Genomic DNA, 50,925 nt, shown 5'->3' with positions numbered 1-50,925 from the left:
TTCCATACACATTATGTGTGAGAGGCCCCCAGCCAGACCACTGGGTTGATAGGCCGGATGTGGAAGCGAGGACTAAAGACTCGTGAAGCTGACCGGTACTAATAGGCCAACAACTTACACCACACAACACACACTGCACGCGTCCACTATGTGGTTCCCGAACAACAACCGTTCACGGAACCAACAACTAAATACACAACACCACAGTTGTAACCACAGTCTTCCCACCCGGGAAAGCAGCCCCCACAAGGGCCCGCACACCCGGGACGGGTAACAGAGTTACGGCGGTCATAGCGTGGGGGAAACGCCCGGTCCCATTCCGAACCCGGAAGCTAAGACCCACAGCGCCGATGGTACTGCACCCGGGAGGGTGTGGGAGAGTAGGACACCGCCGGACAACCATTCACGGAGGAGCCCCGACCACACGGTCGGGGCTCCCCGCATTTAACAACCAAGCCACCCCACAGCTCTCTGCCTGGGGTGCTGTCTCCCATGGCGGATGAGCGCCGGTGGTGCGAGACGGCTTGGTAGCGTCGCGCTTGTGAGACTTGCCACGGGACGGCCTAAAGGTGCTTCCGGCGTTCGGTGGCTGTGGCGGGGTCGAATAGAATTGAACCAGATATACGAGTCGGTAGCCGAGCGCTACTGGCGGCGTGACAACGAAATAAGGGTTATGAGCGACTACGCACGCGCCAGTGGTCGGCTCGCAACAGGAGGAATCCACCATGGCTGAGCACAACGGCGGCGATCGCGGCGGCAATCGCGGAAACTTCGGAGGGAACCGCGACGACCGCGGTTCGTACCGCCCCAACAACAATTCCGGCGGAGACCCGCGCGGGTTCCGTTCCAGGGAGAACCGGGACGGTAATGATCGTCCGGCCCGTGACGGTGAGCGTCGTCCCTTTAACAATGACCGCGGGGAGCGGCCTGCCCGTGATGGCGAGCGACGCCCCTTTAACAATGACCGCGGCGATCGTCCGGCTCGTGATGGTGAGCGTCGCTCCTTTGGTGGCGACCGTGACCGTAAGCCTTTCGGTGACCGTGGCGATCGTCCGGCCCGTGATGGCGATCGTCGTCCGTTCAATAATGACCGTGGCGACCGTAAGCCCTTCGGCGACCGGCCCGAGCGTGGACCGCGGAACTTTGATGGCCCCCGCCGCGACAACGATGACCGCCGCTCCTTCGGCGGCGACCGTGACCGTAAGCCCTTTGGCGATCGTAGTGATCGTCCGGCCCGTGATGGCGAGCGTCGTCCGTTCAATAATGACCGCGGCGACCGTAAGCCCTTCGGCGACCGGCCCGAGCGTGGACCGCGGAACTTTGATGGCCCCCGCCGCGACAACGATGACCGTCGCTCCTTCGGCGGCGACCGTGACCGCAAGCCCTTTGGCGATCGTAGTGATCGTCCGGCCCGCGATGGCGATCGTCGTCCGTTCAATAATGACCGCGGCGACCGTAAGCCCTTCGGCGACCGGCCCGAGCGTGGATCGCGGAACTTTGATGGCCCCCGCCGCGACAACGATGACCGCCGCTCCTTCGGCGGCGACCGTGACCGCAAGCCCTTCGGTGACCGCGGCGACCGCAAGTCCTACGGAGACAGGCCCGAACGCGGCGGCGACCGTAAGCCCTTCGGCGACCGCAACGAACGCGGTGGCGCATGGGAAGAGCGCCCCGCACGCGTTCCCAACGCCAAGGACATCCGCAGCGCCAACCGTCCTGACCGTGAGCGTTCCCCCGAAATTGACGAGGACGTCACGGGCAAGGAACTCGACCGCGCTACGGGCCACCAAATCAAGACCCTCGAGGAGCAGAGCGCAGGTTGGGTCGCAAAGCACCTGGTCATGGCGGGACGTTTGATCGACATTGAGCCCGAGCTCGCCTTCCAGCACGCCCTTGCTGCAAGCCGCCGCGGTGGACGCCTCTCAGTAGTACGCGAAGCGGTAGGTCTGACCGCTTACGCTGCCGGCCATTACGGCGAGGCGCTGCGTGAATTCCGTACCTACCGCCGCATCAGTGGGTCCAACGTGCATTTGCCGGTGATGGCCGACTGCGAGCGTGGCCTTGGCCGCGCTGATCGTGCACTGGACATGGTGCGCTCTCCCGAAGCCCAGGATCTTGACGCTCCGGGCAAGGTTGAGCTCGCTATCGTTGCCTCCGGCGCACGTGCGGACCTCAATCAGCTGGATGCTGCTGTCAGCGAGCTCGAGATCCCACAGCTGGACATCAACCGAGCCTTCTCTTACAGCCCGCGCCTCTTCCGCGCATACGCTGAGGCTTTGAGCGCAGTGGGTCGTACCGAGGAAGCCGATAAGTGGGCCCGCCAGGCGCTCGTTGCTGAGAGCGCCTTGGGTGTTGGCGACTTCGCTGAGCCCGAAATTCTTGACCTTGGCTGGGACGAGCAGGAAGAAGCAGCCGCGCGGAAGCCGCGCTTCGAGAAGCCGGTGCGGGACACCGACGTCGTGAAGCCTGAAACAGAAACGGTCATTGTTGAGGCCGCAGCCGCTGACGTTGAGCACGATGAGGTTGAGCTTGATGATGCGGAGTCTGACTACTTCGAGTCGGATGACGCAGAATCTGACATCGATTCAGCTGAAGACGACGTAGAGGCAAAAGACGAAGATACCGAGAACGAGGGCTCCGACTCCCAGCATGGCTGATTCACTGATCTCACTGTTTGATGCTGTCCTTTCAGATCTGGACGGGGTGGTCTATGCGGGACCGCATGCCATCCCTGGGGCCGTGGAGTCATTGCGGCGTCTCGAAACTGTAGGCGTTGGCCTTGGTTATGTGACCAACAATGCCTCCCGCACTCCGGCTCAGGTTGCGGCGCATCTGCGGGAGCTTGGCGCGCCGGCTGAGGACCATCAAGTGGTCAGTTCCTCCCAGGCAGCAGGGGAGCTTTTGGCTTCCATGCTGCCTGCGGGGGCGCATGTCCTCATCACCGGCAGCGCAGCTTTGGCTCATGAGATCGAATTGGCGGGACTCAAGCCCGTGCACAGTGCCGCCGAATCTCCGGTAGCCGTCGTCCAGGGTTTCAACCCGGAGATCGGCTGGAAGGATCTCGCGGAGGCGTCGTATGTTGTGGCCGGGGGAGCCAAGTGGTTTGCCACCAACACGGACATGTCCATCCCGCAGGCCCGCGGCATGGCCCCTGGGAATGGAACGCTTGTTGCCGCTGTGGCGGCTGCCACGGGAAAGACACCTCTGGTGGCCGGCAAGCCGGAAGCCCCTCTGTTCCATGCAGCGGCCAAACGGCTTAAGGCCGACCGTCCGCTGGTTGTGGGCGACCGTTTAGACACCGACATCCTGGGCGGCAACCGTGCAGGATTTGCGACGGCGGCCGTCCTCACCGGGGTGGACACCACCCACACCATCATTGCTGCACGAACGGATGAACGACCGGACTACCTCCTGGCGGACTTGGAGGGCCTGTACGCGCCGTATCCGGAGGTTGTCAGCGACGCCGGTACGTTCCGTTGTGGTGCGGCATCTGCAGTTGCCGGGGATGGCGCCGTGACCGTCACAGGAGACGAGGCCGATCTCGACGCTTGGCGGGCGGCATGCGCGGCGTGGTGGGCAGCTGTTCCGGACACGGACGTGGCGCAAACGCCGCAGCTGGTGTGGCGAAATCACTAGACTGGTGCGATGACCGACCCCCAACAGTCCGATGCGGAACATCCCGATCCGGAACCACCCGCAGTCCAGTGGCCTGACACGGCGAGCCCCACGGGGGATCCCCTGGTGGACAGGGCCCTCGGCCTGCTGGACGGCGTAGCGGAGTCACCCGTGCCCGACCATGGGGAGCTGTACACCGGCATCCATGACGCCTTGTTGGAAGCTTTGGACGCGGAACCCGGGCTTCCGGCAACCCCGAAGAGCAGCTCGCGCCCGGAAGGCAACAGTTAACGAATGCCAAGACTTGATCAGGAACTCGTCGCCCGTGGGCTGGCGAGGTCGCGTACGCATGCCGCCAAGCTCATCAGTGATGGCAAGGTCAGCTCGAACGGGCACGTTCTCGTCAAAGCCGCACATCACGTGGATGCGGAGACGGAGCTGGATGTCGAATCCCATCTGGAGGACATTTACGTGAGCCGTGCCGGGCACAAGCTGGCCGGCGCGCTGAAGGCGTTCCCCGCCGTCGTGGTTGCCGGTAAGCGGTGTCTCGACGCCGGTGCCTCCACAGGCGGTTTCACTGACGTTCTGCTCCGGCAAGGTGCCGCCCAGGTGGTGGCGGTGGATGTGGGGCACGGCCAGCTGGTGCCGCACCTTCGGGAGGACCCCAGAGTGGACGTCCATGAAGGCCTCAACGTCAGGTACATGACACCGGAGCATGTCGGTGGCCCGGCGACGTTGACGGTGGCTGACTTGTCGTTCATTTCCTTGACGCTGGTCCTCTGGCCACTTGCGCAATGCACCGAGCCGGGCGGTGACATGGTCCTGATGGTGAAACCACAGTTCGAGGTTGGCAAGGAACGCCTGAGCCGAACCGGTGTGGTGTCCTCCGAGAATGAACGCCGGCGGGCGGTGGCCCAGGTTGCCCGCGCTGCAGTGGACGCAGGCCTGGAACTTCAAGACCTTGCGGCCAGTCCGTTGCCGGGCCAGGACGGAAATGTTGAATACTTCCTGTGGATGAAGCGCAGTATGTCAGCGGTGTTGCCTAAGATCGAAGAGCGGGACGAGGACGTTGCTGCGTTGATCAAGAAACTCTGGCCGAACCACTAGAAAGCAGATCCGATGAGCAGGCGTGTACTTGTCCTTGCCCACACAGGGCGGGAGGAATCGCTCCGCGCAGCGTGGGATGCCTGTACGCAACTGCATTCCTCCGGCCTGGTTCCCGTGCTGCAGAAATCCGAACTTGCAGATATTGAACGATTCTTCGGCGCCCTTGATACGCCTATCGAGATCCTCAACGATCACGTCAATCTTGAGGACGTGGAGCTGGTGATGGTTCTTGGTGGGGATGGCACCATCCTGAGGGCTGCCGAACTGGTGCGCGAGGTGGACGTCCCGCTGCTGGGCGTCAACCTGGGGCATGTGGGCTTCCTGGCGGAAAGTGAACGCGCCGATCTGGCCCAGACCGTGGAGTGGATCGCCAGCCGCCAGTACACGGTGGAAGAACGCATGACAATCGATGTCCAGGTGTGGGTCAAGGGCCAGAAGATTTGGCACACGTGGGCTTTGAACGAAGCTGCCATCGAGAAGGCCAACCGGGAACGGATGCTGGAAGTTGTCACCGAGGTGGACGAGCGTCCTTTGACGTCGTTCGGCTGTGATGGTGTTGTCCTCGCTACGCCCACCGGTTCCACAGCCTATGCTTTCTCTTCAGGAGGGCCCGTAGTGTGGCCTGAGGTCGAAGCATTGGTCATTGTTCCCATCAGTGCACATGCGCTTTTTGCCAAGCCCTTGGTGGTGTCCCCGCGTTCCAAGCTGGCCGTGGAAATCATGAACCGGACCGACGCCACCGGAGTTCTCTGGTGCGATGGCCGTCGTTCGGTGGATCTGCCGCCTGGAGCCCGTGTTGAAGTAACGCGCTCGGCCACCCCGGTGCGCCTGGCCCGGACCCACAAGACGCCGTTCTCTGCCCGGCTTGTCCGCAAGTTCCAGCTTCCCATCCACGGCTGGCGTGGCCCGGCCCCTCGGAGCGGCGAAGTCCACACCGGTCCCATCCCCGTCATCCGGACCCTGTCACCGGCTCCTTTGCCCAGTCCCCGGGACTCTGCAACGTCCCAGGACCTGGGGCAAGGTGAGCCATCAGATCCCACGAATGCGAAGTGAACCATGCTTGAAGAACTCCGAATCCGTGACCTCGGCGTCATCACAGACGCAGCCCTGCCGCTAGGCCCGGGCCTCAGTGTCGTCACCGGCGAAACCGGTGCCGGCAAGACCATGGTGGTGACCGCCGTCGGACTTCTTCTTGGTGCGAGATCTGACGCCGGTGCCGTTCGAAGCGGGGCCAAATCCGCCTCGGCCGAAGCTGTGTTGAAGCTTGATCCGGGGCACAGCGCGGTGGAGCGAGCCAAGGAAGCCGGCGGCGAGGCGGAAGAGTTCGACGGCGTTGCTGAACTCCTGCTGGCCCGCACCGTTGGTGCTGACGGACGTAGCCGTGCTTATGTTGGCGGGCGAGCGGCACCAGTGGGAGTGTTGGCCGAGCTGGGCGAAAGTCTGGTGGTAGTCCATGGGCAGTCGGACCAGATCCGGCTCAAGAGCGCTACCGCGCAGCGGCACGCGTTGGACAGGTTTGCCGGAACGTCCCTGGCGAAGACTCTGGGGGAGTACCAGGACCTGTTCAACCACTGGAAGGCTATCCAGTCTGAACTTGATTCGTTGCGCAGGGAAGCCCGCGAGCGTCTGCGCGAGGCTGAATCGCTGGACGCCGCCCTCAAGGAAATTGATGAGGTGGATCCCCAGCCGGGTGAAGACGAAACGCTCAAGGCCGAGGCCGTAAAACTGGCCAACGTTGAAGAACTGCGTTTAGCGGCAGCTGCTGCCCATGAGTCCCTCATTGCCGAGGAATTCGGGGACGCCGGCGACGCAACCACCATGGTGGATGCGGCCAAGCGGACGTTGGAGCATGTGGCTGAGCATGACGAGGAACTCCGTTCGGCAGCAGCCCGGCTGGCGGAGGTGGGCTTCCTCCTCAATGACATCGCCGCCGAGCTCTCCAGTTACCAGGCGGCCCTGGACACCGAAGGCCCTGAGCGGCTCTCCGAAATAGAGGAACGCCGGGCTGCCCTTGCCAAGCTGATCCGCAAGTATGCCCCGAGCATTGATGAAGTGCTTGAGTGGGCGGCTACTGCGAGGACCCGCCTTGATGAGTTGCAGGATGACTCCACTCGCATCGAATCCTTGGACGCCGAGGTTGCTTCTGCGGAGGCAACGCTGCGCAAGCTGGCGGCGGGCATCACCAAGGCCCGGCTCAAGGCGTCGAAGGACCTCTCAGCCCGGGTCAGTGCCGAGCTGAAGGCTCTGGCGATGGCTGACGCCACCTTGGTCATCGAGGTGGACGGGAGCGGCCCGCTGGGCCCCTGGGGCACTGATGAGATCGCTTTTCTCCTCCAGCCCCACTCCGGTGCTCCGGCGAGGCCCCTGGGCAAGGGGGCCTCCGGCGGTGAACTGTCCAGGGTCATGTTGGCCATTGAGGTAGTGCTCGCCGCAGTGGATCCCGTCCCGACGTTCGTCTTCGATGAGGTGGACGCCGGGGTGGGTGGGCGGGCCGCCGTCGAAATTGGACGCAGGCTGGCGATGCTCGCCCGGCACGTCCAGGTGCTGGTGGTGACCCACCTGCCGCAGGTGGCTGCCTTCGCGGATCAACATATCCGCGTGACCAAAACGTCCGTGCGCGGCGCTGACGGGAAGACCACCACCGGCTTCACCTCCAGCGACGTGCAGCTTCTCAGCGACGATGAGCGGGTCAAGGAGCTTGCCCGCATGCTGGCCGGCCAGGAGGATTCCGAGAGTGCGCAGGCGCATGCCCAGGAACTGCTGGATGACGCAAAGCTTTTACCGCAGCGCGCCTAGTGTCTTTGGGGGAGTGCGGGTGTTTTGGTGGAGTGCGACCACCATCACATCGGTGCACTTAATCCCGCCCGGGTCTTGCTTGGACCGCGGTGGTGAGCAACTATTGACCATTTGGGGAATCCGAACGGACGCTTGGAAGGCGTAATTGATGATAAGCTCGAATTCCGTGGTGCAGCGATCAAATTCCCGTGTAAATTCCCGGTTCCCGGGCTCGTCCAAGACGACCAAACACATCTTCGTCACCGGTGGTGTGGCGTCCTCGCTCGGTAAGGGTCTGACGGCTTCAAGCCTCGGTCACCTGCTGCGGGCACGTGGTTTGTCTGTAACTATGCAGAAGCTCGATCCTTATCTGAATGTGGATCCGGGCACGATGAACCCCTTCCAGCACGGCGAAGTATTCGTGACCGATGACGGCGCCGAAACTGACCTCGATATTGGTCACTACGAGCGCTTCCTCGACGAAAACCTCGAAGGTTCGGCCAACGTCACAACGGGCCAGATCTACTCCACCGTTATCGCCAAGGAACGTCGTGGCGAATACCTCGGGGACACCGTTCAGGTCATTCCCCACATCACCGATGAAATCAAGCGCCGCATGCGCCTGCCTGCTGAAGGCAAGAACGCTCCGGACGTCATCATCACCGAAATCGGTGGCACCGTGGGCGACATCGAGTCGCAGCCCTTCCTTGAGTCCGCGCGCCAGGTCCGTCAGGATGTGGGCCGCAACAACGTCTTCTTCCTTCACGTTTCGCTGGTCCCGTACATCGGTCCTTCCCAGGAACTGAAGACCAAGCCCACGCAGCACTCCGTGGCAGCCCTTCGCTCCATTGGCATCCAGCCTGAAGCAATCGTGATCCGCTCGGACCGCGAAGTGCCCGAAGCCATGCGCGAGAAGATCGGCCGCATGTGCGACGTCGACATCGACGCCGTGGTCAACGCCGCTGACGCACCCAGCATCTATGACATCCCCAAGACCCTGCACTCCCAGGGCCTGGACTCCTACATCGTCCGTGCGCTGGATCTGCCGTTCAAGGACGTTGACTGGAGCAAGTGGGACAAGCTGCTTGAAGCTGTTCACAACCCCAAGCACGAGGTCGAGGTAGCCCTGGTGGGCAAGTACATCGACCTTCCGGACGCCTACCTCTCGGTCACCGAGGCACTCCGCGCCGGCGGTTTCGCCAACGAAGCCAAGGTCAAGATCCGCTGGGTCCCGTCGGACGAGTGTGAAACTTTGGCAGGGGCAACCAAGTCCCTGGCTGGCGTGGACGCAATCTGCGTTCCCGGTGGCTTTGGTATCCGCGGCCTTGAAGGCAAGCTTGGCGCTCTGAAGTTCGCTCGCGAAACCAAGCTCCCGGTCCTGGGCCTTTGCCTGGGCCTGCAGTGCATGGTGATCGAGTACGCCCGCAACGTGGTCGGCCTTGAAGGGGCTTCCTCCAGCGAGTTCGAGCCGGATTCGAAGTACCCGGTTATCGCCACCATGGAAGAACAGCTGGACATCGTGGACGGCAAGGGAGACCTCGGCGGCACCATGCGTCTGGGCCTCTACGAAGCCAAGCTTGACGAGGGCTCGGTCATTGCCGAGACCTACGGCACCACCACTGTCAGCGAACGCCACCGCCACCGCTACGAGGTCAACAACAAGTACCGCGACCAGATCGCTGCCGAGGGCCTGGTGTTCTCCGGTACTTCCCCTGACGGCAAGCTCGTGGAATATGTGGAGCTTCCCCGCGAAGTCCACCCGTACTACGTGGCAACGCAGGCGCACCCGGAGCTCAGCTCCCGCCCCACGCGCCCGCACCCGCTGTTCGCAGGTTTGGTCAAGGCTGCTTTGGAGCGTCGTGAAGGTGCCCCCGCGGCCACCAAGACCGGCGCCCGCACAGTAGCTGCCAAGTAAACGCAAGTACTAACGAAGGACGGCGCGATGCCCGGCATTTCTGAAACCCCCCGCACATCAAGGCAGGTTTCGGACATGCCGAGCCCGCGCCGTCTTTTGTCTACCAGCAAGGTGTACGAAGGGCGCATTTGGGACGTGGTCAGCGACTCGTTCCAACTGAGTGACGGCACGGACACCCTGGTTCGTGACTACATCGACCACCCGGGTGCGGTTGCGGTGCTGCCCATGAACGTGGACGGCGAAATCCTGTTGCTGAAGCAGTACCGTCATCCGGTGGGCATGGATTTGTGGGAGATCCCCGCTGGCCTGCTGGACGTCGAGGGCGAGGACTTTGTGGTGGGTGCGGCCCGGGAGCTGGCTGAGGAAGCTGATCTGGTTGCCGCTACCTGGAACGTCCTTGTGGACTTCTTCAACTCCCCGGGCTCATCCAGCGAGGCTGTCCGCATCTACTTGGCACGCGGCCTCAGCGATGTCGCCTTGGCGGACCGGCACGTCCGGACCGATGAAGAAGCTGAAATTGAACTCCATTGGGTGCCGCTTGAAGACGCCGTGAAGGCAGTGATGGACGGCCGTCTGCACAATCCCTCAGCCGTGTTGGGGATTCTGGCTGCCGCTGCCGCAAAGGCCGATGGCTTCACCAGCCTTCGCCCCGCCAACGCGCCCTGGCCGGCTCACCCGAGCCAGCGCTGAGCATGGCCGAGGCCGCCACTCGAACCGCAAATGGCGTTGACCGTGCGGTAACTGACTATCTGCAGCACGTCGGCGTGGAACGCGGTTTGGCGGCCAATACCTTGTCCGCCTACCGCAGGGACTTGTCCCGGTATTCGAACTTTCTGGCAGCCCAAGGTGTAGATCAGCCGGGAAACATCACCCGGCATCATGTGACGGCTTTCGTCCAGGCGTTGTCCGACGGTTCCGATGGCGGCGCGGTACTGGGCGTCCGCTCCGCCGCGCGGACAGTGGTGGCCGTCCGTGGGCTCCATAAGTTTTGGGCGCTGGAAGGAACCACGACGGCGGACCCCGCCAGCGATGTCCACCCGCCCATGCCAGGCAAACGGCTTCCCAAAGCCATCAGTGTTGGCGAAGTGACGCGCATCCTGGAAGCTGCCGGCTCGGATAGCGCCACTGGCCTCCGGGACCGTGCCCTGCTTGAGTTCCTGTACTCCACAGGGGCCCGCATCAGCGAGGCCGTGGGACTGGACGTCGATGACGTCTCCCTCGAAGACACCGGTGGCGACCCCGCAATTGTGCGGCTGTTCGGCAAGGGGTCCAAGGAGCGTCTGGTGCCTCTGGGCTCCTACGGTGCCCGCGCCGTCGGGGCCTATGTTGTCCGCGGCAGGCCGCTCCTGGCGTCCAAGGGCAAAGGCACTCCCGCGCTGTTCCTCAATGCCCGGGGTGGCCGGATCAGCCGGCAGAGTGCTTGGACCATCCTGAAGACGGCGGCCGAGAAGGCCAACATCACCAAGGATGTTTCGCCGCACACTTTGCGCCATTCCTTTGCCACCCACCTGTTGGAAGGTGGAGCAGATGTCAGGGTGGTGCAGGAGCTCCTGGGACACGCATCAGTAACCACAACACAGGTCTATACATTGGTCACCGCGGATACATTGCGCGAGGTCTACGCCGCCGCGCATCCCAGGGCGTTGGGCTGAACGGGGCTATTCGAGCACGTTGAGCGTCAGCTCCACTGCGTCCACGAACAATGCCAACAGCGACGTCCCCAAGCCAGCTACGAGCAACAGCCCGGGGTGTGCAAGCCCCACCACCACCCGCTTGAGCCGCGGGCGTCCACGGAGGAACTTCTTTGGTACGCGTGTCTTCTGCGGTACCTGCCGCCAACCCCGCAACCGCCGCAGGAACCATGCGCAGCGGATAATGAAGGCCATCCAAAGGACGGAGAGGACCAGTGGAACTGCGGCCAGCATGAGGTTGAACCCCAGGGCGGTGACTTCCTTCTCGGAATCGCCAATGACAGTCTGCACGGTGGTGGAGATGGAGGCACTCATCACCACGGAGGCTGCCCACACCATGAACGCTGCCACCAAGGCAAGGAACCGGACGAAGAAGTGGCCGAGGACTGTTGCATCCACGGCCCGGAGATGGCTGCGGGGCGTGGCGTGCAGCACCACCAGCGTGGAGATCAGGGTAGGAAGCGCGGCCACGAGTACCAGCAGGTACCAAGTCCATCCGGCCAGGTCCACCACCTCGTCCAGGACGATCAGCCCTGCCCACACCACGGTCCACGCCCAGCCTGCATAAAGGGGGTGTGCCACCAGCCATCGGGGCAACCACGTGTCCCGTTCCGGTTGGGCTTTGGGAGCTCTTTCTGCGGGCCCTGCAGCGTTGTCGGACGGCGGTTCTGCAACGTCGTCGACGGCGGCCACCTTGGTTGGCCGGTTACCCCCACCTTCTGTCATGGGCTCACTGTAGCAATGGCGGCAGTGGCAGGGGAGATCAGGTTAAGGTAGGCAGCATGACTGCAGCCCATGTGACCTTGTGCTTCCTCCTCCGCGACGGCGCGGACGGCGAGCATGTCCTGCTCGGAACCAAGAAGACAGGTTTCGGCAGGGGCAAGGTAGTGGGGGTGGGCGGCCACGTGGAGCTGGGGGAAACCGCCTCGCAGGCTGCGTGCCGGGAGGTCATGGAGGAAATCAACGTGGTGGTCACGGCGAAGGACCTGATTCCGGCGGGCACTGTGGACTTTGTTTTCCCGGCAAGGCCGGAGTGGAACATGGCCACCACTGTGTTCTTGACCCGCGAGTGGGAGGGCGAGCCGTCCGAAAGCGACGAGATTGCCCCCGCATGGTTCCCCGTGGCGGAACTTCCCGTGGACAGGATGTGGGCCGACGCCGAGCATTGGCTGCCGGCGATGATCGCCGGCCGGCGCATCGCCGTGCGGGTGGCTCTGGCGGCCGATAACGAGAATGTGGCTGACGTCCGAACCCTTGAGTGGGTGGACCCACAGCTGTAGCAGGAGCGAGTGAAGAACGACGCCGGGCCGGTCGCCTTTCGGTGACCGGCCCGGCGTCGTGCTTCTTGCTTAAGAACCGGAAGCGTTACGGAACGTGCCGCTCTTCGGGCCCGTTGTATTCGCTGAGCGGGCGGATCAGGGAGTTGGACGCTACCTGTTCCATGACGTGTGCTGTCCAGCCGGTGATGCGGCTTGCGACGAACAGCGGCGTGAAAGTCTGGGTGTCGAAGCCCATGAGGTGGTAGGTGGGTCCGGCCGGGTAGTCGAGGTTGGGCTTGATGGCCTTGGCTTCGTCCATGGCCTGCTCGAGTCCGTTGTAGAGGCCCAGGAGTTCGGGTCGCCCGTAGTGGGCGATCATCTTGTCCAGTGCGGCTTTCATGGTGGGCACGCGGGAGTCGCCGTGCTTGTAGACGCGGTGTCCGAAGCCCATGACCTTCTTCTTCTGGGCCAGGGCGTCTTCCATCCAGGCACGGGCGCGGGTGGCGGCTTCCTCAAGGGATTCTTCGCTGCGGATGCCAATCTCATCGAACGTGTGCATCACGGCCTCGTTGGCTCCACCGTGCAGGGGACCCTTCAAAGCGCCGATCGCGGCGGTGACAGCGGAGTGCAGGTCCGAGAGGGTGGAGGTGACCACTCGGGCGGTAAAGGTGGAGGCGTTGAAGGAGTGTTCCGCGTACAGGATCATGGAGACGTTGAACGCCTCCACCACTTCCGGTACCTGCTCTTCGCCGAAGGTCATCCAGAGGAAGTTTGCCGAGTAGTCCAGGTCCTCGCGAGGTTCAACAGGCTCTTGGCCGCGGCGGCGACGTTGATCGTAGGCCACGACGGCGGGCATGGCAGCCCAAAGGTCGATTGCCTTCTTCATGTTCGCCTCGGGTGAGGAATCTTCTGCCAGTTGGTGCCGGGCACCGAGCACCGACGCGGCCGTGCGGCAAACGTCCATGGGGTGGGCGGTGGTGGGTAACGCGTCCACTACCGTCTTGACCACGGGGTCAAGGGCACGGCCCGCACGTTCCCGGGCAGTGAATTCCGCCAGTTCTGTTTCGTTGGGCAGTTCGCCGTTCCACAGCAGGTAGGCCACTTCTTCGAAGCTGCATTTGGCGGCCAGTTCCTGGACCGGGTACCCGCGGTAGAGCAGCGAGTTGGTCTCCGGGTTGACCTTCGAGACGGCGGTGTAGTCCACCACGACGCCGGCCAGGCCCTTTTTGATGTCTTCAGCTGTCATGCTGAACTCCTTCGTTCATAATGCAAGCGGTCCGGAAGCCCCGGACTGCCTGCTTTCCCCTGAATGAATCCCGGTCCTAGCGAATGCCGGGAACCTGGAAGTTGAAAACGCCGGTATCGAACTGGTTGTATGCCTCGTAGTCCACGAGTTCGTAGAGGCGTGCACGTGTGAGCATGTTGTCCACGTGCGCTTCCTGGGTCCCCGCGGCCTTGATCGATTCCAGAGTACGCTCTGCAGCGCCCATGGCAATGCGCAGGAGGGTAACGGGGTAGATGACCATGTTCACTCCCACCCCTTGGAGCTGGTCCACGGTGAAGAGGTCGCTTTTGCCGAACTCTGTCATGTTGGCCAGGATGGGCACGTCCACGGCGTCGCGGATGGCTTGAAACTCGCTCAGATCACGCATGGCTTCGGGGAAGATCGCGTCGGCACCTGCGTCCACGAGAGCTCGTGCGCGGTCTTGCGCGGACTGAATTCCCTCGACGGCCCGGATGTCGGTGCGGGCCATGATGAGGAAATTCGGGTCGCGGCGGGCGTCTGCTGCGGCTCGGATGCGTTTGGTGGCGGTGTCGATGTCCACCACGTTTTTGCCGTCCAGGTGGCCGCAGCGTTTCGGGTTGAACTGGTCCTCGATGTGGCAGCCGGCAAGGCCCGCGTTTTCGAGTTCCTGAATGGTCCGGGCCACGTTCATGGGTTCACCGAATCCGGTGTCCGCGTCCACCAGGGAGGGCAGGTCCGTCATGCGGGCGATCTGCCCGGCCCTTGTTGCTACTTCGGTGAGGGTGGTGAGGCCGATGTCGGGCAGGCCGAGGTCGTTGGCCAGGACGGCGCCGGAGATGTAGACGCCGGCGAAGCCTTTCTCTTCGATCAGCCTTGCGGAGAGCGGGTTGAACGCGCCCGGGAACTGCTGCACGGTCCCGGAGGCCAGCAGCTCGCGCAGCTTTACGCGCTTCTGTTCAGGGGTGACTTTGGAGTACAGCATTTAGAACAGTCCCTTGGGTGCGTTGTTGAGGTCGATCACGCCGGGGGCTGCGGTGATGTTGAGCTGGTCCAGTTCGCCTTCGCCCAGTTCGGTGACGCGCTCGACGGCGGTGAGGAACCTTTCGATTTCGGCCTCTTCGACCAAACCAGCAGCGAGGGTGCGGAACTTGTTGATGTATTGCTCGCGGGCGAACGGCCGGGCGCCGAGCGGGTGGGCATCGGCCACGGCGATCTCGTCGGTAATCACTGTGCCGTCGTTGAGGGTGATCTCCACGGAACCGCCGAAGGCCTTCTCCGCGATGTCCAGTGAGTGGTAGCGGCGGGTCCATTCCGGGTCTTCTACGGTGGTGACTTTGTGCCAGAGTTCCACGGTGTCCGGGCGGGCGGCGCGTTCGGGGGCGTAGGAGTCCACGTGGTGCCATGCGCCGTCCTGCAGGGCCACAGTGAAGATGTAGGGGATGGAGTGGTCCAGGGTTTCGCGGGATGCGGTGGGGGAGTACTTCTGGGGATCGTTCGCTCCGGAACCGATCACGTAGTGCGTGTGGTGGCTGGTCTTGATCAGCACGGAGGCTACGTTGGCCGGGTCCGTGGTTTCCGGGTGCTCGCGGTTGAGCTTGCGGGCGAGGTCGATCCAGGCCTGGGCCTGGTACTCGGCCGAGTGTTCCTTGGTGTAGGTGTCCAGGATGGCGCGCTTGGCTTCGCCGGGCAGGGGCAGGGGTACTTCGTAGGAGGCGTCGGGGCCGTCGAGCATCCAGGCGATCACGCCGTCTTCGCCTTCGTAGATGGGCACAGGGGAGGTCTGGCCGCGCATGGAGCGGTCCACGGCTTCGACCGCCATCTTGCCCGCGAAAGCCGGGGCGTGGGCCTTCCAGGTGGAGATTTCGCCCTTGCGGGACTGTCGGGTGGCGGTGGTGGTGTGGAGGGCCTGGCCCACGGACTGGAAGATCGTCTCCACGTCCAAACCCATCAACGTGCCGATGCCTGCCGCGGCGGAGGGGCCGAGGTGGGCTACGTGGTCGATCTTGTGTTTGTGCAGGCAGATGGCTTTGACCAGGTTCACCTGGATTTCGTAGCCGGTGGCGATGGCACGGACCAAGTCGGCGCCGTTGGAGCCCACGTGCTGGGCGACGGCCAGGATCGGGGGGATGTTATCTCCCGGGTGGGAGTAGTCCGCGGCCAGGAACGTGTCGTGGTAATCGAGTTCGCGGACGGCTACGCCGTTGGCCCAGGCGGCCCATTCCGGGGAGACCTGATCGCTGATGCCGAAGACGTGCGCGCCCTTGCCATTGGCCGAGGGTGCGTGGGTCAGCGCCTGCGCGCGGGCGGCAACAATGGGGCCACGGTTCAACGACGCGATGGCCACCGAGGCGTTGTCGATGATCCGGTTGATCACCATGTCGGTGACCTCCGGGGTGACGTCAACGGGGTCTGCGGCGACCACGGCGATCTTGTGCGCCAACTGCTCCTCGCGCGGGAGGTTCTCTTCGCTCTTGTAGACGCGGACGTGGTGGTTCTTAACCATGGTGCTCCTTCTGGTGGGACGTTCTACCGGGCCGTGTGGGTGGCTTTGACGTGGGTGAGGCTGCGGTGCAGGTGGACTGTGGTGGCCGCTTCTGCCAACCGGGGGTTGCCCGCGGCGATGGCTTCGGCGATTGCGGCGTGTTCCGCGGCTGCCGCGTGGAGCCTGGCGGTGTCGTCGGCGGCCAGACGCCGGACCCGCACCAAATGGACACGCAGGCTCCGCATGGCGTTCGCCAAGTACGAATTGGAGATTGCAGCATCTATCGCGTCGTCCAGGCGGCTCACCAGGGCGTAGTACTCGTGCCGCGCTGGATCGTCGTCGCGCAGCAGCTCAGGGGCCAGCAGCAGTTGGGAGTGCAGCTCGGCGAACACGCCCGGCTCGCCGCGTTCGGCAGCAAGGGCAGCGGCTCTCACTTCAAGCGTTTCGCGTAACTCGAACAGTTCGTCGATGCTCTCCAGCGAGATATCGGTGACGACGACGCCGCGGCCGCCTGCCGCCGTCGTCAATCCTTCTGCGGTGAGCCGGCTCAGCGCCTCCCGGACCGGCGTGCGGGACACGCCCAAGCGTTCGGACTGCTCCACCTCCGCGAGGACCGTGCCTGGTTGGAGGCGCCACTCAATGATGTCTTCACGGAGGGCCGAGTAAGCCCGATCGCTGGCGCGCATGACCTCAGTGTATACACAGGACTAGCTAGGAGTCATCAAAACCGCGAATTTCAGCAAATTTGTATACATCCGTGGCTAGGCGTGGTTCCAGCCGTATTCGTTCTCCGGCCGGCCGGGAGTGCCATACCGGGGCGCCCGGGTGACCGTTCCGGCGTCGGCCAAGTACTCCAGATAGCGCCGGGCGGTCACCCGGGACATGCCCAGCGCGTCCATCACTTCGCTCGCGGACACGGGCCGATGTCCCGCGCGCACCAAGTCCTTCACTGCCTCCAAGGTGGACCCGGACAGGCCCTTGGGCAGCGGTAGTTCGGTGGGAGCGCGAAGGCTCGCAAACGCTTGGTCTACGTCGCTCTGCGAGGCTCCTGCTTTGGAAATCCCGGACATGGAGCCTGCCAACTGTTCACGGAACGTCCGGTAGCTGCGGAGTTTGTCGGCGAACGTGGCGTAGGTGAAGGGCTTGATGAGGTACTGCACGACGCCGATGGACACGGCGCTGCGCACGATGTTCAGTTCCCGGACGGCAGTGATGGCGATGATGTCCGCAAAGACTCCCGCGGAACGCATCCGGCGGGCGACGTCCAATCCGTGCAGATCCGGGAGGTTCATGTCCAACAGGACCAAATCCACGGGGGAGCCGGAGGCTGCGAATTCGCCCAGGATGCGCAAGGCCGACTGCCCATCCGGCGCCGTACCCACCAAGGTGAAGCCGTCCAGGCGGCCAATATAGACAGAGTGGGCGTCCGAGGCAATTGGCTCGTCTTCCACCACCAGGACGCGGATGTCTGTCATGCCTTCTCTTCCTCGGGAACCGGCGCGGGGAGCAGAACATGGAACTGTGCTCCGCCGGGATTGCTGATGGTCATCGTACCGTTGAGTCGGTCCACGGCTTGGCGAACCAACGCCAGGCCGACTCCCCGGCCATGAGCGCCGCGAGGGTTCTCTCCCGGGGACTTCGTGCTGAAACCGTACTGCAGGACGTCATCAATGGAGTCCGGATCGATTCCTCTGCCCGAGTCCCGCACCGAGAATTCGACGGCGGACGGCCCGGCTTGGACGTCCAGCTCCACCTTCCGGGGGAAATCGCCGGCAGCGGCAGCGTCAATCGCATTGTCCAGCAGGTTCCCCAAGATGGTCACCAGGTCCTGAATTTCCAGGCCCCGGACGCCGGAACTCCCCGATGTCCGCACCACCAAGTCCACCCCGCGTTCGTGGGCTTCGGCAGCCTTGCCCATCACCAGCGCGCTCATGACGGGTTCGTCCACGGAGGCCACCATGTCATCCGTGAGTTGCTGGCTGAGTTCAAGGTCCTTGGTGGCAAAGTCCAGGGCCTGGGGCGTGCGGCCCAACTCCAGGAGTGAAACGATCATGTGAAGGCGGTTTGCATGCTCATGCGTCTGGGCTCGCAGGGCATCAGAGAGCGTCTTCATGGTTTGCAGTTCGGTGCCCAGGGATTCGATTTCGGTACGGTCGCGGATGGTGGCCACCGTGCCGTAGATGGCGGGTTTCTGTCGGCTCCGCTCAGGCAATGGCCCTACTGCAGGGGCCTGGTTGACCACCAAAATCCGCGAACCGGTGAGATGGATTTCGTCGTGAGCTGGCCTCCCCGACTCGAACAGCGCTCGCAGGCTGCCGTCGAAGGGAAGATCAGCGAGTTTCGGGGCGTCGTCGGGGGACCGGTCGGCGTCTGAAGGTTCCAATCCGAGAAGTTCCGCGGCCTGGTCGTTGTACATCACAGCCTTGCCATGAGTGTCGATCAATATCACGCCTTCGCGAACCGAGTGCAGGACCGATTCGTAATAGGCGAAGAGCTGCGCCAGCTGTTCCGGGCCCCACCCCCGGGTGACGGAGCGCAAGTAGCGGCCCAACAGCCATGAGGCCACCGATCCGAAGAACAGGACCACTAAAGCGATGATGCCAATCACGCCCAATCTCTCAGCGACGTCTGTGTCCACGGTGCGGACCGTCACCCCGGCAGCCACCAGAGCCTTGACGTTGCCTTCGGGATCCAGGACGGGAGCAATGGTTCGGACCGACGGTCCCAACGTTCCTGCGGTCACTTCGGTGAAGGTTTCACCCCGCAAGGCTGGCTCGATGGTCCCAATGTAGGGCTTGCCAAGCTCCTCTGTGCGGGGATGCGTCCAACGGGTCCGGTCGGGAGCCATGATGGTGATGAAGTCGGCGTCTGCGTGATCCATGACCTCCAACGCGTAGGGCTGCAGGACCGCTGAGGGATCTGCTGTTGAGGCCGCCTCCACCACCAGGGGATTGTCGGCCAGGGAGGCGGCGATGGCGAGCATCCTGCCGCCGGCTTCGTCGTACCCCCTGTCCCTGGCTTCCACCACCGAGAACGCGCCGAATACAGCCGTCAGCACCAGGACGAACAACAAATTCGCCACGAACAAACGGCGGGCGATGCTCCAGCTGTGAAACACGAGGGCCTCCCATGACCAATATGACCGCAACGGTGATGTGTGTCACCAACGGCTCAATGATGGATATCACACAAGGGCAGCGGATTGGACATCAGTGCAGGACCGCAGCGCCTTACACAGTATCCAAAGGAGAATCCCATGACCTCTCAACGAGGAGAGTCGGCAGTAGCTGCCAAAACTGGACGCAAGGGGCTCGACAAGTCGCATTACTTGTACATCGCGGTCATCCTGGCCGTAGTGCTCGGCGCCGTCGTCGGCCTGGTGTTCCCTGAAGTTGGAAAGTCCCTCAAGCCCCTCGGGGATGGCTTTATCAAGCTCATCAAAATGATGATCGCTCCGGTCATCTTCTGCACCATCGTCCTGGGCATCGGTTCCATCGCCAAGGCGGCCACCGTCGGCAAGGTGGGCGGTCTTGCACTGGGCTACTTCGTGGCGATGTCCACCTTCGCCCTGGCCATCGGCCTGGTAGTCGGAAACCTCATCCACCCCGGTGAGGGACTCAAGCTGACCCCCTACGATCCCACCAAGAAGGCCGACACCAACAGCACGGTGGACTTCCTCCTGGGTATCATCCCCGGTGACATTCCGGTCCTGCCCACCCTGCTTGCGGCGATTCTGGTCGGTTTCGCCCTGCAGAAGATGGGCAAGCAGGGAGCTCCCATCCTCGCCGCCATCGGGCACGGACAGCGCCTCGTCTTCCGTATCCTCATCATGATCATGTGGCTGGCTCCGGTTGGCGCATTCGGTGCCATCGCCGCCGTCGTTGGTGCCACCGGCGCCCAGGCGATCCTCAGCATGTTCACCCTGATGGTGGCCTTCTACATCACCTGCGCACTGTTCATTGTGGTCATTCTCGGAACGCTGCTCCGCGCAGTGGCCGGCGTCAACATCTTCAAGCTCATGAAGTACCTGGGCCGCGAGTACCTCCTGATTTTCTCCACCTCTTCCTCCGAAGCAGCCCTGCCCCGCCTGATCGCCAAGATGGAGCACCTGGGTGTCTCCAAGCCGGTTGTCGGCGTCACGGTGCCCACCGGTTACTCCTTCAACCTTGATGGCACGGCAATCTACCTGACCATGGCCTCCTTGTTCGTTGCCAACGCCATGGGAACTCCTCTTGATCTTGGCGCCCAGGTCTCCCTGCTGGTCTTCATGATCATCGCTTCCAAGGGCGCTGCAGGCGTCACCGGTGCCGGGCTCGCAACCCTGGCCGCTGGCCTCCAGGCACACAAGCCGGAGCTGTTGGGAGGCGTGGGCATGATCGTAGGAATCGACCGCTTCATGTCCGAGGCCCGCGCACTGACCAACTTCACCGGCAATGCAGTTGCCACGGTCCTGATCGGCACCTGGGTGAAGGAAATCGACAACGGCCAGGTAGAGCGTGTCCTCTCCGGCAGCGAACCCTTCGACGAGCAGACCATGATCGCCCACGGCGGCGAAGAAGAGGCAGCTCCCGAAGCTGAGAACCGCGAGAAGGTTACGGTCTAAGCGGACCGCCACCAAACGCGATGCAGTCAGGCGAAGGCCGGCACCCCACCAGGTGCCGGCCTTTGCTGTTTCCCCTGAGCGACCGATGACGCGCCTCAACCTTCGACCTCAACCAGAGGGTCAAGGCTCAAGAATCGGCCAAAGTCAAGTTCCCCAAATAACCGTGTCGGGCGCTGTAGCCTAAAGGGGTAGCAGCGCTGTCGTCCAGGGGCGCAGCGGCAGGGAAGATCGTCGTCGAAAGAGTGGTTAGATACGTGAGCATCGAACGGGGAACAGCTACGCTGGAAGGCACCGAGCTCGATCTGGAAGACGCCATCATGGGGCCCACGGGCCGTCCTTATCGCGAATTCCCTGAACCTGCTCCACTGGCCTCCCACGGCCCGGCGAGAGTCATCGCCATGGTCAACCAAAAGGGTGGAGTGGGTAAGACCACCTCCACCATCAACTTGGCCGCAGCGCTCGCCGAGTACGGTCGGCGTGTCCTGCTGGTGGACTTTGATCCCCAAGGCGCTCTTTCCGCCGGCCTCGGGGCCAACCCGCACGAGCTCGATCTCACCGTCTATAACGTCCTGATGGACCGCAAGGTGAACATCCGCGATGCCATCCAGCAGACCGGTGTTGAAGGCGTTGACCTCCTGCCCGCCAACATTGACCTCTCGGCTGCCGAAGTCCAGCTGGTCAACGAGGTTGCCCGTGAGCAAGTCCTGGACCGCGCCCTCAAAAGCGTTGAGGACGATTACGACGTCGTCTTGATCGACTGCCAGCCGTCTCTGGGCCTGTTGACAGTGAATGCGCTGACTGCCGCCCACGGCGTCATCATTCCGTTGATTTGCGAGTTCTTCGCCTTGCGCGCCGTGGCGCTCCTGGTGGAGACCATCGAGAAGGTACAGGACCGCCTGAATCCGCGCCTGCAGGTGGATGGCGTCCTGGCAACCATGTACGACGCCCGCACCCTGCACAGCCGCGAAGTCATCTCCCGTTTGGTGGAGGCGTTCGGAGACAAAGTCTTCGAGACCGTCATTAAGCGGTCCATCAAGTTTGCTGATGCCACCGTGGCGGCCGAGCCCATCACCAGCTACGCCGGCAACCACATCGGTGCTGACGCTTATCGCCGCCTTGCCAAAGAACTGATCTCGCGCGGCGGCGCGCCCTAGCGGACGGTGGGACCGTCAATCGCTCATACCGCGGAAGCGGACCTGGCCTCGCCTTCTGCTACGGAAACGCCCGTACCGGCAGAAACGCCCGGCGCCGGCACCTCCGAAGCCCGCAAAGCCGGCTTTGAGGTACGGCTCACTAACTTCACGGGACCCTTTGACTTACTGCTCGGCCTTATTTCCAAGCACAAGCTGGATATCACCGAGGTGGCGCTAGCCACGGTCACTGATGAGTTCATCAAGTACATCAGGCGTCTCCAGGAGCTGGGGGAGGACTGGGCGCTGGATGAAGCCAGCGAGTTCCTGGTGATTGCCGCAACACTGCTCGACTTGAAGGCGGCGCGCCTTCTGCCGGCCGGTGAGGTGGAGGACGCTGAGGACATTGCCCTTCTGGAAGCAAGGGACCTGCTGTTCGCCCGCCTCCTGCAGTACAAGGCATTCAAGCAGATCGCCGGGATCCTGGGAGAGACGCTGGAGCAGGAAGCCCGGAGGTATCCCCGCCAGGTTGCCCTTGAAGGCCATTTCGCCGCGTTGCTCCCGGAACTGGTGTGGCGGCACACCCCGGAACAATTCGCCGAACTTGCCGCTAAAGCACTCAAACCCAAGGATTCCGCGCCGGCCGAAGTTGGCTTGGAACACCTCCACGCTCCGCCGGTCAGCGTCAAGGAGCAGGCCGAGATCATGGGCTACCGCTTGAAGCTTGGCGCGCCCTTGTCTTTCAAAACCTTGATCGCAGATGCCGAGACCACCTTAGTGGTGGTGGCGCGCTTCCTGGCGTTGCTGGAAATGTTCCGTGACAGGGTGGTGGCCTTCGAGCAGCCCGAGCCGTTGGCTGAGTTGACGGTTCGATGGACAGGCGATGACGCCGGCTGGGACAGTTCCAGCCTGAGCGAGGAGTACGGGCCTGAAGCAGGAGCAGGAAGCGGGGATGGCGCCAGTGAATGAGCAGGAAACGGTGCAGGACGGGCTGGCAGAGCTGGAAGCTTTGCCCGGCGGTGCGCGTGCAGCGTTGGAAGCTGTCCTCATGGTGATCGATGAGCCGGCCACTTCGGAGGAGCTGGCGGCCGGGCTCAACGTGACGGTGGCCGTCGTCGAGGATTTGCTGCAGGACCTGCAGCGGGAGTATAGCGGCTATACTGTTAAAGCCCCGGACGTGGATGCTGTCGGCTTTGCCGATGCCAGCACTGCACCCCGGGGTTTTGAATTGCGGAACGTCGCCGGTGGGTGGCGAATCTATTCACGGGCGGAATTTTCCGACGTCGTGGGCAGATTCGTCCTCGAAGGGCAGACCACCAGGCTGACTCAGGCAGCGCTTGAGACGCTGGCGGTCATTGCCTACCGGCAACCGGTCTCAAGGGCCCGGGTGTCCGCCATTCGCGGCGTCAACGTAGATTCCGTGGTCCGGACTCTTACCCAACGTGGTTTGATCGAGGACTCCGGAAACGATCCCGAGTCGGGGGCTGTCCTCTACCGGACAACCTCGTACTTCCTGGAACGGATGGGAATCGGCTCGGTGGCTGAACTACCACAGCTCTCGCCGCACCTTCCTGGCTTGGAAGGCATCGACGAGTACTACGACGCCAGCCGGATGTAGCCACGGCCAACACCGGTACTGCAAGAGAACTTCATACTGATTCACGGCGCCATATCAAGGTGCACAGCGACAAGGGGCAGACGATGTCTGCCCGGCTGGCTAGTGTTGATTTCAACACCTATTGCCGGCCATTACTACACAAGGACGGGTCATGACACAGGCGGGACGCCAGAGTTCACCACGTAACGGTTCGGGACGAAACAGTTCTGGACGCAATGAGGCCAAGGGAGGCGGCACCGGCCGCTCCAACGCCGGCGGCTTCTCAGGCCGCGGCGGCAGCGCCGGCGCTGGAAAGCGCAACTTCTCACAGGGCGAGGGCCGCCCCTTTAAGGCTCCGAAGCCGCGTGAAGCGGCACCTTTCGATCCTGACAACCCCACATCAGCGGGCGATTACGACCGCGGCCAGGCAGCAAGGCCCGCTAAGCCCTTCCGCAAGCCCGGCTCCAACAAGCCCGGCTTTGGCAAGGCACCCGGCACTCCCGGTGCCATCAAGCCCAAGGCAAAGCCGGCACGGCAGTATGGCTCCAAGGCCTTCGGCAGCGAACGCTTCGGCCAGAACCTTGGCCCCATCCGGAAGCCGGCCCGCAACCGCGGTCCGCGCCAGGAAGTGCCCCAGTCCGATCTTCACGATGCTGACGGTGTACGTCTGCAGAAGGTCATGGCGCAGGCAGGCGTGGCCTCACGCCGCGTGTGCGAGGAAATGATCCTCGAAGGCCGCGTCGAGGTTGACGGTGTGGTCACCACCGAACTTGGAATGCGCGTGGACCCCACGGCCGCCGTGATCCACGTTGATGGCATCCGGATCCAGCTCGACGACACCTTGGTCTACATGGTCTTCAACAAGCCCAAGGGCGTTGTTTCCACCATGGAGGATCCCGAAGGCCGTCCCTGCATCAGCGACTTCCTCAAGAACAACAAGAACAAGGGCGAACGCCTGTTCCACGTCGGCCGCCTGGACGTCGCCACTGAGGGGCTGCTGCTCCTGACCAACGACGGCGAACTGGCCAACCGCTTGACGCACCCTTCGTACGAGGTGCCTAAGACGTACCTGGTCCAGGTGCGTGGCCCCTTCCCGCAAGGCGTGGGCGCAAAGCTGAAGAACGGCGTCGAGCTCGAAGACGGCGTAGCTGCGGTGGACTCGTTCCGTTTGGTTGACTCCACCCCCGGCCACGTCCTCATTGAGGTTGTGCTCCACTCCGGCAAGAACCGTATTGTGCGCCGCATGTTCGACGCCGTCGGCTTCCCGGTGGAGCGACTTGTCCGCGTCAAGGTGGGGCCCATCGGCTTGGGAGACCAGCGCCAGGGCAGCATCCGCAACCTCGGCAGGCAGGAAGTCGGACACCTCCTGGCATCGGTGGGACTCTAAGGCATGTCGGCATTCGGTACGCACGGCCGGGGCCATCTTGATGGCCCGGTCGTCGTTCTCGGTACAGGCTTGCTCGGGGCCAGCATTGGCCTCGGCCTGCGCGGACGCGGAGTCCCCGTTTTCCTTTTTGATCCCTCGCCCACCAACCAGGCGGTGGCGGTGGACATCGGTGCGGGACGGCCACTGGGGGAGTTGGATGAACAACCCCAACTGGTAGTTGTTGCGGCCCCGCCGGACGTTACCGCCGACGTCGTACAGAAGGCCCTGGCGGATTACGCTTCAGCGGTGGTGGTTGATATTGCCAGCGTCAAGGCCACCATCCAGGCGCAGTTGCGGGAACGCGGCGTTGACCTCGCCCGCTACGTGGGTACCCACCCCATGGCAGGCAGGGAGAAGTCCGGTCCGGTTGCGGCCAGGGGAGAGCTTTTCACGTCCATGCCTTGGGTACTCTGTCCCTCCGAAGAAACCTCGGACGCTGCACTCCAAACCGCACGTTCGTTGGCGGGAGATCTGGGAGCAATTGTTTCCCAATTTACCGCCGACGAGCACGATGAAGCCGTGGCCTTGGTGTCTCACTTGCCGCAGATCATGTCCTCCCTCCTGGCGAGCCGTCTGCAGGGTACGCCGTTGCATGCCCTGTCCTTAGCGGGCAACGGACTCCGGGACACTACCCGCATCGCAGCCAGCGATCCCACCCTCTGGGTGCAGATCCTGGGCGGCAACGCGGAAAAGGTGGTTTCCATCCTGCATGGTGTGCGTGAGGACCTGAACCGTCTGATCGGCACCTTGGAAGAACCCCTCGCCCCCGGCGCGCGGCTGGACCTCGCCCAACTGATCAGTGAGGGCAATGCAGGCCAGGCCCGGATCCCGGGAAAGCACGGCGGACCTCCTCAGGCGTACTCATGGCTCACCATCCTGGTGGATGATAAACCGGGCCAGATCGCGCACCTCCTCACGGAAATCGGTGAGATCGGTGTGAACCTCGAAGACCTTCGGCTGGACCATTCCTCCGGACAAAACGTGGGCATGGTGGAACTTTCCGTGCTTCCGAGCAAGCATGACCTCCTTGTTGAAGCTTTGACTGACCGTGGATGGCGGGTACTCCAGTAATGACGCGTGAATTCTTTGGCCCGGAGACAGTTGCCCGCCCCGGCAAGCCGCTCGTGATCGCGATCGACGGCCCATCGGGGTCCGGCAAGTCCAGCGTCAGCAAGGAAGTCGCCCGGCGCTTGAAGCTGGCGTACCTCGATACCGGCGCCATGTACCGTGCCCTGACCTGGTTCTGCCTTAAGACCGGCGTTGACCTTCAGGACGGTGCCGCGGTGGAACAGGCTTCCAAGATCATGCCGTTGGAGATCAGTACCACTACCGCCACGGAATATGTGGCGGTTGATGGCACGGACATCACGGACGAGATCCGGGATCCTTTGATCTCCTCGTCGGTCAGTGCTGTGGCCACCACGCTTGGTGCCCGCACCGAGCTGATCCGTCGCCAGCGTGAACTGATCGACCAGCACCACCGCCGCATGGTGGTGGAAGGACGCGACATCACCACCGTCGTCGTCCCCAATGCTGAGGTCCGCATGCTGTTGACCGCCAGTGAGGAAGCCAGGCTGCGGCGTCGTGGGATCCAGTTGGGCGGCACGCAAACCAAGGAGCAGCTCAAAGCCCAGGTCATCCAGCGTGACGCCAAGGACTCAACGGTGGTGAACTTCACCCAAGCCGCCGACGGAGTGGTGACGCTCGATTCCTCCGATCTGAACTTTGAGGAAACGGTGGAGACCGCGCTGGCGATCGTGAGCAAGGTTATTTATGGCGACTGAGACTCAGCTGCCCTCCGCCGGGAGCAGGTTGTGGAGCCGACCCGTTGGCTGGCTCCTGGACCACGTCATTTATCGGACCATCGTGGCGGGCAAAAGCAACGTCCCTGCGGCCGGACCGGTGATATTCGCCGCGAACCACATCAGCTTCCTTGACGGGCCGGTGATGTTCGGCGCGTCGCCGCGTCCCATGCACATCCTGGTTAAGAAAGAGATGTTCAAGGGCTTCCTGGGCAAGGTTTTGCGAGGATCCGGACAGATCCCCGTGGACCGGGCCGGCGACCGCACCGCCCTGCATGTCGGCAAGAAACTGCTCGACGCCGGTCGTTGCGTAGGGATTCTTCCCGAAGGAACCCGGGGGAGCGGCTCGGCCGAAAACATCAGCAACGGAGTTGCGTGGCTCGCCCTCACCACGGGAGCCACTGTTATACCGGTTGCCATCCTCGGAACCCGTCAGGATGATGAGCATCGCGACCATATCCCCAAACCACGCCGCAAGCTCCATGTGAGCTTCGGCGAACCCATCACGGTGAAGCGCCGGAAGGGCGAACCGGGGCGTGTTTCAATGGACAGGGCGGCTACGGAGATCCGTGAAGCCCTGGCCGGTCACGTCCAGGACGCCATCCGGGCCACAGGCCAGGGCCTTTCCCTGGAACCTGCGCCCGGTAAACCCACTTCGCAGCACCGCCACTCAGCAGTAGCCGGGACGCCGGCAGACCACCACTAAGGAAAGTGCAATGAGCGATACGACTCAAAAATCCGGCCTCCACGGAGCCGGCGACGACGAATACACGCCCACCGGCACCGACCAGGTGGCGGAAAACTTGGCGGCGCTGGACGACGACGAGGCAGAGCTCCGCGCGGCCACCCTCCGGGCAGGCCTGGAGGACTACGAGCTCGACGAAGAAGACGCCGCGCTGCTCAGCGGTGAATATGGCGATGAGGGCGACGAAGGTCCCCTCAAGCTGGACCCGGTCCTGGCCATCATCGGACGCCCGAACGTGGGTAAGTCCACCTTGGTTAACCGCATCCTTGGCCGCCGCGAAGCCGTTGTTGAGGACACCCCGGGTGTAACCCGCGACCGCGTCATGTACTCGGCCCGTTGGAACGGCCGCAACTTCACCCTGGTGGACACCGGCGGTTGGGAGCACGACGCCAAGGGCATCCACGCCCGCGTAGCTGAACAGGCCGAAATGGCCGTGGAGCTTGCCGACGCCGTACTGTTCGTCGTGGACTCCGCCGTTGGCGCTACGGCCACGGACGAGGGCGTCATGAAGATGCTCCGCAAGAGCAAGAAGCCGGTCATCATGGTGGCCAACAAGGTGGACGACTTCGCCCAGGAAGCTGATTCTGCTGCACTGTGGGGCTTGGGCTTTGGCCAGCCATATCCGGTTTCGGCCCTCCACGGACGCGGGGTCGCAGACCTCCTGGACCACGTCATGGACACCCTGCCCGAGTTCTCCCTGGTGGACGGTGTGGAGCGTTCAGGCGGTCCTCGCCGCATCGCCCTGATTGGTCGCCCGAACGTGGGTAAGTCCTCCCTGCTCAATAAGCTCGCGGGCTCCGAGCGCGTCGTGGTGGATCCGCTGGCCGGTACTACGCGTGACCCGGTTGACGAGTTCATCGAACTTGGCGACCGCACGTGGCGCTTCGTAGACACCGCGGGTATCCGCCGCCGCCAGCACATGGCACAGGGCGCAGATTTCTACGCCTCCCTGCGCACGCAGGCCGCGCTCGAGAAGGCGGAGGTCGCCGTCGTGCTTCTTGCCGTCGATGAGGTCCTCAGCGAGCAGGATGTCCGCATCCTGCAGTTGGCCATCGAGTCCGGCCGTGCCCTGGTTCTGGCCTTCAATAAGTGGGACCTGCTGGACGATGAACGCCGTCGTTACCTCGAACGCGAAATCGAGCAGGACCTTGCCCACGTTGAATGGGCTCCCCGCGTGAACATTTCGGCCAAGACCGGCTGGCACAAAGACCGCCTGGTCCCTGCGCTGGATATCGCACTGGAGAGCTGGGACCGCCGCATTCCCACTGGACGCCTGAACGCGTTCCTGGGCGAGCTCGTGGCAGCGCACCCGCACCCGGTCCGTGGCGGCAAGCAGCCGCGCATCCTCTTTGGCACCCAGGCATCCAGCCGCCCGCCGAAGTTCGTGCTGTTCACCACCGGCTTCCTGGACCCCGGATACCGTCGCTTCATCACCCGCCGCCTCCGCGAAACGTTCGGCTTTGAGGGCACGCCCATCGAGGTCAACATGCGCGTGCGCGAAAAGCGTGGCAAGAAGCGCTAAATGAGACGGGCATCACAGCCCACTTTGGCTGTGATGGCGTCTCCGACCTCCAACTTCGTGTAAGCTTTTGGAGGTGGTTCGGCCGGACTGCTTAGGTGAGACTCTTCGGAGGAAAACTTAGGCGGAGAACGGTGGAACCAGCGGGCTGTAGCGCAGCTTGGTAGCGCACTTGACTGGGGGTCAAGGGGTCGCAGGTTCAAATCCTGTCAGCCCGACCATAAAGGCCGGAATCACGTGGAAACACGATGATTCCGGCCTTTGGTCGTTAATGGCGCATCCCGGCCTTGTTCGATTCCCTCGCCGTTGAGCGCCGGAGAATTCGGGCAAGGCCGGGGGAGTTGGGCTAGACCGCCTGCAATGCGCCCAGTGCCCGCACCAGGGGCTCAAGTTCGGGCACGGTGGCGGCGGCCTCAAGAGCGGAGGCCAGGGTCTGGTCATGCACGGGCTTTGCTGCTTCCAGGAGCTTCTGGCCGGGAAGTGTCAGCTCGGTATAGATGCCGCGGCGGTCGTCCGCACACAGGATGCGGGTGAGCAGGCCGCGGTCCTCAAGCCGGTTGACCAAGCGGGTGGTGGCGCTGCTGGAGAGCGCTGTGGCCCGGGCCAGTTGCTGCATCCGCATGTGCCAGCCGTCCTGGCGGCTGAGCGCGTCCAGCACTGTGTACTCCACTACCGACAGGTCGCTCGACGCCTGGAGGGCCTTCTCGAGCTCCGTTTCGATGCTCCCGTGCAGGGCCGCAAGGGTGCGCCATCCCTGTGCCCGTACTTCGACGGCGTCATCCTTGATGCCCATGTGTCCTGTGCTCCTGACTCGATGTCCTGTGAATCGCGACGCATGGCAAAGTAGTTGCTTGCGCAAGTATCTAGCGTATGCAACTATATATGAAGCGTCTGCAACTATTATTCTACGGTTCCCGTCGACGCACTTCCACTTTTGGCCGGAACCGATCATTTAAGGAGCTCCACATGCCCGCAGGGTTGATTGCCCTTGCCCTCGGCGGATTCGGCATCGGACTGACCGAATTCGTGATCATGGGCCTCTTGCCGGAAGTTGCTGCCGACTTCCAGGTCAGCGAGGCTTCTGCCGGCTGGTTCATCTCCGGCTATGCCCTCAGCGTTACAGTTGGTGCGCTCCTGGTGACGGCTGCTGTGACCAGGCTGCCGCGCAAGCCGGTTCTCATTGGCTTGCTCGTCTTGTTCATCGCCGGCAACTTCTTCTCCGCCGTTGCTGACAGCTACGCGGCCATGATGATTGGCCGTGTGGTCGCTGCGCTGTGCCACGGCGCGTTCTTCGGTATCGGTTCGGTGGTAGCAGCGAGCCTGGTGCCGTCCCACAAGAAGGCCGGAGCCATCGCCATCATGTTCACGGGCCTCACCGCGGCCAACGTCCTCGGCGTTCCCTTCGGCACGTTGCTTGGTCAGAACTTCGGCTGGCGCTCAACTTTCTGGGCGATCACCGCCATCGGAGTTGTAGCCCTGCTCGGCATCGCGCTGATGGTTCCTAAAGCCACCACGGAACCCACCAAGGGGCTCCGCAGCGAGTTGGGCGCCTTCAGGTCAGGACAAGTATGGCTCTCCATCATCGTGACCATCCTTGGATTTGGCGGCATGTTCGGGGCGTTCACCTACATTGCCTTCACTCTTACCGAGGTGTCCGGCTTCGAATCGGGGGCCGTGCCGTGGCTCCTGGTGCTCTTTGGTGGCGGTCTGTTCGTTGGCAACTTCCTGGGCGGCAAGGCCGCGGACAAAGCGTTGGACAAGTCGCTGATCGTGATCCTTTCCGGACTTGTGGCGGTGTTGATCTTCTTCGCCCTCACCGCTTCGAGCAGCATCGCAACACTGGTCTCACTGGCGCTCATGGGTGGATTCGGCTTTGCTACCGTTCCGGGTCTCCAGATGCGCGTGATGCACTTCGCCTCCACGGCACCCACGCTGGCATCGGGTGCAAATATCGGAGCCTTCAACCTGGGGAACGCGCTCGGAGCATGGCTCGGTGGCGTGACCATTACCGCGGGTCTCGGCTACACATCGCCCATCTGGGCCGGCGCCGGCATTACCGTTGCCGCCCTGCTGGTCATGCTGTCCGCGGCTGCAGCAGCACGGCGCGGGGGACCTGCGGCACCTGCTGTAACTCCCGACGTCGAACGCGAACCGCATGGGGCCACCATCGCCTGACGCCGGGGTTTGGTTTCGGGCTCCAAGGCCCGGCCGGGAAACAAAGAAGCCCGCCACGGACAATCCGTGGCGGGCTTCAATGCGTCTCAAGCGGTGTGAGGCGTGGTGACCTGGATTATTTTTACGCCCCAATTGCGCTTTTTCCGAGCTGGTACTTGTACTTGCTCGGTCATGGGTCAATCATGGCAGAGACCCCCAATAGGTACAGGAGAAATGTGCCTATACTTTCAGCGGTGGCCATCAGCATAGGCCGCCGTCGAGGTTCTTAAATGTCCCGATGAAAGGCCACCAGTGAGCAATATTCCGGAAGAACTTTCCTACACCGCAGAACACGAATGGGTGACCGCTCCAGATGCCGACGGCGTTGTGCGCATTGGCATCACCGATTTCGCGCAGGACGCATTGGGCGACGTCGTCTACGCCCAGATGCCCGAGCCTGGCACAAAAATCACCGGCAATGAGGTTGTTGGCGAGGTGGAGTCCACCAAAAGCGTCAGTGACATCTACGCTCCGGTGACCGGCGAAGTCACCAATCGAAATGACGCCCTGGACACTGATCCGGCGTTGATTAACTCCGACCCGTACGGCGAGGGATGGCTCATTGAAGTAAAGCTCGCAGAAGCTGATGCAGTGGATTCCCTGCTCAGTGCATCGGAGTACGAACAACAGGTAGGCTAAAGTTATCTGGCCCGTCAGGCTGCTTTCCATAAACCGGAAAGCGGGACGGCGGGCCAGCAACCGATTTGCCCGGCGGTACCGGGAGGCGGAAGTGCCGGCAGGGTTTGGAACTGCCGGCGGATGAGGAGGAAATTCCATGGTTGGCGGCGAACAGAATGAAGCCAATGTCGGGAACGGCGCGGAGGAACAGCCGTCGTCGGAGACCACCTCGATCAGCATTACGCCTACGTGGGACGAGCCGAGCATTGCGCCCAAGTTGGCACCTGAAGAGCGTGCGTCCGTAGACGCGCTTCCGCCGAACTCAGCCCTGCTCATAGCGCACAGCGGCCCCAATGCCGGTGCTCGTTTCCTGTTGGATGCGGACACCACCACGGCGGGACGTCACCCGGATGCTGACATCTTCCTGGACGACGTCACGGTATCGCGCAAGCACGTTCAGTTCATTAGGTCTGAGTCCGGTTTCGAGCTGGTGGATATGGGAAGCCTGAACGGTACATACGTCAATCACGACCGCGTGGACCGCGTGCAGCTGAAGACCGGCAGCGAGGTACAGATCGGCAAGTTCCGGTTGACCTACTACCTGAGCCCTGTTCGCGCAGCAGGCCAAGTCTGACGGGGTATCTGCCTGTGGCTATGGCCCAGCAGGACCGTCGCGGACCGCAGGTCCTGAATATCGGGGAAGTCCTTGCCCAGCTGAGTGAAGACTTTCCCGGTATGACGGCGTCCAAGATCCGGTTCCTTGAGGAAAAGGGACTCATCAATCCCAAGAGGACTCCTGCCGGCTACCGTCAGTATGCAGACAGCGATGTTGAGAGGCTCCGCTTCGTCCTGGCCCTTCAGCGTGATCAGTATCTGCCGCTGAAGGTCATCAAGGACTATCTCGACGCAATCGATCGCGGCGAGAGGCCGGAGAATCTCCCGGCCGGTGTCACGGTGTCGCCCCGGGTGGTCTCTGCGGAAATGGCGGCGGAAGTGCAGGGGCGCGCCCGTGCCCTCACTGAAGAGCAGCTGCGTGCCGAGTCGGGCGCAAGCGTGCCGATGCTCGAATCATTGCTGAGCTTCGGGTTGATCAGTCACGTGGGTGGCAAGTTTGACGAACACGCCCTCCAGGTGGCGCGAGCCTGTGTGCAGTTGGAAAGCCACGGTCTGGAGCCCCGGCACCTCAGGCCGTTCCAAGCTGCCGCTGAGCGGGAGTTCGGCCTGGTGGAGAGGGCTGTTGCCCCCTTGACCTCTCGACGGGATGCTGCGTCCCAGGCCCGGGCAGCTGAGGCTGCCCGGGAGATTAGTGATCTTTGCCTGACCCTGCACAGGGCCTTGGTGCACGACCGTATCTCACGGATGGACAGCTGATGATCGAAGTCGAAATCGTCGGGGTCCGGATCGAGCTGCCTTCCAATCAGCCGTTGGTGCTGCTTCGGGAGATCAACGGAGAACGCCACGTTCCCATCTGGATTGGAACTCCTGAAGCCAGCGCCATCGCCCTGGCGCAGCAGGGCGTTGTCCCGCCCCGGCCCATGACCCACGATCTCCTAGTGGACGTTGTGGAGTCCTTGGGGCACTCCATCATCAGCGTGAACATTGTGGCCGTGGAGGACAACATCTTCTATGGGCAACTGCAGTTCGATGACGGCACGGTGGTCAGTTCGCGCGCTTCTGACGCGTTGGCCTTGGCGCTGCGTGCCAAGTGCCGCATCTGGTGCGCAGATGCTGTGATGGCGGAAGCCGGCGTTCGTATCACTGAACACGATGAAGGCGAGGATTCGGAGCCGGATCCCGCGGTGGACGAAGAGCGCGAAATGCGCCGGTTCCGGGAGTTCCTGGACGACGTTGAACCGGAAGATTTCGAAGGCTGATCCACCCTAAGCCTAAAGTTGAGGGTGAAACTTTCGACACGACCGGATTTTGAGGCGAAGGTCTTTGACCTCGGCGCTCCACAGGCCTAACGTCGAAGTTATCAAGTTCCCGTTGCATACACTGCCTGCGCAAGTCACACTGGAAGGTGCGGACTTGCGGGAATTACACTGCTGCATTTTGCCGTTGTAACAGGTATGCACCGTCCCCAAGGGAACTGAGAACAAGGAGGTCACGTGAGTCCGAAAGGCGAAGCAGGCGAGCTGAAGCAGTCCTCTGCCGGCATTGCTGCGCCCGCATCCGGCGCCCAGGGTCTGCTCTTCACTGAAGACCTTCCTGTGCTGGACGAGGACGCGGGCTATCGCGGTCCCACTGCCTGCAAAGCGGCAGGCATCACCTACCGTCAATTGGACTACTGGGCGCGTACGGGCTTGGTTGAGCCCGCTGTCCGCGGTGCTGCCGGCTCCGGTTCGCAGCGGCTCTACGGCTTCCGCGACATCCTGGTGCTCAAGGTGGTCAAGCGCCTCCTTGATACCGGCGTGTCACTCCAACAGATCCGCACCGCCGTCGAACACCTCCGCGAGAGGGGCGTTGAGGACCTCGCGCAAATAACGCTGATGAGCGACGGTGCCAGCGTGTACGAATGTACATCTGCTGATGAGGTCATCGACCTCGTCCAGGGCGGACAAGGCGTCTTCGGCATAGCGGTGGGACGTGTATGGCGGGAAGTAGAAGGAAGCCTGGCCGCGTTGCCCAGCGAGCACGCTGGTGAGCAGTCCTTTCCCGACGACGAACTGGGCAAGCGACGCGTCGCACGGCGCATCAGCTAACAGCTTGCCCGGGAATCAGAATTAGCGATAGAAGGCCTCGTCCCTGCAGGGACGAGGCCTTTTCGATGCTTAAACGTGCTTGGTGGCGGCGCCTCATGCTGGCGGCAAACGCTGCCGGCTAGCGCTGGCGACGGTCCCGCACTGCGGATTGACCGGCCAGGAGGTTTTCGAGCAAGCCATCGAAGAGCTTGGCTGCGTTCTTTGCCGAGTCCCCGGGCCAGTGATGAACGGAGTGCGCTGCACCCTGGATCTGCTGCCAGTTGGCTTGCTCCGGAATGTGGGGTGTCAGCAGCAGTTCGCCGAACATGGATTCCATTTCAGCCAAGCGGAAGGTGTGCTCCACGGATCCGGTCCGAACCCGGTTCGCCACAATCCCTGCCGGGGCCAGGTTGGGAGCGAACTCCTGCCGGAAGAGCTGAATGGCGCGCATGGTACGCTCCGTGCCGGCAACTGAAAAAAGCCCAGGCTCGGCCACGAGGACTACCCGGTCGCTGGCGCTCCACGCCATGCGGGTCAGTCCGTTAAGGGAGGGCGGGCAGTCAATCAGGACGAGCTCGTAGTTGCTGGCACCTGCCAGCACCGCGGAAAGCCTGCGGAGGTCGCGCCTGCCCAAATCCGGGCGGTCGTAAATACCCGTGAAGGCCGAACCGACTGCGACGTCCAAGGTGCCGTTGCTTGAGCCGTTGGAAACCCAGCTGCTACCGGCCACATTGCCCGGCAAGTTGGCTTTCCGGGGGCTTTTCAGCATCCGGCCAATGTCCAATTGTCCGCCTGGCTGAACGCCAAGTGCCGTGGTGGCATCGGCGTGCGGATCGAGATCCACCACCAATGTGGATATTCCTGCTGCGAGGGCCGCGGACGCCAGACCGGTGGTTACGGACGTCTTTCCCACTCCACCCTTGAGGCTGCTGATGCTGACTACTTGCACTTGAAAACCCAAAACCTAACGCCGGTTGCCGTATCGCGCTGATTCGCTCCGGAAGCGCCGGAGCCGGGGCTTGCCGAAGCCCCCTCAACATCATATGGTGCATCGCGTCTGATTCCCGCTTTCTACGCGCCCGACCGCCCAGGGATCAGGTTCGCCACTAGCACGCCGTCGGATCGCGCGCACGCATATACAGCCCACATGACGAATCCTTTGTGATGGTTGCCACAAAGATTTGTGTTTGATGCTGGCGGCACTACACACTGTGACCACCGACCGATCCACCCGCAATGATGCAGGAGAAGTATGTTTTCGAAAATTCTGGTGGCCAATCGCGGCGAAATCGCGATCAGGGCGTTTCGCGCTGGTTATGAACTGGGCGCCAAGACCGTAGCTGTCTTTCCGCATGAGGACCGTAACTCGATCCACCGGCAGAAGGCCGACGAAGCTTACCTGATCGGCGAGGTGGGTCATCCCGTCCGCGCCTACCTGGACGTAGAGGAGGTTGTCCGCGTCGCCAAAGAAGCCGGCGCTGACGCCATTTACCCCGGCTACGGCTTCCTCTCCGAGAACCCGGACCTCGCCCGTGCTGCCAAGGCGGCAGGAATTACTTTTGTGGGTCCGCCGGCGGAGGTACTGGAGCTGGCCGGTAACAAGGTTGCCGCTTTGGAGGCCGCCCGCAAGGCCGGCGTCCCTGTCCTAAAGTCGAGCAAGCCCTCCAAGGACCTGGACGAGCTCATCGCCGCAGCCGACGAGATCGGCTTCCCGATCTTCGCCAAGGCCGTCGCCGGCGGTGGCGGCCGCGGAATGCGGCGCGTGGAGACGCGCGAGGCTCTCCCCGAAGCTTTGCAGTCCGCCATGCGCGAAGCTGATGCGGCTTTTGGTGATCCCACCATGTTCCTTGAGCAGGCAGTCCTGCGTCCCCGCCACATTGAAGTGCAGATCCTGGCTGACGCCGAAGGCAACGTCATGCACCTCTTTGAGCGCGACTGTTCGCTGCAGCGCCGTCACCAGAAAGTGGTGGAAATCGCTCCCGCGCCGAACCTGGATGAGAATATCCGCCAGGCCCTTTACCGCGATGCCGTTGCGTTCGCCAAGGCCCTGAACTACGTCAACGCCGGAACCGTGGAGTTCCTGGTGGACACGGAGGGGGAGCGGGCCGGACAGCACGTCTTCATTGAAATGAACCCCCGCATCCAGGTTGAGCACACCGTCACTGAGGAAATCACCGATGTGGACCTCGTCCAGGCACAGATGCGCATCGCTTCAGGGGAAACCCTCGCGGACCTGGGGCTGAGCCAGGACTCGGTGTTCATCAAGGGTGCTGCGCTGCAGTGCCGTATCACCACCGAGGATCCCTCCAACGGCTTCCGCCCTGACGTTGGAAAGATCACCGGCTACCGTTCTGCCGGTGGCGCCGGGGTCAGGCTCGACGGCGGTACGGTCTACTCGGGTGCCGAGATCAGCCCGCACTTCGACTCCATGCTGGTGAAGCTGACCTGCCGTGGCCGTGATTATCCTGCAGCCGTAGCCCGCGCACGTCGTGGTTTGGCTGAGTTCCGTATCCGTGGCGTGTCCACCAACATCCCGTTCCTGCAGGCGGTTCTTGCGGACCCGGACTTCAACGCCGGAAACGTGGCCACAGACTTCATCGACAAGCGCCCTGAGCTGCTCAAGTCACACATCTCTGCGGACCGCGGAACCAAGCTGCTGACGTGGCTTGCCGAGGTTACCGTGAACAAGCCAAACGGTGAACTCACAGTTCATTCGGACCCTGCCAGCAAGCTGCCCGCGATCGATGGCCCGGTTCCCACCTCGGGTTCGCGCCAGAAGCTGATCGAACTGGGACCGGAGGGCTTCGCCAAGGCGCTGCGGGAGCAGCAGGCACTGGCCGTCACGGACACCACTTTCCGTGACGCCCACCAGTCCCTGCTGGCAACGCGCGTCCGTACCCGCGACCTCGTGGCAGCAGGCCCGGCAGTGACGGCGCTGATGCCGGAGCTGCTTTCCGTGGAGGCCTGGGGCGGCGCAACGTACGACGTCGCGCTCCGCTTCCTCGGTGAGGACCCGTGGGACCGTTTGGCTGCTTTGCGCAAGGCTTTGCCGAACACTTGTATCCAGATGCTGCTCCGCGGCCGCAACACGGTGGGCTACACCCCGTACCCGGAAGAAGTGACGGAGGCTTTCGTCAACGAGGCCGCCGCTACGGGCATCGACATCTTCCGCATCTTTGACGCCCTCAACGACGTCAACCAGATGGCCCCCGCCATCCGGGCCGTGCGTGCAACCGGGACTGCCGTCGCAGAAGTTGCCCTCTGCTACACGGGCAACCTCCTGGATCCGAACGAGGACCTGTACACCCTCGACTACTACCTGGACCTCGCCCAGAAGATCGTTGACGCCGGTGCCCACATCCTTGCCATCAAGGACATGGCTGGACTCCTGCGTCCGGCCGCCGCAGCGAAGCTGGTGACAGCCCTGCGTGAGCGCTTCGACCTGCCCGTGCACCTGCACACGCACGACACCGCGGGCGGTCAGCTTGCCACGTTGCTGGCAGCTGTTGACGCTGGTGTGGACGCCGTTGACGTGGCAGCGGCTTCCCTGGCCGGCACCACCAGCCAGCCCGCGGCGTCTGCCTTGGTTGCTGCCTTGGCCAATACGCCCCGCGACACCGGGCTGAGCCTGGCCAACGTTGGCGCGCTCGAGCCCTACTGGGAAGCTGTACGCCGCGTCTACGCCCCCTTCGAGTCCGGTCTTCCGGGTCCCACAGGACGCGTCTACCAGCACGAAATCCCCGGTGGCCAGCTCTCCAACCTTCGCCAACAGGCCATCGCCCTTGGTCTTGGTGAGCAGTTTGAGGCCATCGAGGACATGTACACGGCGGCCGACCGCATCCTTGGCCGCTTGGTGAAGGTCACACCGTCCTCCAAGGTGGTGGGCGATCTCGCGTTGCACCTCGTCGGACTCAACGCCGATCCCGCGGATTTCAACGAGAACCCGCAGAACTACGACATCCCGGATTCTGTCATTGGGTTCCTCTCCGGCGAACTCGGTGATCCTCCCGGAGGCTGGCCCGAGCCGTTCCGCACCAAGGCCCTTCAAGGCCGCAGCGTCAAGGTGCGCGACGTCGAGATCAGTGCCGAGGACAGTGCAGCGCTGAAGGGCGACTCCAAGACGCGACAGCACACGCTGAACCGTTTGCTCTTCGCCGGACCCACCAAGGACTACCTCAAGAGCGTGGACACCTACGGGAACATCTCCGTGCTGGATACCCGTGACTACCTGTACGGTCTCCAGCAGGGCGTAGAGCACGTCATCGAGTTGGAGAAGGGCGTTCGCCTCATTGCCCAGCTTGAGGCTGTCTCGGAAGCTGACGAGAAGGGCATGCGCACCGTGATGTGCACGCTCAACGGGCAGTCCCGACCGGTGGTTGTGCGTGACCGTTCAGTGGTCAGCAATGTCAAGGCAGCTGAGAAGGCGGATCCGGCACAGCCTGGTCAGGTTGCCGCCCCGTTTGCCGGCGCAGTTACCGTCACCGTCAAGGTGGGCGATGCCGTCAACGTCGGCGATACCGTTGCCACCATTGAAGCCATGAAGATGGAAGCTTCCATCACGGCGCCGGTTGCCGGCACGGTCTCGCGCCTTGCCATCTCCTCGGTAGAGCAGGTCCAGGGTGGGGACTTGCTGCTGGTGATCGGCTAGCAATCAGCACCAAAAAGTACCCCGTCCGGAATCCGGACGGGGTACTTTTTTGTGATTCGTTGTGGCTACGAAGCGCGGGGCGCTGTGTACATTTCCTCAATGACGGCGTCGAAGTCCTTCATGACCTGCGCACGCTTGACCTTGAGGGACGGCGTCAGGTGCCCTGAGGCTTCAGTGAAGTCCGCCGGGACGATCCTGAAGGACTTGATGGCCTCGGCCTGGGAAACGGACTGGTTGGCCTTGCTGATGAGCTCCTGGACTGCGGCCTTCACTACTGCGTGGTCAGTGGCTTCTGCAAGAGTGGTGCTTGCGGGCAGTCCGTGACGGTCCAGCCAGCCCGGGAGCGCTTCCTCATCCAGGGTGACCAAGGCACCGATGAACGGTCGGTTGTCGCCCACCACCAGAACCTGGGAAACCAAAGCATCCGCGCGGATCTGATCTTCCAGCAGGGCAGGAACCACGTTCTTCCCGCTGGCGGTAACTATGATTTCCTTCTTGCGGCCAGTGATCTTGAGGAAGCCGTTGTTGTCCAGTTCTCCAATGTCACCGGTACGGAACCAGCCGTCGGTGAACGTTTCGGCCGTCAGGTCTTCGCGGTTGTAGTAGCCCCGCATGACGCAAACGCCCTTGGCAAGGATTTCGCCGTCGTCGGCAATCTTCACGGAGTTGCCCGGCAACGGGGCGCCGACGGTGCCGATCCTGATCATGGACGGCGTGTTCACCGAGATCGGGGCGGTGGTCTCCGTCAGGCCGTAGCCCTCCAGGATCTGCAGGCCGATGCCTTGGAAGAAGTGGCCCAGGCGTTCACCCAACGGGCCGCCGCCGGAGACGGCGTGTGCGACATTACCGCCCATGGCGGCGCGGAGCTTCCCATAGACGAGTTTGTCGAAGACGGCATGCTTGAGCTTCAGCCCAAGACCCAGCGAACCGGCTTCGCGTGCCTTGGAGTAGGCGATTGCGGTATCCACTGCGCGGTGGAAGATGGCACCCTTGCCGCCGTCCTCCGCTTTGGTCAGTGCCGAGTTGTACACCTTCTCAAAGACCCTGGGTACAGCCAGGATGAACGTCGGCTGGAAGCTCTGCAGGTCAGCCAGCAGATTCTTGATATCCGGGGTATGTGCCACCTGGACGCCGCCGGCCACAGCCAGCACGGAAATAAAACGGGCGAAGACGTGGGCGAGGGGGAGGAACATGATGGTCTTGCCCGACTCGTTGATGATCTCAGGCAAGGAAGCGCGGGCGTTCTCGGACAGTTCCACAAAGTTGCCGTGCGTCAACTCGCAGCCTTTGGGCCTGCCCGTCGTGCCGGAGGTGTAGATGATCGTTGCGAGATCCTTGAGGCCGGCCGATGAACGGCGGGACTCGAGTTCGTCGTCGGGGACGCCGGCGCCTGCAGCGCGTAGGGCGTCGAGTCCGGCGCCTTCAAGCTGCCAGACATTGGCCACGGACGTAATGTCCTCCGCGGCAACAGCCTGGCGGATGATGTCCTCGTGGTGGGCCGCTTCGCCGAAGGCGGCAACAGCCCCGGAGTCGCCGAGGTTCCATGCCACCTGTGAGGGAGAGGACGTTTCGTAGATCGGTACGGAAACAGCTCCGGCAAACCAAATGGCGAAGTCCACAAGGGACCACTCGTAGCGCGTACGGGACATGATGCCCACGCGGTCGCCCACAGCAACGCCGCTGGCGATGAGTCCCTTTGCCAGGGCCCGGACGTCTGCAAGGAAGTCCTTGGCACGGATGTCCTGCCACTGTCCAGCCTTATCCAGCTTGGAGAAGAGGGCAGGGTTGGACGCTTTCGCTGCCTCGCGGATCACGAAGTCCGTGATGTTGGTTTCCGGGGCAATATTCACGAGGGGAGGAACACTTATTTCACGCACGGTAGCTCCTTTGATATCCACGGGCCACGAGGGGCTGCTTTCACTCTAGTATGCCCGCTCGCGGTGGTGTGTTCTATTTCACCTACTGGCGAGTAACTTTACGGATCGGCAGTCATTTCAAGCAAATGGGAGCCTTCGGGCCCGTGGAATGCGAATGCGGCCATGCCCTGCGGAATAGGATGATGGGATGCCCGCACTACGGTCCACTTCCCTGGTCAGACCCAAGCCCCCGGCCTCGGCATGGAGGGATGCGCCCTGGGCCGCCCGCCGGAGCCATTTAGGTCGCCGGGGCCTGGCGATCGGGATTGACATCGGCGGCACTAAAGTGGCCGCGGGCGTCGTGGATGCCGAGGGTCGGGTCCTCGCCGAGGCCCGCAGGTCCACGCCCGGCGCGGACCCCCGTGCAGTCGAGCGGACCATCGTGGAACTTGTAGAGGAACTCAGCGCAGGCCACCGGATCGCCACGGTGGGAATCGGCGCCGCCGGTTGGATGGACCTCGACGGCGGCACGGTGCTGTTCAGCCCGCATCTCGCCTGGCGTAACGAGCCCCTGAGGGACAGCCTCCAGAAATTGTTGAGGCGTCCGGTCCTGCTGACCAACGACGCCGACGCCGCCGCGTGGGCGGAATGGCGGTTTGGTGCAGGTCAGGGCGAAAGTCGCCTGGTGTGCATCACCTTGGGCACGGGCATCGGCGGAGCCATGGTCATGGATGGCCGCGTGGAACGGGGGCGCTACGGCGTGGCCGGGGAATTCGGGCACCAGATCATTTTCCCGGGGGGACACCGCTGCGAATGCGGCAACCGCGGATGCTGGGAACAGTACGCCTCCGGAAACGCCCTGGGGCGGGAAGCCAGGCAACTGGTGCGAACCAACTCCCCGGCAGGTTGCGCGCTCTTGGAAAAGGCGGGCGGCACCGCAGAAAACCTGTCCGGGGCGGCCGTGACCGCGCTGGCGCTGGAGGGTGATGCCACCTCGCGTGAGCTCATTGCCGACCAAGGCGAATGGCTGGGTTTGGGGTTGGCCAACCTCGCCGCAGCGCTGGACCCCGGAATGTTCGTCATCGGCGGCGGGCTCTGCGATGCGGGGGAGTTGCTCGCAGGGCCGGCCAGGGAATCGTTCGCTAAAAACCTGACCGGGCGGGGTTTCCGGCCCATGGCCAGGATAGAGCTGGCGGCACTCGGTCCGCGCGCCGGCATGATCGGTGCGGCAGACCTTTCCCGGGTCAGCGGCCGGGCGCGGAGCTAGCAACTAGAGGCGGGCGCCGTCGTCGTCCTCATTCTTCTCCTGCGGAAGCCGCGTAATCAGGTAAATCACCGATGCCACAAAAACTGCCACGATGCCCAAAGTGGCCGTCAGCGGGGCAGACCTCCAGAACATGGCAGTGAAGAGCAGCGCGAGCGGCCCGCCCACAGCACCAACCCATGCCAGCATGACCAGTGGCTCAGTTCCCGCCAGGCTTGGGGGCTCTTCGGGAACGAACGTATGGTCCTCGTCCTCCACCTCGAAGTCCCGGGGCCCGGGCGGTTTGCCGGGTGCCTCGGCGTCTGTGCGCGCCGCTGCCGGATCGGGTATCGGTTGCTGCGCCGGGGTGGAGAGGCCCAGCGGATCGAAGTCCTTGAAAGACTTCCCGTGCCCTGGCATTAACTGCCGGGGATCTGAGTCCTGGATCCCGTAGCTGTCCGCGGGAGGTGCCCCTGCCGGGCCGGACTCTGTGGCCTCCAACCGGGCCACCAGATCCTGCCACACGGCGTCGTCGTCCTTATTGGCGCTTTGATCAGCGGAATTGGGGTCAGGCCTGTTCATGGGTTGTGTCCTTTTCGGAGAAAAGCCCGGGACCTGCCAAGGCCGCTACGGTCTTTTGCATGAACTCGACAGACCCGGCAAAAATTTCCGGCGCATCATTATCAAGGGTGGCCACATGGCGGCTGTTATGGAGGTAGCTGACGTCCACTGGTGCCTGAACCCGGGAACGGAGGAGTTCCAGGCTCGCGTTCGAAATCACGTTGTCCACCGTTGACTTATAGACCAGGACGGGTGAGCTGATGCGGGGCAGGATGGCCGCCGTATCTTTGTACATCTTCTTGAGCTGATGCGCGGCCGCGACTGGTGTTCTGGTGTAGGCGCCCTCGTCCTGATCCGGTTTGAGGATGTCGTTGGCGATCGCCGGAGTGGTTTTCACCACGTACTTGAGCGCGGCTACGATCACAGCCCGGGGATCGTCCAGGACCAGCCCGGGGTTCACCACCACCGTCCCTGCGACAGGACGGGTGGCCGCGATCCGCAATGCCAAAGTTCCACCCATGGACAGTCCCGCAGAGAAAACGTAGTCGCACTCGGAAGCCAGCTCGAGATAAGCATCGTCCACGGCACGATGCCACTCCCGCCATGAGCGGGTGGCCATATCCTGCCACGACGTGCCGTGCCCGGGCAGCAAAGGCAGCCTCACGGCATAGCCAGCCTCAGCAAGGTGTTGGGCCCACGGCCTGACGCTGTGGGGGCTCCCCGTGAACCCGTGGGACAGGACTACGCCAACGCGCGGCCCAACCCCATTCCAGCTGCTATGGAACGGCGAGAAATCCGGGAGCATTTTCATGATGACTCTGAGGCTACTCTGTCACCGGCGTGCTGACGGAAAAAGTGGGCCGATTCTTCAAAAATGGTGGGTGCGTCAACATCCAAGGTGGCCACATGCCCGCTGTGGGGGAGGGTGACTACTCTCAGGCGCGAGGATGAAATGTACTTGCTGATGGTGGCCACTGAACTGGGCGGGATGACGCCATCTACCGAGGATTTGAACACCAGGGCGGGGGCCTCAACATGGGGCAAACCCCGGGTGGCCGCGCGGAAAAGCTTCTTGAGTTCATGCACCGACTGCAGTGATGTCTTGGAATAGTCGCCGGTTTCAGCGGTGGCCGGTGCTGGTGAGTCCTCCTCTATGGGAGTGGTGGTCCTCATGACGTACTTGAGGGCGCCCACGTACTTCACCCTGCGGTCATAAAAGCTGAGGCCCGGGTTGACCAGAACCAGCCCGGAAACATCGTGCAGTGAGGCTACCCGAAGGGCAAGTGCGCCTCCCATGGACAGCCCTGCCACAAAACAGCTCTCCGTCTTGGAGGCGAGGTCCACATAGCTCTGCTCGAAGGCCCGGTACCAGTCCTGCCAACGCGTGGTGGCCAGGTCCTGCCAACTGGTTCCGTGGCCGGGGAGCAGAGGCACGGAAACAGCAAATCCCTGGGAGGCCAAGTACTCAGCCCAAGGGAGCATGCTGAGCGGGCTTCCTGTGAATCCATGGCAAATCGCCACGCCTGTGGAGGCATTGGGTCCATGCCCCTCATGGTGGAATGCGAGCGGCGCAGCGGGTAGAGAGCGTTCCGTCATGTGTCCCATCGTGTCACTTCTCCGGACATTTCTCACTGGAGTAGGGTTGCTGTTGAGTGCCGGCCGGATTGCCCGGATGCATGCCAACCATTCGGCCGTGAGAGGACAAACGTGTTCTATTGGGTCATGAAGAGGATCTTTCTCGGTCCCATCCTCAAGCTCCTGTTCCGTCCCTGGGTCAAGGGACTGGACAACGTTCCTGAAAGCGGCGCCGCCATCCTGGCGTCCAACCACTTGTCCTTCTCGGATTCCATCTTCCTGCCCCTGATGGTTCACCGCCCTGTGATCTTCCTGGCCAAGTCCGAGTACTTCACGGGAAAAGGGCTCAAAGGCCGGCTCACTGCGCTGTTTTTCCGTCTGAGCAACCAATTGCCCATGGACCGTTCGGGAGGCGCGGCCTCGGAAATGTCGCTGCAAGCCGGCAAGGACGTCCTGAACTCCGGGGGCCTGCTGGGGATTTATCCGGAAGGCACACGCAGCCCGGACGCCAGGCTTTACCGTGGGAAAGTAGGCGTGGCCAAGCTGGCACTGCAAACGCGCGTCCCTGTGGTGCCTGTGGCCATGATCGGTACGGAGAAGGTCCAGCCCATCGGCAAACGTCTCCCCAACATCCGCCGGATCGGGCTCATTTTCGGGCAGCCCTTGGACTTTAGCCGTTACTACGGCATGGAGGATGACCGCTTGATCCAGAGGGCTGTGACCGATGAAATCATGTACGAATTGATGCGGCTTTCCGGTCAGGAATACGTGGATGAGTACGCAGCAGTGGTCAAGGCCCAGTTGGCCGGCAAAGGCCCGGAGCCGGTCCACAAGATTGAGGTTGCCGAAGAGTCCGCCGCGGACATAGCTGAAGACAGGGACGATCCCCGGAGTGACGGGTCCGGATCCACGGAGAGACTGTGACGCATGCGGCGGCATCGGTTACGGCTGCAGTCCCGCAACATTGCCGCGGGCTACTACTCTTGAAGGGTGACTGAGCTAACCGCGAACACCGCACCCTCCGCAGCAGATCCCCATGCCAGTACCGCCCAGAGCGGAGCGGCAAATTACCCCGGCCTCGACGCCTGGCGGGACCTGCCGATTTCCCAGCAGCCCACGTGGTCCAACTCTGAAGTCTTCAAGGCTTCCGTCAAGGAACTCTCCGTGGTGCCGCCCTTGGTCTTCGCCGGTGAAGTGGACGTTCTGAGGGAGCGCCTCGCGGCTGCTGCCCAGGGCAAGGCTTTCCTCCTTCAGGGCGGCGACTGCGCTGAGACTTTTGAGGCCGCTACTGCGGACAGAATCAGTGCCCGGGTCAAGACGATCCTCCAGATGGCAGTGGTACTCACGTACGGCGCTGCCATGCCCGTCATCAAGATGGGCCGGATGGCCGGACAGTTCGCGAAGCCGCGTTCCTCCAATGACGAGACCCGCGATGGCGTGACGCTTCCCGCTTACCGCGGCGACATCGTCAATGGCTACGATTTCACCCCTGAGTCCCGCGCTCACGATGCCAGCCGGATGCTGAAGGCCTATCACACCTCCGCTTCCACGCTGAACCTCATCCGTGCCTTCACCCAGGGGGGCTTCGCGGATCTTCGCCTCGTTCACCAGTGGAACAAAGGTTTCACGGAGAACCCGGCACACGCACGCTACGAATCACTGGCGCGGGACATCGACCGTGCCATCAGCTTCATGGACTCCTGCGGTGCTGACTTCGAAGCACTCAAGCGCGTGGAATTCTTCGCCAGCCACGAAGCACTGCTGCTCGACTACGAACGCGCGCTGACCCGCATCGATTCGCGGACCGGACTGCCGTACGACACCTCCGCCCACTTCCTGTGGATTGGCGAGCGGACCCGCGAACTGGACCACGCCCATGTGGACTTCCTGTCCCGTGTACGGAACCCCATCGGCGTTAAGCTTGGCCCCACCACCAGCGGTGATGACGCCCTGCGCCTCATCGACAAACTGGACCCCAACCGCGAACCGGGCCGCCTCACGTTCATCACCCGCATGGGCGCCGGCAACATCCGCGAGAAGCTGCCTGCCGTCGTCGAACGCGTCACTGCATCCGGCGCGCAGGTGCTGTGGGTGACTGACCCGATGCACGGCAATACGGTCACCTCGCCGAACGGTTACAAGACGCGCAACTTCGATGACGTCATTGATGAGGTGCGCGGCTTCTTCGAGGTCCACCAGGCCCTGGGAACGGTCCCAGGCGGACTCCACGTTGAAATGACCGGCGATGACGTTGCTGAGTGCCTGGGTGGTGCTGATCCTATCGACCAGGACGCTTTCCTGGACCGCTATGAGTCGGTGTGCGATCCTCGCCTGAACCACATGCAGTCCCTTGAGATGGCCTTCCTCGTAGCCGGAGCCCTCTCAAAGAAGTAGGGATGTAACAAAGGCGCGGTCCGGATTATCCGGGCCGCGCCTTTTGTTTATGGCTGGAAGCTATCAGACGACTGTCAGCGTCACCACGGAGTCTTCCGGTACCTCGGTGTTGACGGGATTCTGGTCCCGGACGGTGCCAAAGAACCCACCGAGGACTTTGTTGACCTCAACCTTGAAACCGAGTTTCTTCAATTCCTTTTCAGCTTCAGCGGCCTGCTTTCCGATGAAACTGGGGACCTTGACCAACTTGGGCCCCTTGGACACGGTGAGCGTCACGGCTTCGCCCCGGATGAGGGTACCGTTGGCCGGCACCTGGGAGACCACCGCGCCCTTCGGGACCGCCTTGTCATTGACCGTCTCAGGGGCGATGACTGCTTTTAGGCCAGCGTCCTGAAGCGCCTTGACTGCTGCATCCTGCGCCAGCCCGCGCACGTCGGGCACGGGGATGGGCTGGGGCCCCTTGGAGACCGTCAGGGCCACCGGGGTGCCATGCCTGACTTCCGTGCCCTTGACCGGGTCCTGGGAAAGCACGACGCCGGCGGGCACTTTCTCATCGAAAGTCTCCGTGACGTTGCCGAGAGCCATCTCGGCAGCATTCAGCGCAATCTTGGCCTCGTCCAGAGTGACACCGGTCAGATCGGGCAAGGGGAAAAGCTGGGCACCTTTGGAAACGAACAACGTGATGGGCTGAAATTTCCGCACTTCGGCACCGGATTTGGGTTCGGTCCCCACCGCAAGGCCGGCAAGGATATCGTCGTCGAAAACGTCCTGCGGTTCCGATTGGAATCCGGCAGTGCGGAGAAGCTGCTGGGCTTCGGCAACGGTTTTGTTTTTGACATCCGGTACGCTCCCCGGCGATCCGGGTCCCATACCGAAGAACCATCCGGCCGATGCCGCCAGCGTCGCGAGGATGACAATCACGATGGTCCAGATGATGCCACGGCGCCGGGGGTTGCCCTCGCGCAGGGGGCGGCTCGGTGTTGCTGCGGCCCTGGCGCGGTCCTTGCTCTCCTGCCGTTCGAGTCGCTTCAGCTCCCGCTTGCCCGGTTGGCGCGCGTCCATCTGGTTCCCGGGAGCAACGACGGCGCTTGGCCTGCCGGGACCACCCGCAGCCATAACGGTGGTGGGGTTGCTTTGCTGGGAAATGAATTCCGTGGGCGACACAGTGGCGGCTAACGCTTCTGTGGGGTTGCTTCCCGAACTGCCAGGTTGAATGGTTGCCGCAGCGGCTGCGGGGGAGCCTGGCGGCCGGAAGGCTGTTTGCCTGCGGTCCAGTTCCTCGTCCGACAGGGTGGTGCGGATGTGGCGGAGCTCCGTCAGCAGCGCAGCGCCGTCCACCGGCCTGTTCTCCGCATCAACGGAGGTACACCACTGCACGAGCTCATCAAGGTCCTCTGCAAGGCCCGGAGCAGCATCCGAGGGGCGTCCCACCACCGCATTGACGTGCTGGTAGGCGACCTGAATGGGGGAGTCTCCCACATAGGGCTGTTTGCCCGTCAACATCTCATACAGCATGATGCCGGCCGAGTAGATGTCGCTTCTGGCATCTGCGGGCTGGCCGAGCACAAGTTCGGGGGCCAAGTAGGCCACTGTTCCGATGAGGGCGCCGGTGCTGGTATTGGCGGAGATGGCCCTGGCCAGGCCGAAGTCTCCCACTTTGATGCGTCCGTCGTCTGCAATGAGAACGTTTTCCGGCTTGACGTCGCGATGGATGAGCCCTGAGCGGTGCGCGGCTGCAAGGCCTTCGATCACAGGATCGATCAATGCCAAGGCAAGGCGCGGCGGCAATGGGCCTTGTTCGCCAAGGGTGTCGCGGAGGGTGTGTCCCTTGACGTACTCCATCACCAGGTAGGCAATATGGCCGTCCTCGCCTTGGTCGAGCACGCCGACGATGTGCGGGTGCGAGAGGCTCGCGGCCGCCTTGGCTTCGCGGCTTAGTCGCTCCAGGAACGTGGGGTCATTGGCCAGATGCGGGTGCAGGACTTTGAGGGCCACGTCGCGCTCCAAGCGCTGGTCCGTGGCCAGGTAGACAGTGGACATTCCGCCCCTCGCCAGGCGGGAACGGACAGTGTATCGGCCGTCCACAGTGGTCCCGATGAGGTGGTCCTGCATTGGTTCTTGCACCATACGATCCTAAACGAGGCAGGGAAGGGGCCCGAATCCACAAGGGATGCGGGCCCCTTCCAAGGTGCAGCTGACGGTCTAGCCGAAAGTGCGCTGGCGTGCCTTGATCGACTCGACGTAGCGCTTGGTGTCGTCGTACATGCCGTATTTGTTGACTGAATACTGGCCCTGGTAGTACCCGGCGATTGCCGTGTCCAGGTCCTTGCTGGTGGCAATGAGCGTCCGAATGATCGCCACACCTGCGGTGGCATTGTCGTAAGGGTCCAGAAGGTTGAGCTTGCGGCCCACCAGATCCGAAGCCCACTGCCCGGAGGAGGGGATAACCTGCATGGTGCCGATGGCATTTGCGGGGGAGACGGCGCGCTGGTCAAAGCCGGACTCCTGTTCGGCGAAGGCCAAAGCCAGGGACGGGCTCACACCCATGCGCCGTGCGGTGTCGGCAACGATGCTCTTCATCTCAGCGCGGCTGGGCACCGGCGAAGCATTCAGTAGTGCCTTGTTCTCGTTTGCTGAGCTGACTACTGCCGGCGGGTAGGTGAAACCCAGGAACGTGCTGGGTACCAGCGGCTTGGTCTCTCCCGCAGGCTGCAGGCCGGCGCCCGGGATGGTGAGCTTTTGGCCCGGGTAAATAACGGTGGTGGCCGTTACGTTGTTATTGGCGGCCATCAATGCAGCCAGGGTAACCCCGTGGCGGGAAGCGATGGAACTGAGGGTGTCGCCTGCCTTGATGGTGTAGGAACCTGTACCGGCCAGCGGGGCGGGAGCAGGCGCAGGAGCTGCCGGTGCTGATGGCGCCGATCCTCCACTGACCTTGATTTTCTGGCCGGGATAGATGATGGAGCTTCCGTTCAGCCCGTTCCAGCTGAAGATGCTGGACAGGGGAACGTTGTGCTTGGCTGCTATGGCACCCAAGGTGTCTCCGGGGACCACGGTGTAGACGGTGGCGGTGGTGGGGGCGCTGGGTGCACTCGGGGCAGAAGGGGCCGGCCGCGTCGGTGCTGCCGGGGCGGTGCCAGTGAGCTTGATGGTCTGTCCCGGGTAGATCAGCGTGGTGGCAGAAAGCTTGTTCAGCTGAAGAACGGCCGTGGTGTCCAGGTTGAAGCGGCGCGCGATGGCGCTGATGGTATCGCCGCGGACAATCGTGTAGGTGTCCGGTACGGACGGGGCCATGGGGCGCAGGGCGGCCGGAAGGGTGGCCGCCACCGCATTGGCAGGAATGACTGTGCCCACGTTGACTGCTTGAGCCTTCATGGCGGCGGCAAGCGTTGCCGGGATCTTTCGTGGTTGCGGCGCCGGTGTGGCCATGGACGGTTGGGCCAGGGCAAGTGAGGACAAAACCACGGCGGGAAGTGCAGCCGTGGTTGCCGCGATAACCGGCATGCTCATGGTTCGTTTCGGCGAACGGGGCGTCGTCATGGAATGTGTCCTCATCTCAAACAGCGGGGGATTGTTACTGCTGTTGTCAGTGTTACCAACGTGGCTGATGTTATCAATGATGCAAATGTGATCAGTGTGAATCTCTCATACTTAGTCGATCAGCACAACAATTCCTGTCAAACCGAACAAACAGCCACAATTCACGCAGATGAACGGCCCCTGTAAAGCGTCGGCACGCCATCGTCGTCGAACGTCAGCTAGGCGCGGGGCGGGGCGGCGTGGCAACCTTATTCCGTGAGTAATGTAGAAAGCCTTGTTTCCGACTGGCTGCCGCTGCCGGATGTCGCCGAATTATTGGAAGTTTCCATCACCAAAGTCCACGGACTTCTGGATGAGCGTGCGCTGGTCGCCATCAGGCGGGGAGAGCGGAACATCCGCTCCATCCCGGCCCTTTTTGTCCAGGACGGGCATGTTGTAGACAGCTTGAAGGGGACCGTTGCGGTTCTGAGCGACGCCGGCTACAACGACGAAGAATTGATTATCTGGCTTTTCACCCCGGATGAGTCATTGCGGGGGCGTCCCATTGACGCCCTGCGCGAGGGGCGTAAGACAGAGATCAGGCGTCGCGCCCAGTCTTTGGCCTGGTAACGCCTTCGACTTTCCAACCGGCCTCCTCACGAGGAGGCCGGTTAAAATGCCCGACGACGGCGGTGACTAGATCG

General features: G+C 62.8%; 45 protein-coding genes, 1 tRNA gene and 2 rRNA genes. 33 read left to right on the top strand and 15 right to left on the bottom strand.

The annotated features are described in order from the left end of the window. The 11 genes from MOD31_RS20545 to xerD all read left to right on the top strand — a co-directional run. Positions 1-123, top strand: a 23S ribosomal RNA gene (locus MOD31_RS20545); the annotation flags it as partial. Positions 124-280: 157 nt separating this feature from the next. Continuing rightward, positions 281-397: ribosomal RNA gene (gene rrf / locus MOD31_RS20540) — 5S ribosomal RNA — on the top strand. Between the two features lie 328 nt (positions 398-725). After that, positions 726-2,657 (top strand): hypothetical protein, encoded by a 1,932-nt coding sequence (locus MOD31_RS20535; RefSeq protein ID WP_250821554.1) that lies wholly within the window; start codon positions 726-728, stop codon positions 2,655-2,657. Next, complete coding sequence (locus MOD31_RS20530) at positions 2,650-3,636, top strand: HAD-IIA family hydrolase (RefSeq protein ID WP_250821553.1); 987 nt, start codon at positions 2,650-2,652, stop codon at positions 3,634-3,636. Before MOD31_RS20535 ends, MOD31_RS20530 begins: the two co-directional genes overlap by 8 nt. A 9-nt stretch (positions 3,637-3,645) precedes the next feature. Continuing rightward, complete coding sequence (locus MOD31_RS20525; protein WP_223942262.1) at positions 3,646-3,906, top strand: hypothetical protein; 261 nt, start codon at positions 3,646-3,648, stop codon at positions 3,904-3,906. Between the two features lie 3 nt (positions 3,907-3,909). After that, positions 3,910-4,722 (top strand): TlyA family RNA methyltransferase, encoded by an 813-nt coding sequence (locus MOD31_RS20520; RefSeq protein WP_250821552.1) that lies wholly within the window; start codon positions 3,910-3,912, stop codon positions 4,720-4,722. 12 nt (positions 4,723-4,734) lie between these two features. Then, the gene (locus MOD31_RS20515) at positions 4,735-5,775 is read left to right on the top strand and encodes an NAD kinase (protein ID WP_166842714.1); all 1,041 of its coding nucleotides are present in this window, start codon (positions 4,735-4,737) and stop codon (positions 5,773-5,775) included. A 3-nt stretch (positions 5,776-5,778) separates the two neighbouring features. Continuing rightward, positions 5,779-7,518, top strand: coding sequence for a DNA repair protein RecN (recN, locus tag MOD31_RS20510; RefSeq protein ID WP_223942264.1), 1,740 nt, complete (start codon positions 5,779-5,781; stop codon positions 7,516-7,518). A 148-nt stretch (positions 7,519-7,666) separates the two neighbouring features. Beyond that, complete coding sequence (locus tag MOD31_RS20505) at positions 7,667-9,412, top strand: CTP synthase (protein ID WP_166842716.1); 1,746 nt, start codon at positions 7,667-7,669, stop codon at positions 9,410-9,412. 27 nt (positions 9,413-9,439) lie between these two features. Continuing rightward, positions 9,440-10,102 (top strand): NUDIX hydrolase, encoded by a 663-nt coding sequence (locus MOD31_RS20500; RefSeq protein WP_142939572.1) that lies wholly within the window; start codon positions 9,440-9,442, stop codon positions 10,100-10,102. A gap of 2 nt (positions 10,103-10,104) precedes the next feature. Next, positions 10,105-11,064, top strand: a complete 960-nt coding sequence (xerD, locus tag MOD31_RS20495; protein WP_142939571.1) for a site-specific tyrosine recombinase XerD — start codon at positions 10,105-10,107, stop codon at positions 11,062-11,064. Positions 11,065-11,070: 6 nt separating this feature from the next. Here xerD and MOD31_RS20490 read toward each other — a convergent pair whose 3' ends face one another. Beyond that, on the bottom strand, positions 11,071-11,829 hold the full coding sequence (locus MOD31_RS20490; RefSeq protein WP_250821551.1) for a hypothetical protein: 759 nt from the start codon (positions 11,827-11,829) through the stop codon (positions 11,071-11,073). 56 nt (positions 11,830-11,885) lie between these two features. Here MOD31_RS20490 and MOD31_RS20485 point away from each other — a divergent pair, with 56 nt between their 5' ends. Further along, positions 11,886-12,383, top strand: coding sequence for an 8-oxo-dGTP diphosphatase (locus MOD31_RS20485; RefSeq protein WP_142939569.1), 498 nt, complete (start codon positions 11,886-11,888; stop codon positions 12,381-12,383). Positions 12,384-12,468: 85 nt separating this feature from the next. Here MOD31_RS20485 and MOD31_RS20480 read toward each other — a convergent pair whose 3' ends face one another. From MOD31_RS20480 to MOD31_RS20455, 6 genes are all read right to left on the bottom strand, one after another. Further along, entirely contained in the window at positions 12,469-13,608 is a 1,140-nt protein-coding gene (locus MOD31_RS20480) for a bifunctional 2-methylcitrate synthase/citrate synthase (protein WP_250821550.1), read from the bottom strand. 76 nt (positions 13,609-13,684) lie between these two features. Beyond that, the gene (gene prpB, locus MOD31_RS20475) at positions 13,685-14,590 is read right to left on the bottom strand and encodes a methylisocitrate lyase (RefSeq protein WP_142939567.1); all 906 of its coding nucleotides are present in this window, start codon (positions 14,588-14,590) and stop codon (positions 13,685-13,687) included. Beyond that, on the bottom strand, positions 14,591-16,111 hold the full coding sequence (locus MOD31_RS20470) for an MmgE/PrpD family protein (RefSeq protein ID WP_250821549.1): 1,521 nt from the start codon (positions 16,109-16,111) through the stop codon (positions 14,591-14,593). A 23-nt stretch (positions 16,112-16,134) separates the two neighbouring features. Beyond that, positions 16,135-16,776, bottom strand: coding sequence for a GntR family transcriptional regulator (locus tag MOD31_RS20465; RefSeq protein WP_142939565.1), 642 nt, complete (start codon positions 16,774-16,776; stop codon positions 16,135-16,137). Positions 16,777-16,851: 75 nt separating this feature from the next. Further along, entirely contained in the window at positions 16,852-17,565 is a 714-nt protein-coding gene (locus MOD31_RS20460) for a response regulator (RefSeq protein WP_142939564.1), read from the bottom strand. Then, positions 17,562-19,208 carry a sensor histidine kinase gene (locus MOD31_RS20455; RefSeq protein ID WP_250821548.1) on the bottom strand — a complete coding sequence of 549 codons (1,647 nt, stop codon included), beginning with the start codon at positions 19,206-19,208 and terminating at the stop codon, positions 17,562-17,564. The genes MOD31_RS20460 and MOD31_RS20455 overlap by 4 nt, the downstream gene beginning before the upstream one ends. Positions 19,209-19,346: 138 nt before the next feature. Here MOD31_RS20455 and MOD31_RS20450 point away from each other — a divergent pair, with 138 nt between their 5' ends. From MOD31_RS20450 to MOD31_RS20405, 10 genes are all read left to right on the top strand, one after another. Beyond that, entirely contained in the window at positions 19,347-20,693 is a 1,347-nt protein-coding gene (locus tag MOD31_RS20450) for a cation:dicarboxylate symporter family transporter (RefSeq protein WP_142939562.1), read from the top strand. A 254-nt stretch (positions 20,694-20,947) separates the two neighbouring features. Beyond that, positions 20,948-21,847 carry a ParA family protein gene (locus MOD31_RS20445; RefSeq protein ID WP_024820433.1) on the top strand — a complete coding sequence of 300 codons (900 nt, stop codon included), beginning with the start codon at positions 20,948-20,950 and terminating at the stop codon, positions 21,845-21,847. A gap of 6 nt (positions 21,848-21,853) precedes the next feature. Beyond that, complete coding sequence (locus MOD31_RS20440) at positions 21,854-22,792, top strand: ScpA family protein (protein WP_250821547.1); 939 nt, start codon at positions 21,854-21,856, stop codon at positions 22,790-22,792. After that, positions 22,776-23,441, top strand: coding sequence for an SMC-Scp complex subunit ScpB (locus tag MOD31_RS20435; protein ID WP_250821546.1), 666 nt, complete (start codon positions 22,776-22,778; stop codon positions 23,439-23,441). The genes MOD31_RS20440 and MOD31_RS20435 overlap by 17 nt, the downstream gene beginning before the upstream one ends. 151 nt (positions 23,442-23,592) lie before the next feature. After that, positions 23,593-24,807: a pseudouridine synthase gene (locus MOD31_RS20430; RefSeq protein WP_062067812.1), complete on the top strand. Its 1,215-nt coding sequence runs from the start codon at positions 23,593-23,595 to the stop codon at positions 24,805-24,807. Positions 24,808-24,810: 3 nt separating this feature from the next. Further along, positions 24,811-25,917, top strand: coding sequence for a prephenate dehydrogenase (locus MOD31_RS20425; protein WP_250821545.1), 1,107 nt, complete (start codon positions 24,811-24,813; stop codon positions 25,915-25,917). Further along, complete coding sequence (gene cmk, locus MOD31_RS20420) at positions 25,917-26,630, top strand: (d)CMP kinase (RefSeq protein ID WP_166842726.1); 714 nt, start codon at positions 25,917-25,919, stop codon at positions 26,628-26,630. Before MOD31_RS20425 ends, cmk begins: the two co-directional genes overlap by 1 nt. Continuing rightward, positions 26,620-27,354 (top strand): 1-acyl-sn-glycerol-3-phosphate acyltransferase, encoded by a 735-nt coding sequence (locus tag MOD31_RS20415; protein WP_250821544.1) that lies wholly within the window; start codon positions 26,620-26,622, stop codon positions 27,352-27,354. The genes cmk and MOD31_RS20415 overlap by 11 nt, the downstream gene beginning before the upstream one ends. Before the next feature lie 10 nt (positions 27,355-27,364). Further along, positions 27,365-28,915 (top strand): ribosome biogenesis GTPase Der, encoded by a 1,551-nt coding sequence (gene der / locus MOD31_RS20410; protein ID WP_024820440.1) that lies wholly within the window; start codon positions 27,365-27,367, stop codon positions 28,913-28,915. 141 nt (positions 28,916-29,056) lie between these two features. Then, a tRNA-Pro gene (locus MOD31_RS20405) sits at positions 29,057-29,133 on the top strand. A gap of 125 nt (positions 29,134-29,258) precedes the next feature. Here the strand turns inward: MOD31_RS20405 and MOD31_RS20400 are convergent. Next, the gene (locus MOD31_RS20400; protein ID WP_166842727.1) at positions 29,259-29,705 is read right to left on the bottom strand and encodes a MarR family winged helix-turn-helix transcriptional regulator; all 447 of its coding nucleotides are present in this window, start codon (positions 29,703-29,705) and stop codon (positions 29,259-29,261) included. Between the two features lie 173 nt (positions 29,706-29,878). Between MOD31_RS20400 and MOD31_RS20395 the strand changes: the two genes are divergently transcribed. The 6 genes from MOD31_RS20395 to MOD31_RS20370 all read left to right on the top strand — a co-directional run bounded on the left by MOD31_RS20395 (position 29,879) and on the right by MOD31_RS20370 (position 34,446). Further along, positions 29,879-31,087 carry an MFS transporter gene (locus MOD31_RS20395; protein ID WP_250821543.1) on the top strand — a complete coding sequence of 403 codons (1,209 nt, stop codon included), beginning with the start codon at positions 29,879-29,881 and terminating at the stop codon, positions 31,085-31,087. Between the two features lie 291 nt (positions 31,088-31,378). Then, positions 31,379-31,765, top strand: coding sequence for a glycine cleavage system protein GcvH (gene gcvH, locus MOD31_RS20390; RefSeq protein WP_011774387.1), 387 nt, complete (start codon positions 31,379-31,381; stop codon positions 31,763-31,765). Between the two features lie 136 nt (positions 31,766-31,901). Next, a complete protein-coding gene (locus MOD31_RS20385; protein ID WP_142939555.1) occupies positions 31,902-32,378 on the top strand; it encodes an FHA domain-containing protein in 477 nt (158 codons plus the stop codon). A 20-nt stretch (positions 32,379-32,398) separates the two neighbouring features. Continuing rightward, positions 32,399-33,115: a MerR family transcriptional regulator gene (locus MOD31_RS20380; protein ID WP_250821542.1), complete on the top strand. Its 717-nt coding sequence runs from the start codon at positions 32,399-32,401 to the stop codon at positions 33,113-33,115. Beyond that, positions 33,115-33,618, top strand: a complete 504-nt coding sequence (locus MOD31_RS20375) for a bifunctional nuclease family protein (RefSeq protein WP_250821541.1) — start codon at positions 33,115-33,117, stop codon at positions 33,616-33,618. Before MOD31_RS20380 ends, MOD31_RS20375 begins: the two co-directional genes overlap by 1 nt. Positions 33,619-33,852: 234 nt before the next feature. Further along, the gene (locus MOD31_RS20370) at positions 33,853-34,446 is read left to right on the top strand and encodes a MerR family transcriptional regulator (protein WP_142939553.1); all 594 of its coding nucleotides are present in this window, start codon (positions 33,853-33,855) and stop codon (positions 34,444-34,446) included. Between the two features lie 118 nt (positions 34,447-34,564). Here MOD31_RS20370 and MOD31_RS20365 read toward each other — a convergent pair whose 3' ends face one another. Next, entirely contained in the window at positions 34,565-35,374 is an 810-nt protein-coding gene (locus tag MOD31_RS20365; protein WP_142939552.1) for a ParA family protein, read from the bottom strand. 303 nt (positions 35,375-35,677) lie between these two features. Between MOD31_RS20365 and MOD31_RS20360 the strand changes: the two genes are divergently transcribed. After that, entirely contained in the window at positions 35,678-39,073 is a 3,396-nt protein-coding gene (locus MOD31_RS20360; RefSeq protein WP_250821540.1) for a pyruvate carboxylase, read from the top strand. A 65-nt stretch (positions 39,074-39,138) separates the two neighbouring features. Here MOD31_RS20360 and MOD31_RS20355 read toward each other — a convergent pair whose 3' ends face one another. Beyond that, positions 39,139-40,950, bottom strand: a complete 1,812-nt coding sequence (locus MOD31_RS20355; RefSeq protein WP_250821539.1) for an AMP-dependent synthetase/ligase — start codon at positions 40,948-40,950, stop codon at positions 39,139-39,141. A 187-nt stretch (positions 40,951-41,137) separates the two neighbouring features. Here MOD31_RS20355 and MOD31_RS20350 point away from each other — a divergent pair, with 187 nt between their 5' ends. Continuing rightward, positions 41,138-42,196, top strand: a complete 1,059-nt coding sequence (locus MOD31_RS20350; RefSeq protein WP_142939549.1) for an ROK family protein — start codon at positions 41,138-41,140, stop codon at positions 42,194-42,196. Positions 42,197-42,199: 3 nt separating this feature from the next. Here MOD31_RS20350 and MOD31_RS20345 read toward each other — a convergent pair whose 3' ends face one another. The 3 genes from MOD31_RS20345 to MOD31_RS20335 are packed head-to-tail and all read right to left on the bottom strand — an operon-like array spanning position 42,200 to position 44,329. After that, positions 42,200-42,754, bottom strand: a complete 555-nt coding sequence (locus MOD31_RS20345; RefSeq protein ID WP_250821538.1) for a hypothetical protein — start codon at positions 42,752-42,754, stop codon at positions 42,200-42,202. Beyond that, positions 42,741-43,544, bottom strand: coding sequence for a carboxylesterase (locus MOD31_RS20340; RefSeq protein ID WP_166842731.1), 804 nt, complete (start codon positions 43,542-43,544; stop codon positions 42,741-42,743). Before MOD31_RS20340 ends, MOD31_RS20345 begins: the two co-directional genes overlap by 14 nt. Beyond that, the gene (locus tag MOD31_RS20335; RefSeq protein ID WP_250821537.1) at positions 43,541-44,329 is read right to left on the bottom strand and encodes a carboxylesterase; all 789 of its coding nucleotides are present in this window, start codon (positions 44,327-44,329) and stop codon (positions 43,541-43,543) included. Before MOD31_RS20335 ends, MOD31_RS20340 begins: the two co-directional genes overlap by 4 nt. Before the next feature lie 111 nt (positions 44,330-44,440). Here MOD31_RS20335 and MOD31_RS20330 point away from each other — a divergent pair, with 111 nt between their 5' ends. Both MOD31_RS20330 and MOD31_RS20325 read left to right on the top strand, forming a co-directional pair. Next, positions 44,441-45,232 carry a 1-acyl-sn-glycerol-3-phosphate acyltransferase gene (locus MOD31_RS20330; RefSeq protein ID WP_142939545.1) on the top strand — a complete coding sequence of 264 codons (792 nt, stop codon included), beginning with the start codon at positions 44,441-44,443 and terminating at the stop codon, positions 45,230-45,232. Between the two features lie 66 nt (positions 45,233-45,298). Further along, positions 45,299-46,702, top strand: coding sequence for a class II 3-deoxy-7-phosphoheptulonate synthase (locus tag MOD31_RS20325; RefSeq protein ID WP_142939544.1), 1,404 nt, complete (start codon positions 45,299-45,301; stop codon positions 46,700-46,702). Between the two features lie 63 nt (positions 46,703-46,765). Here MOD31_RS20325 and pknB read toward each other — a convergent pair whose 3' ends face one another. Beyond that, positions 46,766-48,829, bottom strand: a complete 2,064-nt coding sequence (gene pknB, locus MOD31_RS20320; protein ID WP_250821536.1) for a Stk1 family PASTA domain-containing Ser/Thr kinase — start codon at positions 48,827-48,829, stop codon at positions 46,766-46,768. Between the two features lie 75 nt (positions 48,830-48,904). Continuing rightward, positions 48,905-50,242 (bottom strand): LysM peptidoglycan-binding domain-containing protein, encoded by a 1,338-nt coding sequence (locus MOD31_RS20315; protein ID WP_250821535.1) that lies wholly within the window; start codon positions 50,240-50,242, stop codon positions 48,905-48,907. A 255-nt stretch (positions 50,243-50,497) separates the two neighbouring features. On the opposite strand from MOD31_RS20315, the gene MOD31_RS20310 reads away from it, so the two are divergent. Further along, a complete protein-coding gene (locus MOD31_RS20310; protein ID WP_142939541.1) occupies positions 50,498-50,851 on the top strand; it encodes an Rv2175c family DNA-binding protein in 354 nt (117 codons plus the stop codon). Positions 50,852-50,925: the final 74 nt, after the last annotated feature.

The sequence above is a fragment of the Paenarthrobacter sp. TYUT067 genome, from assembly GCF_023656375.1.
Lineage (GTDB): Bacteria > Actinomycetota > Actinomycetes > Actinomycetales > Micrococcaceae > Arthrobacter.
Note: the sequence above shows the minus strand (reverse complement) of the source record. Positions and strands in the feature narration are given on the sequence as shown.

What these genes read in the sequence shown, in the direction of transcription:
- MOD31_RS20535 (WP_250821554.1), top strand. Translation starts at nt 726, where the DNA reads ATGGCTGAGCACAACGGCGGCGATCGCGGCGGCAATCGCGGAAACTTC.
- MOD31_RS20530 (WP_250821553.1), top strand. Translation starts at nt 2,650, where the DNA reads ATGGCTGATTCACTGATCTCACTGTTTGATGCTGTCCTTTCAGATCTG.
- MOD31_RS20525 (WP_223942262.1), top strand. Translation starts at nt 3,646, where the DNA reads ATGACCGACCCCCAACAGTCCGATGCGGAACATCCCGATCCGGAACCA.
- MOD31_RS20520 (WP_250821552.1), top strand. Translation starts at nt 3,910, where the DNA reads ATGCCAAGACTTGATCAGGAACTCGTCGCCCGTGGGCTGGCGAGGTCG.
- MOD31_RS20515 (WP_166842714.1), top strand. Translation starts at nt 4,735, where the DNA reads ATGAGCAGGCGTGTACTTGTCCTTGCCCACACAGGGCGGGAGGAATCG.
- recN (WP_223942264.1), top strand. Translation starts at nt 5,779, where the DNA reads ATGCTTGAAGAACTCCGAATCCGTGACCTCGGCGTCATCACAGACGCA.
- MOD31_RS20505 (WP_166842716.1), top strand. Translation starts at nt 7,667, where the DNA reads ATGATAAGCTCGAATTCCGTGGTGCAGCGATCAAATTCCCGTGTAAAT.
- MOD31_RS20500 (WP_142939572.1), top strand. Translation starts at nt 9,440, where the DNA reads ATGCCCGGCATTTCTGAAACCCCCCGCACATCAAGGCAGGTTTCGGAC.
- xerD (WP_142939571.1), top strand. Translation starts at nt 10,105, where the DNA reads ATGGCCGAGGCCGCCACTCGAACCGCAAATGGCGTTGACCGTGCGGTA.
- MOD31_RS20490 (WP_250821551.1), bottom strand. Translation starts at nt 11,829, where the DNA reads ATGACAGAAGGTGGGGGTAACCGGCCAACCAAGGTGGCCGCCGTCGAC.
- MOD31_RS20485 (WP_142939569.1), top strand. Translation starts at nt 11,886, where the DNA reads ATGACTGCAGCCCATGTGACCTTGTGCTTCCTCCTCCGCGACGGCGCG.
- MOD31_RS20480 (WP_250821550.1), bottom strand. Translation starts at nt 13,608, where the DNA reads ATGACAGCTGAAGACATCAAAAAGGGCCTGGCCGGCGTCGTGGTGGAC.
- prpB (WP_142939567.1), bottom strand. Translation starts at nt 14,590, where the DNA reads ATGCTGTACTCCAAAGTCACCCCTGAACAGAAGCGCGTAAAGCTGCGC.
- MOD31_RS20470 (WP_250821549.1), bottom strand. Translation starts at nt 16,111, where the DNA reads ATGGTTAAGAACCACCACGTCCGCGTCTACAAGAGCGAAGAGAACCTC.
- MOD31_RS20465 (WP_142939565.1), bottom strand. Translation starts at nt 16,776, where the DNA reads ATGCGCGCCAGCGATCGGGCTTACTCGGCCCTCCGTGAAGACATCATT.
- MOD31_RS20460 (WP_142939564.1), bottom strand. Translation starts at nt 17,565, where the DNA reads ATGACAGACATCCGCGTCCTGGTGGTGGAAGACGAGCCAATTGCCTCG.
- MOD31_RS20450 (WP_142939562.1), top strand. Translation starts at nt 19,347, where the DNA reads ATGACCTCTCAACGAGGAGAGTCGGCAGTAGCTGCCAAAACTGGACGC.
- MOD31_RS20435 (WP_250821546.1), top strand. Translation starts at nt 22,776, where the DNA reads ATGGCGCCAGTGAATGAGCAGGAAACGGTGCAGGACGGGCTGGCAGAG.
- MOD31_RS20430 (WP_062067812.1), top strand. Translation starts at nt 23,593, where the DNA reads ATGACACAGGCGGGACGCCAGAGTTCACCACGTAACGGTTCGGGACGA.
- MOD31_RS20425 (WP_250821545.1), top strand. Translation starts at nt 24,811, where the DNA reads ATGTCGGCATTCGGTACGCACGGCCGGGGCCATCTTGATGGCCCGGTC.
- cmk (WP_166842726.1), top strand. Translation starts at nt 25,917, where the DNA reads ATGACGCGTGAATTCTTTGGCCCGGAGACAGTTGCCCGCCCCGGCAAG.
- MOD31_RS20415 (WP_250821544.1), top strand. Translation starts at nt 26,620, where the DNA reads ATGGCGACTGAGACTCAGCTGCCCTCCGCCGGGAGCAGGTTGTGGAGC.
- der (WP_024820440.1), top strand. Translation starts at nt 27,365, where the DNA reads ATGAGCGATACGACTCAAAAATCCGGCCTCCACGGAGCCGGCGACGAC.
- MOD31_RS20400 (WP_166842727.1), bottom strand. Translation starts at nt 29,705, where the DNA reads ATGGGCATCAAGGATGACGCCGTCGAAGTACGGGCACAGGGATGGCGC.
- MOD31_RS20395 (WP_250821543.1), top strand. Translation starts at nt 29,879, where the DNA reads ATGCCCGCAGGGTTGATTGCCCTTGCCCTCGGCGGATTCGGCATCGGA.
- MOD31_RS20385 (WP_142939555.1), top strand. Translation starts at nt 31,902, where the DNA reads ATGGTTGGCGGCGAACAGAATGAAGCCAATGTCGGGAACGGCGCGGAG.
- MOD31_RS20380 (WP_250821542.1), top strand. Translation starts at nt 32,399, where the DNA reads ATGGCCCAGCAGGACCGTCGCGGACCGCAGGTCCTGAATATCGGGGAA.
- MOD31_RS20375 (WP_250821541.1), top strand. Translation starts at nt 33,115, where the DNA reads ATGATCGAAGTCGAAATCGTCGGGGTCCGGATCGAGCTGCCTTCCAAT.
- MOD31_RS20360 (WP_250821540.1), top strand. Translation starts at nt 35,678, where the DNA reads ATGTTTTCGAAAATTCTGGTGGCCAATCGCGGCGAAATCGCGATCAGG.
- MOD31_RS20350 (WP_142939549.1), top strand. Translation starts at nt 41,138, where the DNA reads ATGCCCGCACTACGGTCCACTTCCCTGGTCAGACCCAAGCCCCCGGCC.
- MOD31_RS20345 (WP_250821538.1), bottom strand. Translation starts at nt 42,754, where the DNA reads ATGAACAGGCCTGACCCCAATTCCGCTGATCAAAGCGCCAATAAGGAC.
- MOD31_RS20340 (WP_166842731.1), bottom strand. Translation starts at nt 43,544, where the DNA reads ATGAAAATGCTCCCGGATTTCTCGCCGTTCCATAGCAGCTGGAATGGG.
- MOD31_RS20335 (WP_250821537.1), bottom strand. Translation starts at nt 44,329, where the DNA reads ATGACGGAACGCTCTCTACCCGCTGCGCCGCTCGCATTCCACCATGAG.
- pknB (WP_250821536.1), bottom strand. Translation starts at nt 48,829, where the DNA reads ATGGTGCAAGAACCAATGCAGGACCACCTCATCGGGACCACTGTGGAC.
- MOD31_RS20315 (WP_250821535.1), bottom strand. Translation starts at nt 50,242, where the DNA reads ATGACGACGCCCCGTTCGCCGAAACGAACCATGAGCATGCCGGTTATC.